Annotated in this window: 44 protein-coding genes (1 of these 44 running past the window's edge); 15 read left to right on the top strand and 29 right to left on the bottom strand. The window is 49.1% G+C overall.

Annotation, left to right across the window (positions count from 1 at the left end; genetic code table 11):
• Positions 1-83 precede the first annotated feature (83 nt).
• The 20 genes from EZV61_RS16645 to EZV61_RS16555 form a co-directional block, all read right to left on the bottom strand.
• Entirely contained in the window at positions 84-485 is a 402-nt protein-coding gene (locus EZV61_RS16645) for a hypothetical protein (RefSeq protein ID WP_131417080.1), read from the bottom strand.
• 117 nt (positions 486-602) lie between these two features.
• Positions 603-1,058 carry a hypothetical protein gene (locus tag EZV61_RS16640; RefSeq protein ID WP_131417078.1) on the bottom strand — a complete coding sequence of 152 codons (456 nt, stop codon included), beginning with the start codon at positions 1,056-1,058 and terminating at the stop codon, positions 603-605.
• 331 nt (positions 1,059-1,389) lie between these two features.
• The gene (locus tag EZV61_RS16635) at positions 1,390-2,271 is read right to left on the bottom strand and encodes a nitrate- and nitrite sensing domain-containing protein (RefSeq protein ID WP_131417076.1); all 882 of its coding nucleotides are present in this window, start codon (positions 2,269-2,271) and stop codon (positions 1,390-1,392) included.
• 2 nt (positions 2,272-2,273) lie between these two features.
• The gene (locus EZV61_RS16630) at positions 2,274-3,392 is read right to left on the bottom strand and encodes a methyl-accepting chemotaxis protein (RefSeq protein WP_130565819.1); all 1,119 of its coding nucleotides are present in this window, start codon (positions 3,390-3,392) and stop codon (positions 2,274-2,276) included.
• A 333-nt stretch (positions 3,393-3,725) separates the two neighbouring features.
• A complete protein-coding gene (locus EZV61_RS16625; protein WP_131417074.1) occupies positions 3,726-5,123 on the bottom strand; it encodes an ATP-binding protein in 1,398 nt (465 codons plus the stop codon).
• 53 nt (positions 5,124-5,176) lie between these two features.
• Positions 5,177-9,748 (bottom strand): DNA/RNA non-specific endonuclease, encoded by a 4,572-nt coding sequence (locus EZV61_RS16620; RefSeq protein WP_131417073.1) that lies wholly within the window; start codon positions 9,746-9,748, stop codon positions 5,177-5,179.
• A 2-nt stretch (positions 9,749-9,750) separates the two neighbouring features.
• Positions 9,751-11,229: a contractile injection system tape measure protein gene (locus tag EZV61_RS16615; RefSeq protein WP_131417072.1), complete on the bottom strand. Its 1,479-nt coding sequence runs from the start codon at positions 11,227-11,229 to the stop codon at positions 9,751-9,753.
• Positions 11,230-11,253: 24 nt separating this feature from the next.
• Positions 11,254-14,670: a carboxypeptidase-like regulatory domain-containing protein gene (locus EZV61_RS16610; RefSeq protein WP_131417071.1), complete on the bottom strand. Its 3,417-nt coding sequence runs from the start codon at positions 14,668-14,670 to the stop codon at positions 11,254-11,256.
• A gap of 29 nt (positions 14,671-14,699) precedes the next feature.
• The gene (locus tag EZV61_RS16605) at positions 14,700-18,077 is read right to left on the bottom strand and encodes a baseplate J/gp47 family protein (protein WP_131417070.1); all 3,378 of its coding nucleotides are present in this window, start codon (positions 18,075-18,077) and stop codon (positions 14,700-14,702) included.
• Positions 18,077-21,751 carry a baseplate J/gp47 family protein gene (locus tag EZV61_RS16600; protein ID WP_131417068.1) on the bottom strand — a complete coding sequence of 1,225 codons (3,675 nt, stop codon included), beginning with the start codon at positions 21,749-21,751 and terminating at the stop codon, positions 18,077-18,079. The genes EZV61_RS16605 and EZV61_RS16600 overlap by 1 nt, the downstream gene beginning before the upstream one ends.
• Positions 21,751-22,155, bottom strand: a complete 405-nt coding sequence (locus EZV61_RS16595; RefSeq protein ID WP_114338047.1) for a GPW/gp25 family protein — start codon at positions 22,153-22,155, stop codon at positions 21,751-21,753. Before EZV61_RS16595 ends, EZV61_RS16600 begins: the two co-directional genes overlap by 1 nt.
• A gap of 2 nt (positions 22,156-22,157) precedes the next feature.
• A complete protein-coding gene (locus tag EZV61_RS16590; protein ID WP_131417066.1) occupies positions 22,158-22,451 on the bottom strand; it encodes a PAAR domain-containing protein in 294 nt (97 codons plus the stop codon).
• Positions 22,452-22,479: 28 nt separating this feature from the next.
• A complete protein-coding gene (gene vgrG / locus EZV61_RS16585) occupies positions 22,480-24,231 on the bottom strand; it encodes a type VI secretion system tip protein VgrG (protein WP_131417064.1) in 1,752 nt (583 codons plus the stop codon).
• A complete protein-coding gene (locus EZV61_RS16580; protein ID WP_131417062.1) occupies positions 24,231-24,911 on the bottom strand; it encodes a CIS tube protein in 681 nt (226 codons plus the stop codon). The genes vgrG and EZV61_RS16580 overlap by 1 nt, the downstream gene beginning before the upstream one ends.
• 29 nt (positions 24,912-24,940) lie before the next feature.
• Complete coding sequence (locus tag EZV61_RS19480; protein WP_165569647.1) at positions 24,941-25,105, bottom strand: DUF5908 family protein; 165 nt, start codon at positions 25,103-25,105, stop codon at positions 24,941-24,943.
• Positions 25,106-25,144: 39 nt separating this feature from the next.
• On the bottom strand, positions 25,145-25,591 hold the full coding sequence (locus tag EZV61_RS16575) for a phage tail protein (protein WP_114338043.1): 447 nt from the start codon (positions 25,589-25,591) through the stop codon (positions 25,145-25,147).
• 16 nt (positions 25,592-25,607) lie between these two features.
• Entirely contained in the window at positions 25,608-26,042 is a 435-nt protein-coding gene (locus EZV61_RS16570) for a phage tail protein (protein ID WP_114338087.1), read from the bottom strand.
• Positions 26,043-26,075: 33 nt separating this feature from the next.
• Complete coding sequence (locus EZV61_RS16565) at positions 26,076-27,563, bottom strand: phage tail sheath family protein (protein WP_114338042.1); 1,488 nt, start codon at positions 27,561-27,563, stop codon at positions 26,076-26,078.
• Between the two features lie 85 nt (positions 27,564-27,648).
• Positions 27,649-28,383, bottom strand: a complete 735-nt coding sequence (locus tag EZV61_RS16560) for a hypothetical protein (RefSeq protein ID WP_131417060.1) — start codon at positions 28,381-28,383, stop codon at positions 27,649-27,651.
• A complete protein-coding gene (locus EZV61_RS16555; protein ID WP_130565831.1) occupies positions 28,380-28,937 on the bottom strand; it encodes a Pvc16 family protein in 558 nt (185 codons plus the stop codon). The genes EZV61_RS16560 and EZV61_RS16555 overlap by 4 nt, the downstream gene beginning before the upstream one ends.
• Positions 28,938-29,136: 199 nt before the next feature.
• On the opposite strand from EZV61_RS16555, the gene ybaK reads away from it, so the two are divergent.
• Complete coding sequence (ybaK, locus tag EZV61_RS16550) at positions 29,137-29,607, top strand: Cys-tRNA(Pro) deacylase (RefSeq protein ID WP_131417058.1); 471 nt, start codon at positions 29,137-29,139, stop codon at positions 29,605-29,607.
• Between the two features lie 74 nt (positions 29,608-29,681).
• Here the strand turns inward: ybaK and ydiJ are convergent, their stop codons facing one another.
• The gene (gene ydiJ / locus EZV61_RS16545) at positions 29,682-32,750 is read right to left on the bottom strand and encodes a D-2-hydroxyglutarate dehydrogenase YdiJ (protein WP_131417056.1); all 3,069 of its coding nucleotides are present in this window, start codon (positions 32,748-32,750) and stop codon (positions 29,682-29,684) included.
• A gap of 165 nt (positions 32,751-32,915) precedes the next feature.
• Entirely contained in the window at positions 32,916-33,959 is a 1,044-nt protein-coding gene (gene astE / locus EZV61_RS16540; protein ID WP_165569646.1) for a succinylglutamate desuccinylase, read from the bottom strand.
• A gap of 193 nt (positions 33,960-34,152) precedes the next feature.
• On the opposite strand from astE, the gene EZV61_RS16535 reads away from it, so the two are divergent.
• The 3 genes from EZV61_RS16535 (at position 34,153) to EZV61_RS16525 (ending at position 37,819) form a co-directional block, all read left to right on the top strand.
• Positions 34,153-34,632 (top strand): type III secretion system chaperone family protein, encoded by a 480-nt coding sequence (locus tag EZV61_RS16535; protein ID WP_114338036.1) that lies wholly within the window; start codon positions 34,153-34,155, stop codon positions 34,630-34,632.
• Positions 34,633-34,684: 52 nt separating this feature from the next.
• On the top strand, positions 34,685-36,658 hold the full coding sequence (locus EZV61_RS16530) for an exoribonuclease II (protein ID WP_131417052.1): 1,974 nt from the start codon (positions 34,685-34,687) through the stop codon (positions 36,656-36,658).
• A gap of 198 nt (positions 36,659-36,856) precedes the next feature.
• Entirely contained in the window at positions 36,857-37,819 is a 963-nt protein-coding gene (locus tag EZV61_RS16525) for a GGDEF domain-containing protein (RefSeq protein ID WP_130565836.1), read from the top strand.
• A 155-nt stretch (positions 37,820-37,974) separates the two neighbouring features.
• On the opposite strand, the gene EZV61_RS16520 is transcribed toward EZV61_RS16525, so the two are convergent.
• The 3 genes from EZV61_RS16520 to seqA all read right to left on the bottom strand — a co-directional run bounded on the left by EZV61_RS16520 (position 37,975) and on the right by seqA (position 42,907).
• Positions 37,975-40,476, bottom strand: a complete 2,502-nt coding sequence (locus tag EZV61_RS16520) for a glycogen/starch/alpha-glucan phosphorylase (RefSeq protein WP_114338085.1) — start codon at positions 40,474-40,476, stop codon at positions 37,975-37,977.
• A 214-nt stretch (positions 40,477-40,690) separates the two neighbouring features.
• Positions 40,691-42,343 carry a phosphoglucomutase (alpha-D-glucose-1,6-bisphosphate-dependent) gene (gene pgm / locus EZV61_RS16515; RefSeq protein ID WP_114338033.1) on the bottom strand — a complete coding sequence of 551 codons (1,653 nt, stop codon included), beginning with the start codon at positions 42,341-42,343 and terminating at the stop codon, positions 40,691-40,693.
• 30 nt (positions 42,344-42,373) lie between these two features.
• A complete protein-coding gene (gene seqA / locus EZV61_RS16510) occupies positions 42,374-42,907 on the bottom strand; it encodes a replication initiation negative regulator SeqA (protein WP_114338084.1) in 534 nt (177 codons plus the stop codon).
• Positions 42,908-43,069: 162 nt separating this feature from the next.
• Here seqA and EZV61_RS16505 point away from each other — a divergent pair, with 162 nt between their 5' ends.
• The 4 genes from EZV61_RS16505 (at position 43,070) to fldA (ending at position 44,990) form a co-directional block, all read left to right on the top strand.
• A complete protein-coding gene (locus EZV61_RS16505) occupies positions 43,070-43,843 on the top strand; it encodes an alpha/beta fold hydrolase (RefSeq protein WP_131417050.1) in 774 nt (257 codons plus the stop codon).
• 54 nt (positions 43,844-43,897) lie between these two features.
• Entirely contained in the window at positions 43,898-44,125 is a 228-nt protein-coding gene (locus EZV61_RS16500) for a DUF2788 domain-containing protein (RefSeq protein ID WP_114338031.1), read from the top strand.
• Positions 44,126-44,127: 2 nt separating this feature from the next.
• Entirely contained in the window at positions 44,128-44,400 is a 273-nt protein-coding gene (gene ybfE / locus EZV61_RS16495) for a LexA regulated protein (RefSeq protein ID WP_114338030.1), read from the top strand.
• 65 nt (positions 44,401-44,465) lie between these two features.
• Positions 44,466-44,990, top strand: coding sequence for a flavodoxin FldA (fldA, locus tag EZV61_RS16490; protein WP_114338029.1), 525 nt, complete (start codon positions 44,466-44,468; stop codon positions 44,988-44,990).
• Positions 44,991-45,060: 70 nt separating this feature from the next.
• On the opposite strand, the gene EZV61_RS16485 is transcribed toward fldA, so the two are convergent.
• A complete protein-coding gene (locus EZV61_RS16485) occupies positions 45,061-45,525 on the bottom strand; it encodes a DUF4442 domain-containing protein (RefSeq protein WP_114338028.1) in 465 nt (154 codons plus the stop codon).
• Between the two features lie 168 nt (positions 45,526-45,693).
• Between EZV61_RS16485 and fur the strand changes: the two genes are divergently transcribed.
• From fur to glnS, 6 genes are all read left to right on the top strand, one after another.
• Positions 45,694-46,125, top strand: coding sequence for a ferric iron uptake transcriptional regulator (fur, locus tag EZV61_RS16480; RefSeq protein WP_130565839.1), 432 nt, complete (start codon positions 45,694-45,696; stop codon positions 46,123-46,125).
• Positions 46,126-46,220: 95 nt separating this feature from the next.
• Positions 46,221-48,302, top strand: a complete 2,082-nt coding sequence (locus EZV61_RS16475) for a serine/threonine protein kinase (protein ID WP_114338026.1) — start codon at positions 46,221-46,223, stop codon at positions 48,300-48,302.
• A 50-nt stretch (positions 48,303-48,352) separates the two neighbouring features.
• The gene (locus tag EZV61_RS16470; protein ID WP_165569645.1) at positions 48,353-49,264 is read left to right on the top strand and encodes an alpha/beta fold hydrolase; all 912 of its coding nucleotides are present in this window, start codon (positions 48,353-48,355) and stop codon (positions 49,262-49,264) included.
• On the top strand, positions 49,254-50,378 hold the full coding sequence (locus EZV61_RS16465) for a mandelate racemase/muconate lactonizing enzyme family protein (RefSeq protein ID WP_131417046.1): 1,125 nt from the start codon (positions 49,254-49,256) through the stop codon (positions 50,376-50,378). Before EZV61_RS16470 ends, EZV61_RS16465 begins: the two co-directional genes overlap by 11 nt.
• 33 nt (positions 50,379-50,411) lie before the next feature.
• The gene (locus EZV61_RS16460) at positions 50,412-52,112 is read left to right on the top strand and encodes a GH3 auxin-responsive promoter family protein (protein WP_131417044.1); all 1,701 of its coding nucleotides are present in this window, start codon (positions 50,412-50,414) and stop codon (positions 52,110-52,112) included.
• A 156-nt stretch (positions 52,113-52,268) separates the two neighbouring features.
• Positions 52,269-53,936, top strand: coding sequence for a glutamine--tRNA ligase (gene glnS / locus EZV61_RS16455; RefSeq protein WP_131417042.1), 1,668 nt, complete (start codon positions 52,269-52,271; stop codon positions 53,934-53,936).
• A gap of 71 nt (positions 53,937-54,007) precedes the next feature.
• On the opposite strand, the gene kdsB is transcribed toward glnS, so the two are convergent.
• From kdsB to EZV61_RS16440, 3 genes are all read right to left on the bottom strand, one after another.
• A complete protein-coding gene (kdsB, locus tag EZV61_RS16450) occupies positions 54,008-54,751 on the bottom strand; it encodes a 3-deoxy-manno-octulosonate cytidylyltransferase (RefSeq protein WP_114338021.1) in 744 nt (247 codons plus the stop codon).
• 72 nt (positions 54,752-54,823) lie between these two features.
• Positions 54,824-55,894 (bottom strand): 3-deoxy-alpha-D-manno-octulosonate 8-oxidase KdnB, encoded by a 1,071-nt coding sequence (gene kdnB, locus EZV61_RS16445; protein WP_114338020.1) that lies wholly within the window; start codon positions 55,892-55,894, stop codon positions 54,824-54,826.
• Between the two features lie 21 nt (positions 55,895-55,915).
• Positions 55,916-57,100 (bottom strand): DegT/DnrJ/EryC1/StrS family aminotransferase, encoded by a 1,185-nt coding sequence (locus tag EZV61_RS16440; protein ID WP_114338019.1) that lies wholly within the window; start codon positions 57,098-57,100, stop codon positions 55,916-55,918.
• A gap of 339 nt (positions 57,101-57,439) precedes the next feature.
• Here EZV61_RS16440 and EZV61_RS16435 point away from each other — a divergent pair, with 339 nt between their 5' ends.
• On the top strand, positions 57,440-57,541 hold the 5' portion of the coding sequence (locus tag EZV61_RS16435) for a DUF2989 domain-containing protein (protein ID WP_165569644.1). It continues 702 nt past the right edge of the window; the window shows 102 of its 804 coding nt (coding positions 1-102); the start codon lies at positions 57,440-57,442; the stop codon falls past the right edge of the window.

Raw genomic sequence — 57,541 nt, 5'->3', positions numbered from 1 at the left:
AGGCTACAAAACACCTGAAGAGGTATTCAATGAACACTAACCGCTACTGTTGCACTTCAAACTTGATACTAAGAAGCACCACATTAACGTTTTTTTAAGTACCCCCCAATATGTGTTTCTTCGTTTGGCCAAGAATAAATATGCATTTCGGTGAAGTTATTCTTAAATTTTACAAATGCTAAAGTTTGTTCGCCCAAATGTGTATCAAATGTACCATTGCAACTTGGCTTATTGTTGTACTCAATTACAGTGTACTCCCATGCATAAAATCCAGTGTCACCAAACTTTTCAAAAGTATATTTGTCTACGCTAATCTCAGGGAGACTTATCACTATTTGTGTACCATCAGCTTTTAATTCATATGTTTCATCACAATAATCTGCAACAAGATCCCATAAACCAACATGGTAATCTTTGACATCTTCAGCTGGAGTGTTTGTACAGCCAGAAATTATTAGAAATATGAGCGATAAGTATAATTTCAAAGCTAGACCTCAAGTGGTGTACAACCCCTGTTAACAGGCAAAAAATATGTTAACTAAAATAAGCGACGAAAGAGCAAAAGCCAACTGTTTTTTGTCCTTGTTTAACAACTTGTTAAGTTACGAATTGCCGAACTTTTTCAGCTTTGTTGCAAAGTAATAATAATATACCGAAATAAAAATAGCTGATAGAACAACATCAATAAGCGTAGTTGTAATAATTTCAGGATCACTTGAACCTATGAAGAAGTAATACACGAAAGTAACAATTATTACTAAAACGATAAAACGCATTGTAATAGGTAGACCTAGAGTGATGAATCGTAAAATAAAATCATTCCCGTCGGCTTCCTCGTTAATTTTATAACAGTACAATATACCAATAATCGTTATAGCAGTAGCAACAACACTATCCAAGGCGTCAAATACTACGTACTCAAAATCAAAATACAATAGAGGATCTGTAGCTAATATCAATAAAATTGAATAGGTTAAAAAGTACTTCAACTGTTCTTTCTGGGATAAACCGTTTGTTTTTAATTCTTCAATTAAAGGGGATACTTTCCAAATATACATAACTTTCCTTAGTAACTTAACAGTGTATTAGACGGAATTCTCACTAAGCCACAGCGTCCGCCAATCAATTATCTCATCAATATACGCCCTCAACTTTATAGCTATCAAGCAGTTAGCTCAATGTTTGGGCTATTTATACACTCATCTGTGCCGGTGAAAGCGAGAATGCGGCGTTATAGGGTTCCTATATGCACGCTAGAGAAAGCTAAATAAGCAATAAAAACAGTAAGCTAGAGCGCCATACCTTGTAGATAAGAAGAATGCCGTTCCATATAAAAACAGTTAGCAGGAGTATCCATCTCTTATCTAGCCATTAAACATGGCCTACACATCACACATGCTGCGGATTCGTGGCATAGCCTGCGCCCTCCGGGGCTTGCGCCTGTTGAGTGAAGCCACTCGGGGTTTCCTGCAATGCCTCAATCGCCTGATCAAATGAGACAAACACCTCCTCTAACGCTTGCGTGGCAATGTCAAAATACTCGTTAGCGCTGACGGTAGGACGGTCGGTAATCACCTCTTGCGCTAACACCTGCAATAAGTTGCTCAACGCAGTTTTATTCATTGCCCGTTCAACGGCGACAAAATCAGCGATCGCTTTTTGCAAGTAAGCCAGACGGATCCGATCCACGCTATCGCACTGACCAGACGCCGCTACCCCGGTACCAATCGCACGTGCTTGCCCGATATGTTCAGCGGTTACCAGTAATGACTGCCACAAATAACGGATAGAGCGCCCCTGCTGATCTTTAAGCTCGTATAAGCGGTGGGCTTCACCACAGTCATCAACCAGATAAAGCAGGTTGGTGATCAACTTGTTGTGTTGTTCTAAATTATTGGCAGAGGTTTGATTGTTGAAACCAGTAGACAGGCGCTGCCAGTGGCGTTCAATGCCTTGCCACTCAGGGTTGTCAGCCAACCAGCTATCGCTAAGTTGCAGCTGCCGGATCAGCCGTGTGGTTTTACCCTGCAACGGCAGTATGCGTTTGTTCAGGCCACTGTCACCACACAGGTAACCGTTGGTTAAACCACGATGTTGCTGAATAAGGGTCAACAGCTGGCGGAAGCTCTTAAGCCATGCCAGGCCAGTGCTCACCCGTTCCGTCATCACTTGCTTATTACGCAGGTGCACCCAACTGATCACCAGAACGAGGAACAACAAGGCAGTAACCAAGGTAACGACAATTGAGATATCAATGTGAGTATTCAGCATGTTCAAGCCTCCATGCGGGTGATGTTTTGCAAATGATCTGCAACGCTGGCGTTTTGCTTCGCCATAAATGCGTTACGCTCGGCGGTAACGGCCACCTGCTCCATATTCTGGGATATCTCCCGTGTGGCAATCGCCTGTTGTTCGGACGCCGTAGCAATACCACCGATTTGGTCAGAGACCTGTTCTGTTGCTAACACAATGGCCTCTAATGACGCGTAAGCTGCATCAACGCTGTGCTGACACTGTTCAGTTGATCCCAACGCCTGCAGCATCTGCTGGCCGACCTCAGACATGCTGCTGGTGACTTCGGTTACCTGCTTGGTAATTGCATTGGCGGATTCATGGCTGCGCTGTGCCAGCCCCCTCACCTCATCAGCAACCACACTGAAGCCTCGACCATGTTCACCGGCACGCGCGGCTTCAATCGCTGCATTCAAGGCTAATAAGTTAGTTTGCTCGGCGATCTCGCGAATGAAGCGCGACATAGAGACAATCGCCCCCAGTTTTTCATCCAGTGCCTTCAAGCTTTCTCCAGTACAAATTACGCTTTGGTTGACGCTGACAACTTGTTCTCTGGTTTTGGTCAGTTCGGCGCGCCCCTGATGGCATAACTGACTGCTGTTTTCCACCGCATCCCGAGTCACTTCGATACGGTGAGACACATCGTCGATACTCTGGCTGATCTCGGTGGCGGCAGAGGCGGATGACGTGGTGGCGTCAGACTGCTGCTGACAATGGCTTGCCACCTCAATGGCGTTGCTGGCTAGCTCTTTGGCTGAGAATCCCATTTCGGCACTGACAGATTTAATGGCTGACAACTCACGTTGGGCGTGGCGTACCAGATCATCAATTAACGGATAGAGGGCTTGCAGCGGCCCAGAGTTTACCGAGTCAATATCTTTGGTCTTACCCGCTTTGACGTCAAGCAAGATTGATTCAAAGCTATTTTGGTCGCGCTCAATAGCGGCAAAAACACGCCATGAGAACAGTGCTGAGAGGATAAACACACACAACGCATATTGACCAAGATTCATAACGATAAGTAACAGGCCAATGGCGATTGCCGTTACTTGTATACGTGATGCCCCACGAACTCCTAAAGATTGCAGATACCTATCCATCTGACGCTCCCTCGTTTAAAGGCGGTTGTTGCTTTGCCCTAACCAGAGCAAGAGCTATTCCAGCCTTGATAAAAAGCACCTAAAAACATTCTAAGCAACTGACTTAATTAGCATTAAATAGCAGAGCAGAACAACCAATGGAATTTCATGAACAGCAGCTAACCCTAAATGAATAGTGTCAGGTTATTTTACAATCACTAGAAGTAGGCGAGCGCACCAGAACGGTGCCAGCAAAAATTGCAGCAGGTAAAGAACCATTAATAGGCAGACATAAACGCAACTGGCGTACTTGTTTTCGCCTCATTCAGAAAACATACAGATGCATCACCTAAGTTATTTACGAAACACTTTACCCAGCTTCTCCAGTTCTAAGGCGATGCCATCCAACAAACTCTCTTGCTGGAGTTCTTTGTGCTTACGAGCAAGGGACTTAATGCAGGCGTACTGCACGGCATTAACGATGGCGCCTCCCGCCAACTCATAACGCGCCAGTGATTTGGGTAAATCGTCCCCCTGCTGCCAAGGCAGCGCCTCTGGTAGGTTATTGCGCCAGATCGCTTCTCGCTCCTGCTCCGTTGGGAAGGGAAAATGCACCACGCTATTAAAACGTCGTAAGAAGGCATCATCCATATTGGTCTTGAAGTTGGATGCAAGAATAATCAAGCCATCAAACTCTTCTATTTTTTGCAGCAAAAATGACACTTCCTGATTGGCGTAGCGGTCATGGGCATCATTGACTGCCGTGCGCTTACCAAAGAGCGCATCCGCCTCATCGAAAAACAGGATCCAACCCTGACCATCGGCAGTATCGAACAGCTTAGCCAGGTTCTTTTCAGTTTCACCAATGTACTTGGAAACAACCGTAGACAGGTCAACCCGGTATACCGACCGGTTAGTTGCTTCGCCCAGCAGCGTTGCTGTTAATGTTTTTCCGGTACCCGATGGCCCATAAAACAGCGCCCGATGCCCCGGTTTTAATTTCCGTGCCATCTGCCAGTCAGCCATCATGGTGGCGTTGTAACTGATCCAATCTTTAATATCTTCGATACGGTTCATCACCGCGTCTGGCAGAACCAGCTCTTCCCACGCCAGGTGGGTAGTGATCTTTTGCGCCGGAAATGCCGAACTAAAATCAGGCTCAGGGCTGTGCCCCACCGTAAACTGTTCGACCTTGTCGGCATCCATGGTCAGTCGCCCACTCAGGTAAGACTGACCCGTATCTGGGGCTTCCAACCGCACAATGTTTTGCTGTGCCAACCAGTGTTGGCTTGCCAACAGCTGTTGTACTTGGAATCGCCTGTCCAGATCCCCGCCCGCCAACAGATAAAGCGCAGTTTCTCCAGTCGGTTGAAACAGCCGGTGTTCATTCTGACGGCTACCACCAAATTCCGCTGGCGCACCATGCTCAAAATACGCTTCGAATATTTGGTCGAAAAAACAGCCTTGCACATGGGGCACCAAGGCCAGTAGTAGGATCACATACTCTTCAAAGCTGGGTTGGTGCGCTTCGATAAATAACGAAAAGCTGGAGCCATCTTGATAGAACGCCAACGGCGGTAACTCAACCTCATCGGCAATCGCCGCTTGATCCACATCCTCACCTGACACTTGTTGCTGCTCATGCAACTTTATCCGTGCCAAAAACACCTGTTTCAAATATGCAAAGCCATGTTCAAGGTTGGCGGCGTTGGTTGCCAATTTTTGCTGCGATAGCTGCTCTGTTTTTATCAAGTTAAGTTCCTTTGCCCTCTGCAAACTAGAATCACAGCCACCTGAGATAACCACTATCTAAGCCGAATATAGTTTTGTTTTCGCCATGTTGTTAATTGATTAAGATTAACTGACGGTTCGATATCTGCCGCAACAGTAGCCAGCGCATTGTATGAAGCAAAACCTTTTCCCTTTGTAGAGGATTTTCGTTTTTCCTCAACCGCCAATAAAATTGCGGTCGCCTGATCGGCGGAGATAGGTTTACCCGGTTGATCTGTGAGCGGCTTAGTACTGGTAAGCGGATTTAACGCCACCGGCACTAACTTGCTCATACTCTTAACCGCATATCGGTCGACGGTGGGTTGGATTGGATTATTGATGCTCCAACTTTTTTTACTCAGTTCCGTATATCCCTTACCTTTTCTCTTCAGCACTGACGCCGTCACCGACAATGAAATAGGCACATGCACTTCAGCATCAACAATACTGGCAAACTCGGCAGCGTGAGCCGGATACGCTTCTTGTAGAGAAGACTTCAAAGCGTTTCCTCCCGGATGACCACTGCTGTATTTAGGTGTCACGCTATATTGCATAGTGGCACCCGCACTCACCCCTTTTTTCACATAGCTTTCGGCCTGTACTTCATGCTGATGATTGCCCGATTGAGATAGAGGTGTCAGATTTTTCCACTCCTTGCCCGTTCCTCCCAGCTTTTGATTGAGTAAGTGTCCTCGAACATAAAAACTGGCCTTGCCCGGATTTGTCGGATGACGTCTTAGATTTAGATTTTTGTATACCGCAGTGGGCGGAAGATCGGGCCGAGATCCTTTCGGTGCATCACGATTAGTAAGCGGCTGAATAGACATTGATTTACCAAACCCTGCGGTATTGACGCCACCAAATTTTATCTGGCCACACTTAGGCGTTCCGCCAAACAGGGAAGCTGTCTTAACGCTTAACTGCGTAAGCAAGCCATTAATCTCACGACTTTTAGCTTTCTTAACGGCATCACTTTTTGCGCTACTTAGCTCTTTGCGCGTCCGGTCGATATTTGCCGCAATCACTTTTGCTTTGTTCAGCCGCGTAATTTGTTTCGGTTTTAGATCTGCCGGTGACAACGAATTCAAAAAGCTACTGTAAGTATGCTCTTCACTGCGCATCACCAGCACTGCGCTATTACCCTGCCCTTTAAACAACAGCGTATGAGTTTCGCCGTTATTGGCTTTAAACGACTTTTTCGCCTTCCACCACGCCACCAGCTTGCTGACTACTTTTTTGGCGACTTTTTTACCCCCTTTCAGCAAGCGCTTCCCCACGGCTACCGCTTTATCCACCAGAAAATCAAACAGGCGCGTCACCGGTTTAGCGGCGGTTTTAATGATCCCTTGGATCATCCCCGCTAGCCCGCCGAGATTCAGCAGCGATGCCAAAAACGATATCGCAATGGGAATAATGCGAGCCAACGAGCCTTCAACCGCTTTCGCAGCCTTGGTCAACACACCTGCGGCTATCGACGTAATGGCACCGTAGATAGACAAGATAAAGGCTTTAATACGCTGAAAGTTGCGCACGAAAAACATCACCAGATCGAACAATAGCTTGAGCACCTTGTAGAGTGCTCCGATTGGGTTCAGCATCCCCAGCAGCCAGGAGATCCCCGCTTCAATTAAACGGAAAATGACAAACTTGCGTATCTCCGACATCACCATCTGTTTCAGGTTGGCCAGTTTCTCTTTCACCATCTCCCAAAGCACGCCCGGCCCTTTGGTCACCAACTGGTGAATGATCGTTACGCCTTTGGCGATCCCCTCCATCACCCCGGCTGTGGCCGGAAACCGTTTAATGATGCGCGCTTTAAGATTTTCCCAGGTGAGTCCCATGACCTGCCGAACAAGGCTAAATACACCCTTGGCATCAAATTTTTTCGGCAAAGTAATGGGAACAGACGACATGGCACCGGTGAGCCAACTCACTAAACCGGATACCAGATGAACACGGATATGTTTTACAAAATTGCGCAACCCCATCCCCACGGCTTTGCAAAGGTTTTTGATGAACTTATCTGGGTTAACCAGAATAGGTACAACCTTGCTGGCCGCACGATTAATGAAATCGAAAATAGGCTTAGGGCTGATACCGGCAATGTCACAGGCGGCACGGATCGCGATTTTCAGCGCTTCGGTAAAATCGCCCGTGAGCACGGCACCAACAATTTGTACTGCGGCTTTTAACGCGGTTTGGAACACCGCAAGGATCTTATCCAACGCCTTGCCGATAAACCCGGCAACGGCTTTCACACCGGCAATCGCTTTATCGGCGATCGCGTTAACCGCCTTCACCGCTTTATCGACTACCTTGTCGATCAGCTTATTGATCGCCTTAGCAAGCTTAGGAAATAGTTTGCCGATGTAACGGGTGACCTGCTTTTTCGCCCAGTCACGAAACTTGTTTAGCTTGTCCACCACCCATTTGCGAGCCTTGTTTATCAGGCCAATGGCCGCATTCTTCGCCTTATCGATAATGAACTTGACCGCTTGGCGCATTTTGGTAAAAACAACGTCTATCGCCTTGCTGATCGCTTTCACCGCAGATTTAATTGCCCCTTTAACCTTTTGCCACCAACTCTTTTTCTTCTGCGCCTTTTTCAATTGCTTTTTCTTTATCGCGGCGTCAGCCTCTCCTTGCTGTTTACGTTTATCCGCATCCTGTTCCGCTTTCTTAAGGGTGTCTGCAGCGCCTTTCTCAGCACCTTTAACTTTCGCCTTAACCGCACTGTCCACCGAGCTTTGCTCTTTACTCGCTTCCTGATCGAACTGCTTCAGCTGCTTGTTTGTTTCTGCAATGCCAGCACGCTGTTCTGCGGCTACCTGCTTGCGATTGTCTAAGACCTGCTGGCGTTGCCTAGCTTCTGCCTGCTGGTTAATGGCGGCCGTTTTTGTTTTCGCCTGCTGTAACGCTTTACCCTTATCACCATCCCGCTTGCTGACCGCTTGCTTGGTCTGTACACGCGCTTTGTCCAAACGCGCATTCATCTTCTGTTTCAGGGTCTGGTCGGCTTTCTCTCTTACCTCTGCGGGGATCACCGCACTGGCGTAGTCAGTGAGATGCGAGTTAGATGCTGTCACCAAAGGTGTAGGCGTAGGAGTCACCATGACCACGCTACAATCCTGCTGCACCGTTTTTGGCTGGATCTTCTCCTGCCCAGGGTTGGCTTGAATGCTGTTCACCAATGCTTGCTGTTTGGTGGAGACTTGACGCCGAGCGTCACTGCGCTGGCGAACCACACGGTCAGGATCAGCCTCCCCTTTTAACGCCACTTTCTTCGCACTGCCTGCTTTGGTGTTAACCCCGGGATCTGTGGTTTTAATATTGGCGGTCAAGCTAAGCACTTTCGCTTTTAACCACTCCCAGAAGTTCATTCCTTTGCGGCTTGGTTCAGCATCCAGCTGCTTAAGGGATGCACTGTTGTTCGGTGCGGGGGCTTTATCCTTATGAGGGGTGGGCACTGCAGGTGTCGGATTCGGCGCGGTTATCCCAGAGGCAATATCCTGGGGCGTTGTTTGCTCTGTTCCTGCTTTTTGTTTAACCGGCTGTTTACCTTTCAAGTCCACTTTCAGCACGGGGACGTTTTTAACTTCTTTCTGGTGTTCGCTGGTCAATGAAGCACTGACATTGGTTCCCAGTTTGGCAGCGTTAACCGCCATCTGCGACGGCGAAGCAGAACTAAACTGTTGTACGACATTATCGGAAGCGCCACTAAGGGCGAGCGGCGCTATCTTTGCCGCAACCGCTGGCGGCGCAGAAACTTCAGCGGGGAGCTTTACTGTCACCTGCGCTGACTGCTCAGCCCCTGCTTCCTTGGCTCCCGGTTTTGCTGTTTCACTTTGCTGCTCGTCTTTTTCTTTTGGCTGGTGGGCAGAGGCAGGCAGATCGGCCGCACCGCTGTGCGGCTTGATGACCTTGACATCATTAACTTTCGCCAGCGCCGCGGCTTGTTCTGGTGTTGGCTGTTCACGGTGAGTTTCCCCCTGCGGCTGTAATACCGCTTGCAGCCCGTTGGTGGCTGGAGCTGTATTGGCGGGTACAGCGTTTTGCGGCGCCGTATTTTGGGGAGCAGTATTTTGGTGAGCAATATTTTGTGTTGCTGTGCTTTGTGGGGCTGTGTTTTGGTGATCTGTACTTAGTACGGCGCTGTTCTGCCGCGACTGCGTTTGCCTGCTATTTTGTGCGGCACCCGCTTGTTCGGTTTGTCCCACTTCATTTGCCGATATAGGAGTGGCATCCGTGGCAGGCTCCGCTTCTGCTATCTCTGCACCATCTGTACGCTGCTGTTGGCTAGCGGCTTCTCCCTGCAGCGAGCTATTCTCGGTAACCACCTCTGCCACGGGGGCTGTTGGCGACTCTCTGTGCGGCATCTCTCGCGGCTGCCCATCAGACGCGGGATCTTGTCCTACAACCTGTGGTTGCGACGTCGTGATGACACGCCCCACCCTGCTGACTTGCCCCTCTGAATGAGCTGGCTGGCGGCCTTGCCTTGCTCTGGCAAGGGTTAGGCTGGGGTGAGTATCGCGCTGCGTAGTTGCCGATAGCACGCGACTGCGCTGGCGACTGCTTTCCGGGGCGATGGCAAGCGTTTTCACTGGCATGGTCAGTGCCACTCAACAAACAGTGGCTTAGTTAGCCACGGCAACACAATCAACTGATAGGCCCAAGGCAACTGCTGCAGCAACAGATCGACAGAACGGAGTTCCACCTTTAAGCGGTAGCCTTCATCCAAAGGCATTAAACACCCTGAGCGTTGCAGGAAGGTTTCACGTAAGCCCGCCACCGATGTGTTCTTTAAAACCGACCAGTGGGAGATAACCTCGCAAAGCAGTCTATCTAACTCGCTGTATACCGCTGGCGGCAACGCCAGAGCATGCGGCACCGGCTCACTAAACTCCATCCCGAGTAAAAACTTGGCAAAAACAAGTTCCCCCTCCTCTGCCTGCTGCTGACCCGTCGCGAGATAGTGCAGCGCAAACAACGCCTGTAGTTGGTGGGCATCGGCAAGACGCTCAGGGCTGTCACTGCTCAGCCATCCCAACCGCTGAAATAACGTTGGTAAAAATGGATGCAACAGCAGCACACCGCAGTGGCAAACCAACCAGGAACTCGCCTCTGCTGGAGGGTCATGGGCTTGCTTTGAAGTTGGGGATAAATCATCAGAAGATGCCGTTGACGACAAGTGTTGCCGCAACAGTGCATTTGCTTGCGGCTCGCCATGGCGGCGTTTGCTCCACATCGCTAGCGTCGCGAGTAGCTGCGCCTGACTGACCCCGCTAAAAGCGTTATCAGGAGAAACAGCGGTACTCTCTGCGCCTGTGATATCACCAGCCACAGGGGTTGCCGCCAAAAGTGCCGTTAACTCACGCCAATTAACCGCAGACAGCTGGCTGTTTGGTGGCTGGCGCACACCGATCCAAACGGCAAATAACCGGCACATCAGCTGCGTTGCTTCCGTTGTACTTTGGCTTTCCAATTCTGCAAGGTAGCGCTGTCGTGCGGGAGACACGGAGGCCATCAGCCAATGAATAAAACGCGCAGAATGTTGCAGGGCCATCCGGCAAACCTGATTGTCGTCAATGCCATGTTGACGTAACCGCTGCAACAGATCCCCAGAGTCACCGGCACTGGCCATTAATCTGGTTTCCAGTTCACTGATAGCGCCGAAGTCGGCACCGTTTTGAAAAAATCCGTTTTGCAAATAGCTCAGGTAACCGTTGATTAACCACTCAGCGTTGGAGTGGGTATAGAGCTGCGTATCTGTCCCTGGCTGCAGTTGATCATAAATCTGACGTTCAATCTCCCGCGTCATCCCGGCTAATGCTTGCTCTGCGGTATCCTCTGGCGGCAAATCACCCAACCGCAGGGTTAGCCGTGGAATATGGATAACGGCAGCGTCATCGCTGCCATCGCTTTGCTCGTTAAGCCGCTTTAACTGAGCGAGCAGCGCTTGCTGAATACAGGGCGCATAAACACGCTGAAATCGACTCGCCCAGTGCTGATGCCAGCGCGCACCAGGCTCCGGCTGTTCAGCCGTTGATATCTGTAGTCTGGTTCGCCGGATCTTTACCCTGTCATCCATACCAGTACCCGTTCAAAAAGTGGCTTAGCCACGGGTTTTACTGGGTTGCAGTTGCACAATGACCTCTTCGCGCGGCGAGGTCATCAGTTCTGTCTCCCGCTGTTGTGTAACAAACCCCTTGGCAGACACAGTCACTTGATAAACACCGGGTGCCGCAGTGAAAACAAAGTGCCCTTTGGCCATCTTCACCTTCACCGCTTGTTCTTCACGATCAACCACCGTCAGCACGGCATGAGGGATCACTTCCTGTTTGCGGCGGGCAACAATAGACTTCGCCGGTTTACTTGCAACGCTCCGTGCGGCCACAACGCGGCCAGACACTTTGATTTTCTTAGGTACAGGTTTTGGCTTAGGTACGTAATCGAGATCGGTGCAATCACTGTCACAACAGCTGGTTGGCAAACAGAAATCCGCCACGACCACCCACTCGTTTATCGGGTCATCTGGCGCCACGGCTCTGACGGCATCTAACTTCTCCAAGCGATCCATCACCACCGCCTCGCTTAGCAACGACACTTCATCCCGCGGCGCAGCCATCGCCACGGCCGCCTCATGATTTGACTCATTCGCTACAGAGGCGACGTGCACACTTCGCGCCATTGCTGGCATCGCATCAGTGGTTGCGTCAGTGGAAATTTCTGGCGCGGAACGATTGGCCGCTGGCTGCATAGCCATCAGCCGCTCCTCATTGCCATGACGACGCATTACCTCAGAGATGTCCCTGATCATCGCTCGTTCGCTGTCATCACTGTCGCTAACACGGTGGGCAAGAGACGCTACAAACTCGGTAGAAAGCATCGCATTCGGCAGCATTTCAGCCACATTAAAAGCAGGCTCGTCGGTCTCTTTTACTGTTTGCAATTTCTTATTGAGCGCATCCAACATAGAGCGGTGGGTATATACGAGTACTAAGGTGCCTCCCTTTGGCACACCGCACTTGTGAGCCAACCCCGGATGCTTATTCAAGTACCCTTGCAGTGAAAACTCGGCAAAAATCTGTTTCACCCGTTTTTGCATCTCCCCAGCCAGGTTTTTCAACAACGCGCTGGAGGTCAGCGTATTCAACATGCTGACCTGATTGCTAATACTGGCACGAAGCTTAGCGCCGTCACCCTCTGCCGGACGCGCCTGAAATGCCTGAAAAGCTTCGCTGAGCCCCTTCATTTCGGTATCAAAATCATCGAAATCGAAATCGGCACCGCTGCTCACCGACGACTTAGCCATCAGCGCTTCGGTATGGGCGATCATTCTGACGGTTTCATATGTCTCTTCGACCTCGTCATTGGACGCCTCTGCGCCCATTTTCTGCCGCATCCGGTCATACAAGCTGCTGCTATTTTCGGCGGCTCTGACTGACTTATACAGGGTACTGATCTCACTCTGCCTATCTTCGTCATCATCCAGCATATCGAGAATATACTGCACCTCCAGATCGCCCTGCTTCACCTCATCCAGCACCATCTCTGCGATATCATTGGATTGCATAGACTGCGCAGCTATTGCCGTGATCGCCCGGCTTCTTTCATCATCCATGCGCTTGGCTTCAACGGTATTAAAGGTTCTGTGGCCGCGTTCTAGACGCATCAGAGGGACGCTATCTGCAGGTTGGTCTGATGCGGTCTCTCTGCTGGGTTCGGGTTGTTCTGTTGTACTCTCCTCTGCTGCCATCACATTCATCACCAGCATCTGCGGCGAATATGACACTCTCGCTAAGGCATATAACAAGGCAAGCAACAGCTGAAATATCAGTGACAGCACCAGTAACAACAGCATATCCAGATCGCCGGTTTTGCATTTAAACAGGCGCATTAAGGTCTGATCTTTCTGCAGCAACTGAAAAGCTTGGAGCTTCGCTTCCGGTGTTGTCATCGATTCAACCGAAGCGAACACCGGCTCGATACTGAATGGCAAGCCGTATTGCATCTTTTGTAGTTTTAACGCTGCGATGGCTTGCCCCAAACCTTTGCCTAACAGTCCTTCAACACGATAGAAATCGTGGTCGTCTAATTCATGTGTCAGAGGATGAGGCGAACTGCCAGTAAAAGCGTAGCCAAACACCTGCTGCAAGCGCTGATTTGAAGTCGCTTCCCCATGCCAGTTCCGATGCAGATCATCCAATGGCCGTAACTGGTAATAGTAGGGTATTGCCTGTTGTGACAATGACGCACTCAATCGACTGGGCGTGATCCGCAACGACTGATTTTCCAACGCATCAAGGTAGAAACGCTTCATCAACAACCACGTGCGGTAATAGCGTTGCTTCAGCAGGCTCGCGATCTGTTGCTGATTGTTCAGTTGCGGGCTGGAGTAAAAGCCGTGGCGCAGAGGAATCGGTTCCGTCTTGCCCCCCAGCGCAAAATCTATATCTGCTGGTTGCGCCTTGGTTTGATTATCGGCATGGGCTTTAATTTGTGGTGCACCAAGCAGCAAATGAAATGGGAATCGCGTCGGCTGCGGGCAGCATATCCCCTGATGTTGCAGTGCCAGTTCGAGAAATTCATTGTATGAACTCACGATATCTTTCAGCCGGTCGAGCTGATGAATATCGGTAAACAGCTGCGCTAAATTGCTTATGTTGGTTTCCGGTACCGGAGCCAAACCAAACCAAGGGCCATTGGGGAATTCGGTGGCCGGAAAAATCTCATGGAGTAGATACTGGTAGACTTCAAAACTGAGCTGCAACTGCTGTGATAGCTGTTGCCACAATGCTTGTGCTTTCTGCACTGCTAAGTGACGTAGCTGCAATAAACTGTGGCTATTGGTCGCCGCCATATTGAGTGTGGGAGCAAACAGGGGCGCTAACGCTTCGCGCTTACTTTGCCAATCCAGATCTCTGGGGGTCAGAAATTCTCGTTCAGCGGTTTCTTGCGCCCACAAGGTACGGGCATCTTGCTTCGAGATAAGTAAACGCCGAACCGGATGCAGCTCACGCGCCCCCTTGTCAGAGCAATCATTAAGGTCACAACGTTTCAGCGACTCGACGTTGACCTCCAGCAACAGCAACACCACTTTGTCTTGCAAGAACTGTGGGGTTAGCGCCGTCGCAACGGGTTTGTTAGGCTCTTCTATGTACTCATCAGTGACCAATTCCCACAGGTCAAAGTTGTTGTCGCCTAGCAGGCCGCCAGCTTGTGCGACTCTATCGTTGAAGCCGTCATCATCCACCATCACCGCGGTCGGCAGCTGATAGCTGCGACTATGGCTATAGGTCTCGGTATCAGGCAGCAACATCAGCAGCCCATTTGAGGTGACGCCACATCCACGACCAATTGAAATAGCATTGCCACTGCCGCGCGTTACCTCTAAACCACATACCCGGCCTATGCCTAACATTAAGCGCCGCGTCGATGTGTCCTGATCATTTAACCAGGTAGAAAGCTGATTGAGGTGCGACGACGTCAATACCTGGCCACTTTCAAAAACGGGATAGAATGTTTGCATAATGCTACCCAGCGTAAGCTGTTCCTTGTCTAGTCAACGCCCAAATTAGTGCTGCCAAGGCGAACGGGTGTAGTCGTATCATCATCTCGGCAGTCATGAAGTACTGCCGCAGGATAGACACTCTTTAATTGTGCTAACTGTGCGATCAATTGGTTCTGTGCCTGCGTCAAACTGGCACTGTCGAATGGTTGTGTCGCCATCTGCTGACACCACTGCTGATAAACCTGCTCTAACTGCTCCATCTGATGAGGATCTATCCAGCAGATCTTTAAATGGATATGGGCCGGGGCCTGCTCGCGAATGGTGTGTTCAAAGAAACGGCGGAAGCCAGCTTGCTGGAAGCGAGTTGGCCAATAGGGCAAAATCACCGAGGCACGGAACGAATAGGGATCTTCGTCACCGCAGCCGCTACTGCTATCGATACACGCGGTGAGCAAACGGGCTTGGTCGGTGCGAGGTCTGAGCAGCAGATGCTCAATTAAATAAAACCCTTCACTGGCACAATGAATACCGCCGAGGATCTCGCGATAACGATCAATCACATCTCTGGCGACTTGATCAGCATCGGCCACGGTATCGAAGCCCTGCTCATGCACCAACAAATCATCACCAACCCGCAGAGATAACTCGATCGCTCCGGGTCCACCACTGCTATCAATATGGAAATTCTTCCGTTCACGCACGCCGACAAACAAGCGGGCAGCGAGGCTCATAGCCTCCTCTCTGCTGGCAAACAGCGCCACCGACTTAAACAGAATAAACTGTTGGCGATCTTTGATCTCAAGACGATAATCATTGCCGGTCTGACGGGTATCAAACAGCACGCTGGCAGGGTCTTCCTCCGTTGCCTCGGCGCTAACCGCCGTATAGCGCTGGCGGATCGCTGTGGCTAGTGCCGCGGCATCTGCAACGCTCAGTTCGGCATCATGGGTCAGGCGAACGGCGTCCACTTCTATCGTCAGCGTCTGGTGCCCGTCGCTGTCAGGCTCACTCAAGACAATGGCGTTATCGGCATCCAGACCGCCATAAAGCAGAACCGCCTGTGCCATCGCTTCGTCTCTGCTAACAAACAACTCCACCGACTTAAACAGCAAATGTTGCGATGGATCTTTTATCTCGACGCGGAACTCATTGCCATGCTTACGCGTGTCGAAAAGCGTTGTAAGCAACTTGTCGCAACTGAGATCCCGCCGCGCGAAATTGTCCATACCGGTTAACAACGCGACCCTTTTTTCCAGCCCTGAGACATTGTCACTGTTCCAGATGGCTGCAAGACCTGTGGGACGATAGTTAAAGCCGCGATTGCGCTCACGACTAATCACAGGCAACGACTGCAGGAACTGGGTTTTGTCTGTGATCAGCGTTTGGTTGCTCTTCAATGTGTCGCCATTTTGCTGATAGAGCATCAGCACATAGTCATTGAACTGCTCACCAAAGCGCGCCAACAGATGATCCAACAAGCGGTTTTTCCGCGCCTGATAACTCGCTTCATCCTCCCACAATGCGCTCCGTTGCAGCTCATCCTGCAACTTGCCTTTGTCGATATAGAACTCATCTTCAAAGGTGCCTAATGTGGCCTGAATATTGGATAGGTATTGGCTGTAATAGGAGTGTTCAGCGCCGCTGTCGAGAGAAAACAGGTGGGGAAGATTGGCCAGTTGTGCCAGGTAGTCAGCCAGTACCTGTTCAAAAAACAGTAAATACCCCTTCATTTGCCGAGCTTGCTCAATTCGCTGAGGCTCAGCACCGGCTTTCAGTCCCGCTTCGCCAATTTGATAGGTTTGCGGGAAATCATGTTGAACCGGATAATGATCCTTGGTGTTTCGGTACTCACCCACCGGGGCGATCAACGCCTCCTCTGAGCCGCAATAACTGGCTTTAGCCGCCGCAGCCCGTAGATACCGCAAAGTAGACTGAAACTCGCTGCTTTGGCCTAAATAGGGGATGGAACGCTTGAAAAACAGCACCTTGGAATGAGCAATTGTCAGCACGGGTTGATGACCGGGACTGATCGGCAAACACCAGCGTTCGCTATCGCCGCTAGGATGCCCCGCCGCACTGTACTTACGTAAACTCAATGACTTTACCGCCACGACGTCATCCAGCGCCATAATAGCGGCAATAATGTCAGAGCTGTGGATGGCGGTGCGTAATTCACTGTTAGCAAGTTCATCGGCTTTGTTAAAGCCAGGTTTAGTAAACACCGGCTGCGCTTCAATCCCTAACGCAGTGTCGGAAACCTGCAGCTCACGATTGATATAGGGGCCGGTATAGACCTCATCGGCAGGGATCCCCGCCGCCAACATCTCACTCAAACTGTAATAGTGCACTGGCGGATTAAGATACTGTTCCACCGCAAAATAGACATGCGCCTGTACCAGCTCGAGATCGGCAGCGGGTGCAACTTCAATATCACTACAGATGGCAATATAATCGGCAGCCACCGTGGTCACAGCACGATAGTCTTCACACAGGTTACGGCTGTCGTGTAGCGCTGCGGAAGCATAGGTCAACACCTTCAAGATCTGCGCCTGCTTGCGGGCGAAACGCAGCAATAGATCGTCTCCGGCGGGCGATAGAAGCATCAACCAATCATCGTCAACAGCAGGATCAGGTGCCGGTTGCTGCAGTTGCAAGGTTAACGGCGCTAGATCACCTGTGCTGAGCGAGACCCGCACATTGATCCGCCATAAACTCACAGGCTCAAGGGTGACAGTTGGCACCTCTTGTGTCAGCCATTCGGCAGCTGCAGCCCACTGTTGCAAAGCATCAGAGGTCAACAGCAACGCCGTTGCTTGCAGATAATCCAGCGCCCCATCACGCCCTTTAAACAAGGTACTACGCAAAACAAATGTCAGCTCTGATTCGTTCAATGTACCCAGCTCAGGATCCGGCTCTAACTCCAGCAACACCTGATATAAGCCGGACAGATGCAGCGACTCATTATCCTGACCTGAGGAATTTTTCGGATCTAGGCTTAAACGCTCGGCCAAATGATCGAGATAAATGGGCACTTCACTCGCTGGCGCTTGCGGATCGGTCAGGGGCTGTAGCCAGGCATTTCTAATCCCCTCAATTTTCAGCAGTAATTGACGATAATCGAGTTGAGTTAACGTGGTGTTGGGGAGAATATCCTGCGCAGGGAAAAACCCTGAGATCTGGCTGTCACTGATGTAACCAGATTCTGGCACCAACAGATCTTTAGTGCTAAACGAGGCGCGGTACGAAAGATCGGTCAAAGCATAGCTAAGCAGTTCCAGGGTGGTGATCCCTGGATCATGCAGATTATGGTCACTCCAGGTTTCAGCGCAAAACTGCTGGATATACTCCATACCCAAGGCACGCAATTGCCCGTAGTCCTGGCCGGTTTCCAGTTTAGTGTCAGTTGTGAGGGTTAAGGATTCCATCACGCACACCCTGCAATTGAGAAGTTATGGTTAAGGTGGGAAACCAATACTGACCGCGCCGACGACGCAGTTATCAGATCGAGGTCTCGGCTTAACCAGCTGGGATCACTGTCATTGATATCAACACGGTGGAACATCAACACATCGGTCACGTAATCGACGTAAGCCTGCTGTTCGATAAAATTGATCAACATCGATTTATGCCAGCTACCTGCGAAGTCCAGCTGCGCGCCGTCACCATACGCCCACGGCATCAGATGGCGATCAACCTCCTGCTTTAACTGCTCGATATAAAAGTCGGTATCTAGGATCTCTGGCTTAAATGCGACATTCAGCTGCAGTTTGATCTCTTCGACCTGCGGATTTTCAACACGCAACTGCACAAAGGGACTGATCCTAGAACGCAGATATTCAGCAATTTTTGCCAAGGTTTGACGCGTGTTATAAGGACGATTAGGCGCCTGAAAATGTCCGTCGATCATCTGCGGAATCGGCACAACCAGGACTGAACCAGGTTTACGGCCATTCACAATCGGTTGCGATGCGCTTTCACACAAGGCGCTGTGGTTCAGGCAACGCACCCGAAACACCTCGGGGAACTGTGCCAACACCAACTGCTCGTAATCCCAGGGCGATACCGCCCGTTGCTTATGTCGCAGCCGTTCGCTGATCCGAAGCGCGTATCCGCTATCAGGCTCTGCTGCGCTGCCACCAAATGAAGCCAGCGGCTGGTTCACCGCTTTTATTCCGCTGTCACTCAACACCAGCTTACTGATCGTTCCTGCAGGCAGGGTGGCCACCTCGTCCAATGCGCTGCTCTGATACGCTGTTGTGGCTTGCGGTAGCACCTCGATCAAACGACAAAGCGCATCGACATCTTCAGTCACCGATAACCGCAACCAATGTAAGCCTGAGGGCAGAATAGCGTGCTGTGTATCCGCAGCTTCCGGGATCACCAGCGTGATAATGCCGGAGCCTGAAAGCGAGTAGCTGCCATCAATCGGTTTGGGGTTATCAAATGGCTGCCACTGGTCGCCGACTAAATAATCCCATTGCAGGGTCGCCAGCTCTTTCAGCGGATTAGCGCTGCCTTCTTGAGCATGAAATAGCAGTGACAAGGATTGCGGCGGCTGCAGATCGGCGATCCCGAGATAGAGCTCGCCCGCCTGTTTATGTTCTGGAAACAAGCGATGTTCGACGGTAGATGTAGCAGCAAGGTCAATTTGTCTGACCCCAAACAGGTCATGGTGATAAAACTCCGTTTGCGTCGCCGCCACACTTAAATAATCCACCAGTAGCTCAGTCATCACTGGTGTGTATGGCGGTTTCGGAATAGCGCTGTCGTAGCTGTAATAGCTCTTCTGAGTGAACGCTGGTGATGTCACGGTTTTGCCGATCAGCGCCAAGCTATTTTCAGCAGCGAACTGATGATGACCAAAATTAGAGCCCAGGGTGAACTTAACAAAACCGCTAATGCTGCTGGTTTGATAGCTGTCACCATCACTATTGAGATCAGCCACCGTGTCCAAATTATCGAGCCAGATCCCTTTTAGATACGGAGCGAAAGCAAGACGGGTCAAATAGTCCAGTTGCGATAACAGCGCAAAGCTACTCTCATCTTCGCTGGCGTGGCCAGAGCTATTTACCAACTGCAGATAGGCATGAATGTCAAACTGGTCTGCAGCGTTAACGAAAAATGGCACTTCCGCCGCGACGGGAATGGGTTGCCACCCCCCCTGCGCTAACGTACTGACGTGACAGTGAGCATTCAGCGCGGTGATATGCGCTTTAAAGTGGCTCTGATAACCGAATGACTCCTGCCACGAGGCACGTAGCACGAGTAACTGCAGTGGCTTACCAAACAGCTCTTTGCCACCAAGTATTAACTGACTTCCGGGCTTGGGTTGCGGCCCAAACGGCATAAACGGCTTACTGGGATCCAGCACGCCGTGATCGCCACTAAGTGAATAGTGACGACTACCAATCACTGCCACATCAAGCAGCAAATGGCTAAATTTGAGGTCGATAAGGTTGGCGAACTGGCCTGAGTCTGGATCGATCCAGATCCGCAGTGCGGGTGTTCCTTGCTTGTAACCGGAGCCATGTACTTTGGGGTTGTAACAAGTTATCGCAGGAACGCTACCTTCTAAACGAATGACAAACTCCAGATCATCGCCGATCCGCTGTACAGACAATTGCGTTGAGTCCAGATCCAACCACGCTTTTTCGGTGGTGATCGCAGCTTTGAATGCCAGCGCCCAGCTTGCTGACGCTGGTGCAGACAGTTGTGCTATCAAGCGGATAAAGCGTTGCCCATCGGACAACAGCAGCTGACGATCAGCCACTACAAAACCCAATTCAGCCTGATTGCTGTCATTAGCAGGTCCGAAAGCTGGCCAGCTGGGATCCGATTTTGGCAGGGCTTGGCCTTGACCATCAGCACTATTAGCAACTGATGAGGTATAAGGGATCTCGCCATTATCGGTGACAACACGGCGAAAGCCCCGTAGCTCTTTGACCGTGGCACGATTAACCACAAAGTCACTTTGCAAAGCAAACTGCAGCGGCTGCCCGCTGGGAGACTTACCGGCGTCGAGCAAGCTGCCTTTGGCCAGCAGGTGACTTTTAACCTGCTTGGCTGGGGTCAATACCACAGCTACTTTTGCTGGTACCGCAGGCTGTGGTGGGATCTGCAAAATGTCGCGGTAATAGTAATCAAGGTGCCGACCAGTGAAGCGATTAAGTATTTTTTGCGGTTCTTGGTAAAGTTTTACAAAGGCTAACCAGAGACCATAGTGGGGCGCGTGATCCCCTTGCAACAAAGACTGCGACAACGCAGCGTTCGCTTGCTCAACGATCACCGCCATCGCCGTGATAATCGATTCGACCGAGTTAACCAACAGGTTGTAATTCAACGCATCCTGGATCTGCTCAAAGGTGCCACTTGCTTGCAGATAAGGGTTGGTCACCGCCGCAATCGAGGCATAATCAATAGCAGCCAAATCAGCTAGATCGGCACAGCGCTGCTGCCATAGCGATGGCCAGGTTAACGGAGTTAAACGGGAAGCCACAGAGCCAGGTAGCAATAGGTACGGCGATAAAGGATCGGAACCAAGATTAAGTAAATTCGTATCTAAGGGCTGGTCGCTAAACCCCTGCAAGGGAGCAGCCAGTGCACCTTTGTAATATTCCATCAAGCTGGTCAGTGGCGAACTTAAATGGCGTTTCACCCACGCATCAGACTGGAACACTAGTGGATGATCCTGTGGCAATAGCTTCAAGCTGTCGTTCACCTCTGCGAGGAGCAGAAGGGGCAGATGTATTTGCAGCAAGAAATACTGATTAAGCACACTGCTATCAGCATTAGGATCACTGGCGAGAAAGGTTTTAAGCGCCTGCGAAAAAGTAAGGTACTGGCGATAAGGTAACTGGCTTAACCCTGCCAAGACAACGCTGACATCTTGTTGGAAAAACGGCTTCCAGTCGCTGCTTGCATTCGCGCCGGGACCATAAAAACGGATCTGTTCACTGTAGCGTCTGGCAAACAGTAAAAAGTCAGCCAGAGTTCGCTCATCGACTTTAAAATGATCGGGTGACAGCGCAGCAAGCTGTCGACTCTGCTGATCAGAGCCTCTACGATGCAGCGGATTGTCTCGTTTACATGAGTCAGTCACTATGCTTCGCCCTCATTGATGTAAAAGGGATAAACAAAGTTGAAACGGGAGTTAGAGCCGCGCACCAAATATGAGATCGCAATATCTAATACCCCCTGCTCGGCGTTAAAGCTCACCCCCACCTCCTCCGCATCAATACGCGGTTCGTGATAGAGGATCGCGGTCTCAATCAGGTATTTGATATAGCCAAGGTTGCCGCTATTCATCGGCTCTTGCACCATGCTTTGCAAACTGCAACCGAAGATGGGTTGCATCAGCCGCTCGCCCAGCGAGGTGGAAAAGATTATCTGCAGACTGGCATGGATATCATCGATACCCGTGGTCATAGCCACCTCCCCTCGCCCACGATCAAAACTTGGAGGGAAGCTCCAGCCGCGTCCAATGATCTGCTCCGAATCAGCCATGATTAGCCTCCTATCAACACGGTCGGATCACCAGCAACAATGACACCACCATGGGCCGTACTGTCACCCAGTCGTGCCGCCGGAGCACCGCCAATCAATACCGTGGATGAGCCCGATGCAATGGTATCGGGTGGGCCAACACAGATAGCCATATCACCAACCCGAGCAGCAGGCATGCCACCAATCAACACGCTGGCGGCACCGGGAGGCGAGATGATGCCGCCAACATGCGGCACCGGCCCGGGACTGATCATCGGACACGTATGAAAGTCATTCACTCGCGCTGCTGGCTTCATCGAAAATCCCTCTTATATATGCCGCTCACTAATTAATCTGAACCAAGGAGCCTTTGACCACGGTATTGGCACTGCTTTCTACTTTCGTGCCGGCTTGCCCGCTGAGATTAGCTTCACCGTTGGCAGCGATATCGATACCTGTTGCTTCTAGTTTGATATCTCCGCTGGCACTCAGCGTCAGGTCTTTAGCGGAAGACAAGCTGATCCCCGCCTGCTCCATGGTGATCTTATTGCCATGTTGGTCTTCGACCACGATCGTGCTTTGGTCATCATTGATGGTGAGGCTATTGCCTGCGGGGGTTACCACCATCACGCTCGCTTTCTCATCATCAATGGTGAAAGCGATCCCGGATCGGGTCGTCCACCCTTTTTCATGGTTATCATCACTGGCTGCAATCGGAGGTGCCTTACCACTGCTATGTAGGCTGCCAAGTACTACTGCGGAATGGGGATCGTTATCAAATAGCCCGACAACCACTTCATCACCAATCTCTGGACGACACACAACGCCCCGCTGATCACCAGCGTCCAGTGTCGCTAATCGGCACCAGATGCCGTCATGGTTAGCATCAATACTGGGTAGCTTTACCAAGATCCGCTCTTCGCCCATGGGATCATCTTGTAATTGTGTTACCAGTCCTATCTGCAATCCCGACACCAAACCGGCTGCCGAAGCAGTAGCAAACGGCGATTTATTCGTTGGCGGCATCAAGCAATGTTCAGTTTGCGGCTGCGGGCTCATCCCCACTTGTAGCGTGGTTAACCAATTTCCACGACTAACCACATGCCTGATCCCCCCCACCCAAGCGGTGCCATTAAAACGTTCGCCAAATCCCTGCAATTCAACCCAGCTACCGATTTGGAACGCTGCCACGCCCTGTACCGTGACTGTTCCCTGAACTTTAGCCAGCTGTTGCCGAGCAACCAGAGCATTACTGGCCGATTGCAGTTGCTCGATAGCAAAGCTGCCGCTGGTTGTTTGACTCATTGGTTGGTTCCCAGCAGCTTGCGCCAATGCCTGCGGCGGGATATTTCCCGGTACACTGAAATTAACAGGTGCACCGGTCGCCGATGTCATCTGCTGATCTGCCGGTAACCATGCATGACAGGTCACCTCACTAAACTGATTACGCGCATCCAGCTGGAAATCACATTCGATCACATCAATGCCATATCTCACGGCGATTGGGTTCACTTCATCAGCGACTTCACTGATCCGCACGGTGCCATCCTCAGTGGCAATATAGAGGCCATTGAGCTCCACGCGTTGCAACATCAGCTCCCAATCACTTTGCCGAAATTGCACAATTTCTGGATGAGTAAACTGGGTGTTTACCGCAGATAAGGTCAGGCCTGAGTAGTCGGAGAGTAAACGGTCAAACAAGCCTGAATCAGACAACTGCTGAAAGTAACGGGACTTAGCAGCCTGCGCCATAACGAACGCGCCATCTCGGCACTCCACTTTCAACCGGCTGGTTCCGCTTTCTGTCACCTTTAATTGTTGACGCAGCAAAATCCCCTTAAACAAGGATGTCTCGCGACTGTTGTAACCTACCAGGATCTCAATCTCTGCACCCGGCACCAACGTTGCAGCACTGCTATGGGCAAACGTCGCACGGGCAGGATCTCCGTCTATCAACACGAGGGTCGCGGATGCGATTTTGTTGGCATGACGGCGGATATCAAGCATCTCGACTTCATAGTCAGCGGATAGCGCAACACCGTCTGACTTTAGGGTGAAAGTAATGAGGTCGCCTGTATTAGGTAGGGTTCTTGGCATCAGCGCTTCCCTTCTATTGGTGGGAAGAGCAGCTCGTCAGCGGCGCGGATCTGCCGCAAATTATTTAACTGATTAGCGGCAGCCACCCGATAGTAGAGCGTCGGATCGCGGTAATATTGGTGACATAAAGTCGCTAGGTGTTCATCGCCCTGAACCCGATGGGTATGGGTCACATCAGGGGACTTGAGGTTGTTTTCAAGGTTCTGCTGCTGCTTCGGTTTATGCTCAACAAACACCGCCGACAAATTGGCTCGCAATGGCGTACCGTTGGGACGAAACAGCGTGTACTTGATAGTGAATGACTTCAGTACGCAACTGACGACAAACTGCCCCCACTGCAATACCAAAAAGTGGTTCCTATGGGTTTGTCCGGTGAATCCGGTGGTCTTCTCAAACAGCTTTATTTGCACCGTCACATCAGGGCTTGGGCCACTGGCACCTGTGCCATCAAGCAGGAAGTCAAAATTGAATTCACGGGGCGGGATAGATACCTGCTTCGCTTCTTTCGCTGTTGCTCCGGTGGCAACCTGACCACTATTGAGTTTGACATCGTTTTTGACAGAAAAGCTCTCTGGATTAAATTGAACAAGAAACGGCGCACCACCAGGTAAGGAGGACTGAACACCTTCGCCCTGTAAAAAGGGGGTAATTTTGAGCTTTTCGAGGTAACCATCAACCACAATAGATTCTCCGCTCTATCTGTCTGCCACTATCGTTCTGACTGACGTTCTAATACCGCCAACACTTCATCCACACACTCGCGGATCAACTGCTCACGATCGAGATCAGACAACGCCTGCTCCGTCGCTGTTTCTGCACCCGAAGGTGACGTCACTTCAGCTGTCACGATCAATTCATCAATGACAATGGGCATCGCAACCTCCTGTGGGAATATGAGTAAACAATGCCCACATCAATTCACGGTAAAATACTGGTAAGCCAGCTCTAGGGTTTCGATAACGACCGCGCTACTTTCGGCGTTCAGATCCGACAGCTGCCAACGCTTCGGCCAAGCGTTAATAAAGGTGTAGGTTTGCAGGGGTTCATGTTGTTCATTCAGCAGAGTGACCCAGACCGTGACCGGCTGAATATCCATTTCCTGGATCGCGGCTCGGCACCACTCTCTTAACTCTGAGTCCTGCAGCATGCCCCGCTTCAATACCAGGTCTGGATATTTGGCTCGCTTAGGCAGGCGCTGAATAAAACGGTTTTCTCCCCCCTCGGTGACACTCTCCTCATCTAATTCCATCGATAAGCCAGAGACATCACGAAACTGCATATCATAGGAGGCCGAAGAGAGAGCGAACTCCACTCGGAAATGAAACCCCACCATGGGATAACCAACGCCAGACTGCACCATCGTTCAAGCACCCTCGCTAATCGTTTTGGATCACCAAACCTTCGTGCACCAATTCGATACTTTCTATCGCGACTTCGTTACCTTCCGCTTTCAGATCGGTTGATTGGATCTTAGTTGGCCACGCGTTCTTGATTTTCCAAACCATTACGGGCTCATGCTCTTCATTCAGCAGACTGATAATGACGTCTCGGCGCTCAATGGTGTTCATTTTGACGCTGTTGTACCAAGCGAAATACTCGTTATCAGACTTGAACACACCACGTTTCATGGTGACGTTGCTGAACTTCTGCATACCGGGCATCTTGATTTTGCTGTATTCGGGATGCGCGCCACTGCGGTATTCAATCACTTCGGTTTCAACATCCAGCCCACTCACTTCTGAAAAAGCGATGGACTGTCCGCCCCACTCCACGGAAAAGTGAAACTTGGGTAAGGGGTAGTTATTAGCCATGATCATTCCTCACATTCAAAGTTGGGTAACCGCTCATGATTCCTGCATCTTGTGGGAGAACTTCAGCACAATGAACTCCGCAGGACGCACTACCGCCATACCTATCTCGACATTCATGTAACCATTCAAAATGTCGTCGGCTGTCATCGTTTGATTGAGGCCTATATGGACGTAGAAAGCATCTTCTGGTTTTGCGCCAGCAAGCGCGCCATCGCGCCACTGCAGTACCAGGAAGTTTTCGATCATGGTTCTGACCTTGACCCAGGTATTAGCGTCATTTGGTTCAAACACGAACGCCGAGGTGGCTTTCTTAATCGACTCTTCAACAAAATTAAAAAAGCGCCTGACTGGCACATAGCGCCACTCATTATCGTTACCGGCCAGGGTGCGAGCGCCCCACACCAACACACCTTTACCGGCAAACGCACGGATCGCGTTGACGGACTTACCCGACCCTGGATCGACGTTGAGCCCGTCGTTAATATCGTTAGTGATAGTAACCGCAGGCTTATCGACGAGGGCTAAGCCGACATTTGCAGGCGCTTTCCATACGCCTCGGCTGGCATCAACGCGGGCATACACACCGGCCACAGCAGCGCTTGGCGGCAGAGTCACTTTGCCGTTGTTTCGAAGAAAGGCTTTGACCGCGTTGTAAACCGTGGTTTGGCTCTGCACCACTGACGCGTCGCTGAGCAGGGTATCCGCAGCGATCGGGCCTGGAGCGGAGGTTTCTGTGCCATCATCAGCCACGCTGATCACTGTGTGGGTATTGATAGTGATCGCGCCATCGCCGGTGAGGAAATCGATCGAAGTATCAAGGTAAGGAAAGTAGGCGGCGCCATACTTGATGATATCTTTGTCAGACAGCACCTGCCCTCGCAGATGGGTGGTGACTTCTGCATTCGTATCTGTGCCGCCAGTAACTGCATTACGGACATCGGCAATGGTAAACCTATCCTGCAGTTTGGCGCAGCTAGTCAAAGCCGCATCAATAATATCCCCCACCCCGCTGTCCGTGCCTTCATTGCTGGCGCGGTGAGAACAGGCATCAGGAAAGAGATAAAGCGTCGGCTCATCGTACTCTTCCAGTTTGGTGATCGCTGCCGTAAACAACCCCGTGCTGTACGCCGTGCTGGATGTGTCACCAATAGAGACCACATAACAAGGACCGCCACCATTGGCAAAGTACAGCAGCATGCTGTAATAGAGCATATAAGGGGGAAACCTTGGCTTAGTGCCATCAAAGCTCACCGTGGTTGAAAGCAGTTTGTTGCCGGTGCTCAACACCTTCTGTGAGACATCGACACTAAAAGCTTGCAATGGCGCCCGCCCAAATCGCGCCTCATATTCCACCATGGAGGTAATTCGAGTGGGGGTATTGGGGATCGGGTTGCCATTTTCATCCTCCGCCTTTTCGGTAAATCCAATAAAGGCAGGAATGGCAGTCTCCACAGCGGCAACGGAGGGAGGGAACTTGGTGATCTCTTCAATATAGACCCCGGGGGTATTATACGAAGCCATAATCAGTCCTCTTACTGCGGCTTTCATTAGCCACAGGGTTAACGGTTGTTAAATACCATCAACAGACTTCGGACAAGGTCCCTTGCTAACGGGGTTCTACACGAGCCACAAAACGATAACCTTGGGCAGGCGCGAGCGCTTGAGATTGATTGATAAATACCGCCACCAATCCATGCCCCCCATCGCCTACCAAATTATCGTCAAAATAAACTGTCAGCCTTTGTGCCGGCGCATTGTTAGGCGCCAAGGTGTATCGGCCAAACGGCAAGCCGGAAAAATCGACAGAAACAGGGGTATCGCTACCTACCTGTGTTACCGCAATAGATTTCACAATGGTTTCCGAAAATTGTGCCCTGATATCTATCGCTGAAGCGCCAATAGGCAAGTTCATACGCGCTTGGTAGTGCTGGGAAACAATGAGTGCGCCATCCTGATCACCCAGCAGCGCCGTTTGACTGATAGAAGCCACTGCTGTTTGGCGAAGACTGCCATCGGCTGCCCGGTTCTGCAGGTGCATATGTCGCAAGCCAAGGCCTGCGAAATCAGCTTGATAGCGTTGATAAAAGCCGTCAGGTAAACGGATAGAAAAATCAAACTGGGTTAGCGCGCTGATCGCGCCAATAACAGGGGACTCCGCCCACGGATTACGACTGTAATACACCTCAGCCATATTGTTGCGTTTCCTAAATAGCAAACCGTGATTGGCCATTCGCTTACTACAACGCCCAGTCGGAGAGAATCTAGCAGCAATAGGCAAGCCGCTGTCATTGTCGACTAATTCGATACTAAACAGAGGCAGATAATCACGGCGAAAACTCATGGCTTAATCAACCTCGTATTCACTTGCATTGAGGTAATTTCAGGGCCTGACACTGATTCTTGCGCTTGGATTTTCACGAGTCGCACTTTGTACAAAATCGACGGGTAGTAGCTGCCCCCCAAGACCCCCCATAACTGGTTTAACTGCTCGAATCCGACGTTATGCAGATCGAATACAAGTCGCTCCAGCCCGTCGGGCCAAAGGTTGGGATCAGAGGCATTGTTATGATCAAAATAGCGCTGGGATTGAAACCGCTCAACCGTCTGCGACAAACGCAAAAGGCTGGTTTCATATTGGCTAAAATCAAATGAGATTAATAGAAACAAATTGAGTAATACAGGGGGCTGTTGATATTCGAATGAGTTGAGCGTTCTTACCGTGTGACTTTGATTTCTAAGGGCTGATTCTTCAGCCAGACTCACCAGAGTAAGCCGGACACCCGCACTACCAATATCTTTTAGTTCATGGGCATGTCCCAGCGTCACCTCAGTATCGGCAAGGCTGAGATACTCTCTGACCTCTCTGCGTATATACTCCAGTGCATCTGCAATCATGTCGCCACATCCCTGTTACGTCGATTGGGAACTACCCTATACAGAACCTAGACAACAAAGCGGTAGATGGCGAACCTGAGAGCATCGAAAACAGCTATTGCGTTGAAAAGTTTAAAAATATTATTTAGAAATAAATAATAGCCGCACGAACTATAAGGGGTAACTGAATAACCAATGACTAACCTAACGAGAATGACCAATGACGCCAGCGATTAACCTTGCCAAGCAGCAGGCGATAGTGCATTGGGTCCATCAGTATAAACACGATCCCGCAACTGACTCCTATGGCCTGGAAGCAGCGGAAAAACTCGGCGTTGACGCTGAGAAGGTATTCAAAACATTGGTTGTACAGCTAGAGACTAAGGAGCTTGTCGTTGCCGTGATCCCTGTGTGTCATAAACTCAGTATGAAATCGTTAGCGAAAAGCTGTAACGCCAAGAGAGCAGTCATGGCACCGCAGCAAGCGGTAGAAAGAGCGACCGGATATATCCTCGGTGGCGTCAGCCCCTTAGGGCAAAAGAAACGCCTCCGCACGCTAATTGATGAGTCAGCAAACGCCTTCAATACCATCTATGTCAGCGCCGGAAAACGGGGATTAGAGATCGAGCTGGCTGCAACTGATTTGCAACGTCTGTTGGGTGGCCAATTCGCACAACTGACAAGTATCTAAGTTAAAACAGTGCTCTGTTAGAAAGCAAAAACCGCCCTTCCAGGCGGTTTTAACTGTTCCAGATATTTGCAACGTTAGCTCTGATAAAGCGCCAACAACGCTTGCACTGGATGCTTAGGTTTAAAGCCGTCAAAACGCTTCACCTGACTACGGCATGAGTAACCGGTAGCAAGTACAGCCTCAGTAGGATTATCCTTAATCGGATCTTGCCAGCTAAGTTCGTAGATACCTTTCGAATTGTCATAGTTTGGCGCTTCATGACCATAGGTACCCGCCATGCCACAACACCCTACTGGCTGATTTGCCAGCGGAATCCCAAACAGTTCGAAGATCTTCTGCCAATCGCTGTCACTGGTCGGTAACGCGGTTTTTTCTGTGCAGTGACCAAACAGTTTGTAGGCTGGTTGCTTACTCAGTTCCACTGTCGGTTTCGGCGGCTCCGGCTGGTTTTTCAGGAACCACTCCTGGAACAGCATCACCTCGAAATCACCACGAGCTTCTCCCAGCGCATGAACATATTCATCGCGATAGGTCATCACCAGCGATGGATCTACCCCGACCATCGGCATGCCCAGCTCATAGACCTGTTGCAAAAACTCAGCACTGTCTTTAGCCGTTTTGGCAAATGCAGTCAAAAAGCCTTTCACATGCTGTGGTTTACCATTAGGTTTGAATGGCAGTAGCACTGGCTTATAACCCAGTTTTTCGATCAGCAATAGCAGATCACGGACGACATCAGCATCGTAATAGGTGGTGAACGGATCCTGTACCACCAGCAGATACTCACCGCGTTGCGCTTCTGGGATCGCCTGCAGATCAGACAGTTCATAGCCTAAGGCAGCATGGCCGTGCATTGACTGCTTTAACGTCGGTGTACTGATCAACGGCGCATCCACAAATCCTACGGTTTTCTTGGTCAAGAACTTAATCCATGCTTGCTTAAGGAAGAAGTTAATAAACCCTGGGAATTTGGCCATCAACGGCAGCGCTTTTTCGATATTCGCAACCAGATAATCACGCGCGGGACGCAAGTATCGCGTGTGATACAGGTTCATAAAGCGGGCACGGAATGTCGGTACATCGACTTTGATGGGACACTGGCTGGTACAGGCTTTACACGCCAAGCAACCTTTCATCGCTTCCATCACTTCGTGGGCGTAATCGTATTCGCCCTGCGACTTGCGCCATGTGTTACCCACTTTATCTACCAGATGCTTAATGCTTAATCCGCCACGCTGCGTTTGCTGTTCGAGAGCGAGTACATCCACCCCTTCGTTTTCAGCTAAACGCAACCATTCGCGCACTAAACCGGCACGCCCTTTCGGCGAATGACGACGATCTTTGGTGATCTTCATCGATGGGCACATTGGGCTAGTCAGATCGTAGTTAAAGCACAGGCCATTACCATTGCAATCAACGGTTTGGGTGAAGCTATCACGCACCTTAACTGGGATCTGGCGATCGTAAAAACCACGCTTAGTTGCATCCACCGACACCAGCTGAGCGTCAGATTCAAACGGCGTACAGATCTTGCCAGGATTTAAGCGGTTAAATGGGTCAAATGCGGATTTAATCTTGCGTAACTCACCCCATAGTTCGTCACCGAAAAACGCTGGCGAATATTCGCTACGATAGCCTTTGCCATGTTCACCCCACATCAATCCGCCATACTTGGCAGTCAATGCCACCACTTGATCGGAGATCTTACGCAGCAACACTTCCTGTTCGGGATCACACATGTCCAGCGCCGGACGCACATGCAACACACCCGCATCCACATGTCCAAACATACCGTAGTTAAGCTGATGATCATCCAGTAGCTGGCGAAACTCCATGATGAAGTCTGCCAAGTTTTCTGGGGGCACACAGGTATCTTCAGCAAAAGCGATCGGCTTTTTACGCCCTTTGGCAGCGCCGAGCAGGCCCACAGCTTTCTTGCGCATACCATAAATGCGGTTAATGGAAGCCAGATCTTCTGTGACCTGATAACCAATCACGCCGCCTTGCTCATCGGCGATCAGTTTGTCCAACTGCACACGTAAAGCCTGCAATTTGGCTTGCTGATCATCAGCACTGTGATCGGCAAACTCAACAATATTAATACCAAGCAACTGTTTACCCGGAACGTCGGTGATCAACTCTTTCACCGAGTGCCAAACGATATCTTCTTTGGCTAAATTCAGTACCCTTGAGTCGATCGTCTCAACCGACAATGCATCCGCTTTCACCATCACAGGCGCATTACGTAAGGCCGATTCAAAACTGTCGTACTTCACGTTAACCAGAGCACGATGCTTAGGTATCACCGTTGTATTAAGCTTGGCTTCTGTAATTATTGCTAAAGAGCCTTCCGAGCCCGCCAACAAGCGACTTGCATCCACTTCAGTCTGATCATCATTTAACGCATGCTTGAGATCATAGCCAGTCAAAAAACGGTTCAATGGGGGGAACTTATCCAAGACAGCCTGACGCTTATCACGACAACTGGCCAGAATTTGACGATAAAGTTTGGCGACCGTGCCCTCACCTGCAGCTAAGGTTTCCGCCTCGGCCAGGGGGATCGGCTGGGTGTCAATTTCGGTGCCGTCAACCAGTACAGATCGCAATCCTAGAATGTGGTCACTGGTTTTGCCATAAACCAGTGAACCCTGCCCTGAGGCATCGGTATTGATCATGCCGCCAACGGTGGCACGGTTTGACGTGGAGAGATCCGGTGAGAAAAACAAACCATGGGGGCGGAGCGCATCATTGAGTTGGTCTTTAACCACACCGGTTTCGACCCGAACCCAGCCCTCTTCAGCGTTGACTTCCAGCACGCGATTCATATGTCGCGACAGATCCACGACTAAGCCAGGCGTTAAGGATTGTCCATTGGTGCCGGTACCGCCGCCACGAGCACTAAAAGTAATAGCCTGAAAACGTTTTTCATTGGCGAATGCAGTCATCAGCTGCACATCTTGATGATGCTTAGGGAATAAAACCCCTTGGGGAAGCTGCTGATAAACACTGTTGTCGGTAGCAACAGCTAACCGACTGCCATATTGTTTTTCAATATCGCCTTCAAAACCGGCTTGCTCTAGGGCTTGTAAGTATGCCAGACACTCAGGCGCCAGCAGGTGTTGATGACCTATCTTGGGTATCATGAAATGCCAATCTCTCGCCGCTTAAACTTAAAAGGGGGCGCATTATATCACGGCATATCGCCGCTTTGTTCTCACAAATATAGAGCGCTTACCAGTTATTCACCGGGAGCAAGGCATTTGGATCATTGTTATCTAATGTTTCGGCGCTACTTCAAACGGGGCTGCTTATGCTAAGGGCAGATGCGCAAGCGGATCATCTAGCCGTTTCAGCGTCAATAAAGCGCGCTGACCAATCGCAACGCCAGCATTAGGAAACACTATCGCTTCCCCCTCATGCTCGGCGACATAACTAACATCACCGTCATGACACAAGCGCTCTCCCTGGGCAAAACCAGTGAAATTATCAATATCGTCAGCAAAACTCAGGTGAAACTCGTCAGAGTGTTTATGAATAGAGCGGCACACCTGGAAGAAGCTCACGGTAGATGGCAAGCCAGCAGATGACGGCGAGAATCGCTCAGCGATTAGTTCCTGCAAAACATGCTCAGTAGCGAGATAATCTTGCAGTCGGTTTTCACCAAACGGTTTTACTTTTCCAAGCTCAACGGTAGCTGCTTGAGCAGCATATTGCCGCGAACTGAAATAGCTAAAGGTCCCGGTTGGCTCGTGGGACAACAGGATGGCCGAGCACTCAAGTGCAGCCAGCAGCTGGATAAAATCGGCACAATAAGGTTGACCATGAAGGAAAGGATGTACAGCAAATTTCTCATGCTTAGAACCACGAATTGCCGTGTGTAGATCCAGATGAATACGACGCCGGCCAGCACCTGCGGCAGTATAAAACTGATCTAATACCGTCATCAGCTCAGTGGCCCGGCACTGCTCCTGATTGGCATCACCCGTTAACTGTTCGGGTTTGAATAACCTATTTAAATTCTCATCAACAAAACGGGTGCCCTGCTTCATCGCTGGAATATTGCCAACAATCACCAGTAGCCTAACGCCCAACGTCAATGTGCCATTCACGATCGCATTAACCAGTCGGTTGCAGATCTCAATTGGCGCCGTTTCATTCCCATGGATCCCACAGGACAACACCAAATCTGTCTGCGCGGCCTTAGCTAATGGCTCCAACAAGAGTATGCCCTCGCCGAGCCAAGCATATTGAACGCCACGATGTTGCCAGTTCAGTTGCGCAGAATCGTTCCCTGCTGCAGAAAGAAGCTCGGTTAGAAAATCACTATTATCGAGTAGGTGCTGAGCGTTCAAGCTTTTATCCTTTTTCACAGCTAAGTGCCAACAGACCTTTACTATAACGGCGTTACAACACGCGGCAAGGGCTGTCTTAAAAGCTGCAAAATGCGTATACTTCGGCGCTGTAACGTCTGTATGACAGGTGTAGGTTTTTATCCAGTATTCTCACCTACACTCTTCACTTTATCATCACGGGATCACCAGATAGATGGTCGACACCTTAATCCGTCCCGACCGGGATCAAATTCAGCATTGGCTCGACTCTTTCAGCGTAGAAACCTATCTCTGCGACAACTGCCAAGCTATTCACTTAACCGCTTTGCAGCGCTGCGAAGGGGTAATGGAAGCACGCCTATTCACCGATCCTGAATGGGTATTGCTTTCCTGTGAGGCAGAATTAAAACCCACGGGCTTACTGCCGCTGCTGGGAGAAATGGGGAATCTCAATGCAACTTACCCCACCACGAAGATCTTTGTCGATATTCAGGATTCGACTTTACCCCGCCTTGTCGTCAGTCAATCCCTGTATGTGGGCGCAGGGGTCACGCTCAAACAGTTTGAACATTTCTTTACCCAGACCAGTGAAATAATCGAGCAGGTCGTTGGTGAGTGTAATGATAATGGTGTACTGATGCCGAATGATGAAGAAGCTCCAGTCGAGGCCTCTTCTACTAACACGGTGCATTAATCTCCTTGATAGTCTCTATCTCGGCGACCAGTAAAGTTTATTTAGGAAAAATATGTTTAAAGATAACCCTCTTCTGCAACAGCTGAAAAGCGAGATCAAAGCGGCTGCACCTAAGGTCGAAGGCACTATTCGTGGCACAGACAAGAGTTACGGTTTTTTAGAGACCGACAAAGGCAAACGCTACTTTGTCCCGCCTCCGGCAATGAAAACCGTTCTGCATGGAGACCGGGTTGTCGCTGTACTGCGTAAAGATGGCGAGAAAGAGAGTGTTGAGCCAGACAGTTTGCTCGAAGCAGGGCTAGACAGATTTATCGCCCGCATTAAATATCGTAAAGACCGCCGCCCTGCGCTTGTTGCTGACCATCCGCAAATCAAAACCCAGATCAACGCTCGAAATGACGCGGGTCAAGACGTTACTTTCGAAGAGGGAGATTGGGTGGTTGCTCGCCTGCAACGCCATCCGCTTAAAGGTGATAACACGTTTTTTGCCAGTATCGAACGAAAGATCACCAGTGCAAATGATAAACTGGCGGCATGGAAGGTAGTTCCAGCCACGCACGAGTTACCGGATCAACCGCCGGCAGAACAAGCCTACGAGCAACTTCAGGATGAAAGCGAACGTCTGGACCTGACCGAGCAACCTTTCTTTACCATCGATAGTGCATCGACCAAGGATATGGACGACGCCTTGATGATCCGCGAAACGGGCAATGGTTGGGAACTGACCATCGCTATCGCCGATCCAACCGCTTACATTGCAGATGGCTCTGCATTGGACGAAGAAGCTAAGCAACGGGCATTTACCCTCTACCTTCCCGGACACAATGTGTCTATGCTACCGCCGAAATTGAGCGAAGAGTTATGCTCATTGGTGGCAGGAGAGAAACGCCCAGCATTATGTTGTCGTGTCACCATAAATGAGGATGGCGCTCTAAGCGGAAATAGCGAATTCTTCCTCGCCTGGATTAAATCGCAACACAAACTCAGTTACAGTAATGTCGCCGCTTTCTTAGGTGACAACACAGCGCAAAGCTCAGACAACGATACCCTCATCTGGCAACCCGATGATGCTTTATCGGCACAACTTAAAGCGCTGCACCAATTTACCCTGGCACGCAGCAATTGGCGTCACGAACATGCATTAATATTCCCTGAACGTCCCGATTACCGCTTTGAAGTGAATGCTCAGGGAGAGGTTGAAGAAATCCATGTTGAGCATAGAAACATTGCCCATCGCATGGTTGAAGAATCTATGTTGGTGGCCAATGTAAGCGCAGCAAACTGGCTGAAAGCAGAACTAAACAGTGGCATCTTCAATGTTCACAACGGGCTTGATCCAGAGAAGGTTGATGACGTTATTGCGATAGTGAATGAACAGGGCGGCAATTTTAATCGCGAAACCCTGCTGACGTTAGATGGCTTCTGCGATCTTCGGCGTTGGCTTGATGCACAGGAGACCGGCCACCTCGATGCGCGGATCCGCTCCAAACAGAGTTATAGCCTGATCCACTATGAGCCGGGCCCACACTATGGCTTGGGTTTCGAAAGCTATGCGACGTGGACATCACCAATCAGAAAATACGGCGATATGATCAATCATCGGTTATTAAAAGCGGTTCTGGCCAATAAAACCGAGGTTGTGTTGAAACCCACCCCAGAACTCGTCGACCACCTTACCCTTCAGCGCAAGCGTAACCGCCAAGCCGAGCGCTCTATGTCGGATTGGTTGTATGTGAATTTTCTCGAAAAAGCGGTAAAAGAGAAAACTGAATTCAGTGCAGAAATTATCGATCTTAATCGTGGCGGCGCGCGCGTAAGGTTACTTGATAATGGCGCGATGGCGTTTGTACCGGCCTCTCTTATTCACAGTAAAAAAGAAGAGCTAGAGATCGACCGTGATGCCGGAACCCTCAAAATAAAACAGGAAGTGGCATTGAAGCTTGCCGACCAGATAACTGTGGTATTAACAGAAGCACGCAGCGCCACTCGCTCCTTAGTCGCCCGTCTCGCCGAGCCACTAAGCTAAAATGCGCCAATTTCATTGAATCGTTAAGAACGGGGATGGCAATCAGTCGTCCCCTTCTCGTTCAACTAGCAACAGGTCACTCCGCCAACATATGTAAGCCCCCTCACATTTCCTATCTATATCAGCGATAGTTACTACTAATTAGACAAATAGGTAGTACGCTTAACCTATTGGTACGGCGGACTATTTATCAAACGGATGCTGAGCTCAGGCCTGTCGAAGAAAATATCTATTCCACTGCATTTGGTGATGCTGGTGCCCATCGTTGGCTACGGCTTATACCACTTGTTCAAAGAAAACGTCATTGTCGGCACTCTGCTGATGCTCATCGCACTGCCACTCATTCTTTCAACGGTCAGGTTAGCCCAAAGTAAAAACAACGTTCTCTACAGCCGCATTTTTATCTTACTGGCCAGCGGAGGCATGCTTGCTATCTGCTATCTCCTCGGTATTAGAGGGCTAATTTTCTGTTTTGGTTTAACATCCATGCTGTTCTTTGTCTTTGGCTTCCGCCTCGGCTTAATACTCAGTATCTGTTTTACCAGTTTTGCCCTGCTCGCAGCGCTCAATAGTGCGCCCGCGATCATGGTGTTGAAATTTGCCATCGGCTTAGCCCTATCACTGATTTTTACCGCCTTCTTCGCTTATCAGGTAGAAGATAAAAACGACGCATTAGAACAACAGGCAAATCGGGATCCCCTCACCGGCGCGCTGAACCGCCGAGCAATGAAGCCCGCGCTGCAGGAGGCGATCCGTCTGAAACTCAGATACCACAGGCATTACACGCTTATCTGTGTTGACCTTGATCACTTCAAACGAGTAAACGACGAACATGGTCATACTGTCGGTGATGATGTGCTTAAGTTGTCTACCCAGTGCTTAAAGAAAGAGCTACGAAAAACCGATCATCTGTACCGCTTTGGCGGTGAAGAGTTTGCCATCTTATTGCCTGAGACCGAGCAGATGGATGCCATGGCTGTGGCAGAAAAGCTACGCAATGCAATAACAAACATTGCCTTGCCCAACGATATAAAACTAACGGCAAGCTTTGGTGTTGCCGAGTTAGTACTGAACGAAACCACTGACAGTTGGCTAAAACGTGCTGACGCGAGACTTTATCAAGCCAAAGATTCCGGTAGGAACCAAGTCGTCGCTGAATAGTATTCGATTTAGTAAGCCACCGTTCAGCGCTCCGCCAAACCATTGCCCTGCTTGCAACACCAACCAACCATAAATGGATAATCAGTTGCCGCTGCTAGGGCAATAAAAAAGCCACCCGAAGGTGGCTTTTTCAACGTTCTTTATTATCTAAAGAATTATTTTACTGGACACTTGGTCAGCTTCCAGATGTCACGTACGTAATCTTCCATAGAGCGGTCTGAGTTAAATTTACCCATAGTCGCTGTATTGATGATCATTGCACGTGCCCAGCCAGCTTTGTCGCTATAACGGCTGTCAGCATCTTTCTGAGCATCTGAGTAAGACTGGAAGTCAGCCAGAGCCATGTACGGGTCACCACCGTCAAGCAAGCTGCGCTTGATGCTAGACAGTTCACCAGGCTTACCAGGTGTGAAGTAGTCAGTATCTAACCAATCCAGAACAGCTTTCAGCTCTGGGTTGCTGTAGTAGTAGTCCCAAGGGTTGTAACCCTGAGCCTGCAACGCCTGAACTTCATCAACGTTCATACCGAAGATACATACGTTCTCTTCACCGGCTTCTTCAGCGATCTCGATGTTAGCACCGTCAAGTGTACCAACAGTCAAGGCACCGTTCAGAGCCAGCTTCATGTTACCAGTACCTGAAGCTTCGTAACCGGCCAGAGAGATCTGCTGTGACAAGTCAGCTGCAGGGATCAATTTCTCAGCGATAGTTACACGGTAGTTAGGCAGGAATACAACCTTCAACTTACCTTTGATGCGTGCATCACTGTTCACTTTCTCTGCAATGCAGTTCAGTGCGTAGATGATGTCTTTCGCCAGCTTGTAGCCTGGTGCTGCTTTAGAACCGAAGATAACAACACGAGGATTCATGTCGTAGTCTGGGTTTTCCAACAGACGACGGTACAGAGCCAAGATGTGCAACAGGTTCATCTGCTGACGCTTGTACTCGTGAAGACGCTTGATCTGAATATCGAAGATAGCCGTTGGGTCAACTTCAACACCGGTCAGTTCAAGGATAGTCGCAGCCATGTCAACTTTGTTGGCAAGTTTGATATCCATGTATTCTTTTTGGAATGCAGGATCATCAGCGTACTTAGCGATATCACGAAGCAATTCAAGGTCACGCGGCCAGTTTTCACCAACTTTTTCAGTCAGCAATGCAGACAGACGTGGGTTACAAGCCTTCAACCAACGACGCGGTGTAATACCGTTAGTCACGTTAGTGAATTTGCCTGGGAACAGTGCGTCGTACTCTGGGAACAAGTCTTTCTTAACCAGTTCAGAGTGAATTTGAGCAACACCGTTAACCTTGAATGAACCAACAACAGACAGGTGGCCCATGCGAACTTTACGAGAGTCGCCTTCTTCGATGATAGAAAGCTTAGCTTTGATTTCATCGTTGCCAGGCCACTTAACTTCAACTTCGTCTTCCAGGAAGCGACGGTTGATTTCGTAAATGATCTCAAGGTGACGAGGAAGAACACGCTCGAACAAAGATACGTCCCACTTCTCCAATGCTTCTGGCAGCAGAGTGTGGTTAGTGTATGCGAATGACTCACGACAGATAGTCCAAGCGTCATCCCAGTTCAGGTCATGCTCGTCAACCAACAGACGCATCAACTCAGGGATAGCTACCGCTGGGTGAGTATCATTCAGCTGCATCACGTTCTGAGTAGAGAACTTGCTCCAATCGTTACCGTGTGCACGGCTATAACGACGGATGATATCTTTCAGTGAACATGCACAGAAGAAGTACTGCTGAATAAGACGTAACTGCTTACCAGCTTCAGTTTCATCGTTCGGGTAAAGAACTTTAGAAACTGCTTCAGCTTCTGCGTTCTCTGCTTGTGAATCGATGTAACCGCCAGCGTTGAATACATCCCAGTTGAAGAAATCAGAAGCACGTGATTCCCACAGACGCAGAATGTTTACAGTTTCTGCACCGTAACCAACAATTGGAACATCCCAAGGAATACCCTTGATCACGCGGCCAGGGTGCCACTTCTTCTTCATGTTACCAGTTTCGTCGAATACAGTTTCAACGTAACCGAACAGAGGAACCTGCTGTACAGACTCAGGACGGCAGATTTCGAACGGGCTGCCGTACTCACGCCACTCATCTGGGCGCTCAATCTGACGGTTATCACGGAATTCCTGACGGAATAAACCGTGCTCGTAGTGGATACCGTAACCGATAGCTGGGTAGTTCAGGGTTGCAAGCGAGTCAATGAAACATGCTGCAAGGCGGCCTAAACCACCGTTACCCAATGCCATGTCTGGCTCTTCATCAAGAATTACAGAGATGTCTTGACCAAGATCTTTAAGCGCATCTGCGGCTGCATCAAATACACCCAGGTTATGGAGGTTGTTTGAAAGCAGACGACCCATAAGGAATTCAGCAGACAGATAGTGCACTGCACGGGTATCTGCTTCGAAGTGAGCTTTCTGTGTTTGACGCAGACGCTCGTATACGAAATCGTTTGCAGCTGCAGCAGTTGCTTCAGCCCATGCACGATTGCTTGCCTTGTTTTCATCTGTACCCAAAGTTGAGTGCAGATGCTTCAGGATGCTTTCCTTAAAATCTGTTGTGTTCAAAGAGAATGACGCTGCAGGAGCCGCCTTCTTTTTTGCACTAGCAGTAGTTTTCTTGGTTGCCATGGTATTACTGTCCTTCGTTAAGTTGTTACGGGACATACTGTTGCTTACCGATTAAAAATCGAGCAAACATTCTGTTGTAAAATTTCAAAGGTGCCAAATCGTAACGGGTGACACACTATATTTTTTTGATCCAAGTCTGATTTTTCGCGGCTTTACTGTAATGAGTTTTCATCATTTTTCAATAAAACCGCGAAAACAGTACAAAAAAGCAGCATTAACAGCCTGATTTTGCAAAAGCAGCCGCAACAATCTGCTGCGCTTCCTCTTGGATCTGCTTCAAATGATCTCGACCAATGAAGCTTTCTGTATAAATTTTGTAGATTTCTTCCGTTCCTGACGGACGTGCTGCAAACCAGCCATTTTCCGTAACCACTTTTAGGCCACCAATAGCTGCACCATTTCCTTGAGCATGTGTCAGCTTAGCAACAATTGGCTCACCTGCCAGTGTTGCAGCTTCTACCATCTCAGGAGTGAGGTTAGAGAGTACTTTTTTCTGTTCGTGGTTGGCTGGCGCGTCTAGGCGTTCATAGACGGGACTGCCAAACTTAGCTTCAAGCTGCTGGTACAACTGCCCTGGATCTTTACCAGTGACAGCGGTGATCTCTGCTGCGAGTAGCGCCAGAATGATGCCGTCCTTATCGGTACTCCATACAGTGCCATCAAAACGCTGGAATGAGGCACCAGCGCTCTCTTCACCACCAAAGCCAAAGCTGCCATCAAACAAGCCGTCAACAAACCATTTAAAGCCAACAGGGACTTCACATAGCTTACGACCTAAACTCTCGGCCACGCGGTCGATCATCGAGCTAGAAACAAGCGTCTTACCAATCGCCATATCTGCACCCCAATCTTTACGATGGGTAAACAGGTATTCGATGGCAACGGCGAGATAATGATTTGGATTCATCAAGCCAACGCTTTTTGTCACAATGCCATGACGATCATTATCAGGATCATTACTGACTGCCACATCAAACTTATCTTTTAGCTCGATTAGGCTTGCCATTGCATAGGGGCTGGAGCAATCCATGCGGATCTTGCCATCCTTATCAACGGTCATAAAGGCAAACGCTGGGTCAACACGGTCGTTAACGACTTCGATATCGATACCATACTTGGCTTTAATCGCAGGCCAGAAAGCGATACCAGAGCCACCGAGAGGATCTACACCTAACTTAACACCCGCCTTTTTGATCGCTTCCATGTCGATAACTTTGCCTAAATCATCAACATAAGGCGTGACGTAGTCATAAGCGACAGCAAGCGGAGAGGCCATCGCCTCTTCCGTGGTGACGATGTTAACGCCATCCAAGTGGGCAGCCAACAGCTGGTTAGCTCTCGCCTGAACGATGGCCGTTGCCGTGCCATCTGCTGGTCCACCGTTGGTGGGGTTATATTTAAAACCGCCATCTTCAGGTGGATTGTGAGAAGGCGTGATCACGACACCATCAGCGAGACCTTCACTACGATCTTGGTTGTAGCTTAAAATCGCATGGGAGATCACTGGCGTAGGAGTGTATCCCAACCCTTCTTGGTAACGCACCTCAATACCATTTGCTATAAGCACTTGCAGTGCTGAACCAAACGCAGCTTCAGACAGTGCGTGGGTATCAAAACCTACGAACATAGGTCCAGTCGTGCCTTGTTCTGCACGATATTCCACTAAAGCTTGAGTGATAGCGAGAATGTGCGCTTCGTTAAACGAACGCTTTAATGAAGAGCCTCGATGCCCAGAGGTACCAAAACTCACCAATTGTGATGCTTCACTGACGTCAGGCTGATACTGATAGTATGCAGCCATTAGCCGTGGAATATTACACAACTGCTCTGCACCAGCGGGTTTGCCGGCTTGTGGATGTAATGCCATAGGTATTACCTACCCTACTCTATTATGAAACTATCTCTTGGATTTCTTGCCGGCGACCACAGGCAAGCTTTTTAATAACAGCTCGGTCTGTGTTTCATTCAACGCCAACATGCCCGCAACACGCTTAAGCATGGCGCGTTTCTTTCCGGTATTTGTATTCGTAATAACCCAATAGGGGGAATCTGGGATTTGACGAGGCGCAGTGCTGCTCCCCGCCGCCATCAACTCAGATTGGCTGGTGGCAAAATAGATGCGGTTACGCCCCTTGATTTCTAGTACCGACGAGAATTGCTTAGGCGCATACTTATGAAGCAAAGATAAAAGGTAAACGAACCGCCCAACCGCCCCTTTTTGACTGGCTAGTTGGCGACTATCAATGGAAAAATCTGAAGTGGTAGGCACCACCTCTTTTGGCGCACCAACGGACGTTTCTTCAACCGGCTTGGCCGCTTCTTCGTCCATTGCCACTAAGCGGCGGAGGATATCCGAAGCACTCTCACCGATGCGCTCCGTCTTACTCGCTATAAACTGGTATAGGTCTTCATCTACTTCGATGGTTTTCATTCTTCTTGTCACCGCTTCCGTTTGCGCTGGCACAAAATGGGCAACATTATACATACCCGCACTGAAATTCCCACTTCGCTAATTCAGCCAATGCAATGATTACTTGCCCAGCCCCGATTCCAAAGGCAAACTTCGCCACGCTAAAAGAAACGAGAACAGAGCATGCAATTAAATTTTCAGCGCCAAGGTCAAGGACCTACCGTTATCCTTATTCACGGCCTATTCGGCAGCCTGGAAAACTTAGGCGCCCTGAGCCGACATCTACAAACTCATTTTGATGTCGTCAGTGTTGATCTGATCAACCATGGTCGCTCTGGTCATAAGGATGTCACCAACTACATCGATATGGCGGGCGACATAATAGAGACTATGGACGCGCTAAACATTGAGCGAGCGCATTGTGTTGGTCACTCTATGGGCGGCAAAGTCGCCATGGAGTTAGCCATGCTAGCCCCCCACCGCTTTAAACGAATAGTCGTCGCAGATATCGCCCCAGTTAAATATCCCAGCCATCATGTTCAGGTGCTAAAAGGGCTGGCCGCTCTCAACCAGCAGTTACCCGTGGCAAGCCGCCAGCAAGCCGATCAGATTTTGCAGGAATTTTTACCCGATGTCGGCGTACGCCAGTTTCTGTTGCGAAATGTCACGCGCTCAGATGTCGGCTTGATATGGCAATTCAATTACCGCGGTACCTTAGCCAGTTACGACGCTATCCGAGAGCCGACCTCAGAGCAGCCTGCATTTATTGGACCTACCCTGTTTATTAAAGGTGAGCAGTCCGATTATATCTTGCCGGAACATCGTCCAGCCATCATGACGAGATTCCCTAATGCAACAGCGAAAATCATCCAGGGAACAGGGCATTGGCTGCATGCCGAAAAACCAGGCTTGTTTAATCGCTTAGTTGAACAGTTTTTGCTACCAGATGAGGATTAACCCAACTTTATCCCTGTGATATAGTGCGCGCCTCTTTGCCATCAGGAGCCTGATATGCTCGCAGAGCATTTTGAACAGATAGAGGCGATTGGCCTTAACCTGTTCTTTGCAGCCATCTTCTTACTTATCGGACTTGCCATTCAAGATGTGTTGAAAAAAGGCGATGTGCCTAAATTTGGGCGCGCAGTAGTTTGGTTGGTACTGTTTTTTGGTTGTGCAGGGTTCATTGCAAAGGGAGTTATTCAGTTCATTATGGAAAGTGGTAGTGGAGTCAATGGCTGAACATGGCTAAAGAAAATACCGACCGAACAACCATAGATCTATTTGAGCAACAAAGACGTCCAGGACGCCCTAAAACCAGTCCTTTGTCCCGTGATGCCCAACTAAAGATCAATAAACGTAACCAACTTAAACGCGACAAAGCCAATGGGCTGAAACGCGTAGAAGTTAAACTGCATCAAACACTGATTGATCAGTTAGATGCACAATGCGAACAACACGCACTGAATCGAAGTGCCATGATCGCGTTAATATTGCAAAATGCATTATCGGAATGAACGACTTTGCCTAAGCAAGGTCCTCTACTAAAGTAACTAAAAATCAAAGCGTACAGGAAATATTCATGTCGATTGTAGGTATCTTTTTCGGAAGCGATACTGGTAACACGGAAGCCGTGGCCAAGATGATCCAAAAGAATTTGGGTAAAGGGATCGCTGACATACATGACATTGCTAAAGTCAGCCGCGATGACATCGATAAGTACAATTTCCTCCTATTAGGCATTCCGACTTGGTATTACGGCGAAAGCCAATGCGACTGGGACGACTTCTTTCCCGAGCTTGAGCAGGTAGATTTCAGTGATAAAATCGTCGGCATCTTCGGCTGTGGCGATCAAGAAGACTACGCAGAGTACTTCCTCGACGCCATGGGAACTATCCGTGATATCGTCGAAGCGAAAGGCGCCACCATCGTCGGCCATTGGAGCACCGAAGGTTACGACTATGAAGCGTCCAAAGCGATGGCGGACGAAGACCATTTCGTAGGTTTAGGGATCGATGAAGATCGTCAGCCTGAACTCACCCAAGAGCGTGTTGAAAAATGGTGCAAACAGATCAGCGAAGAGATGTCTTTGGACTCTTTTGCTTAACAAACAAGTCTGTAGCAAACTGTCTCTAGGCCGCAAACGCGGCCTTTTTTGTGTCCTTCCCTAGCTAAAACTACTTGGACTTTTTATGACGCACATAAAGGGTGCGCCGCAGTTTGGCAACGAGATCACCCTGTTCATCAATCACGTTAATCACAAACTCAGGCAGATGTTTGGCACCAGCAGCAGTGGCTTCGCGGATCTCATCGATACGTTGCTGTGTCAGCTCGAAATCGGCATAAACGCGGCCTCTACCGGGCTTAATGAAATTGATATCAGCTGATTGATCACAAATCAGATAGCGGTCACCCAATAACCCCATTAACATCAGTGCATAAATAGGATCTGACATCGAAAACAGACTGCCGCCAAAATGGGTACCGTTAGCATTCCGATTCCAACGACTGAGCCTCAAGCCAACACGGCACTTTAGGTAATCATCGCTCAGTGATTCAATCCGAATGCCACAAAAAAGAAAAGGTGGCCAAAGGTTTAATAACGTTTTCAGTAACTGTGGTCGTTTAAATACTGCTCTCATTTTTCACTCATACTGGTCTGACCACAATCAAGATATTATAGGCGTACCCCATAATTCAAGAGAAACAGAATAAGTTACCGGATTTGTGGTTTATTTTAGGGCGGATAAACATATAATCAGACAGATAATTGCACAGCGATTGTGCTTCATAAGAATATGGGATTTGGGATGACCGACGAAAACCAAGCACTCAAGAAAGCCGGACTTAAGGTAACCTTGCCCCGGGTTAAAATACTTGAGCTGTTGCAGCACCCTGACAATCAACACGTAAGCGCTGAAGATCTTTACAAAAAGTTGATTGATCACGGTGAAGAGATCGGTTTGGCGACCGTTTATCGTGTACTTAACCAGTTTGACGACGCTGGTATTGTTGCTCGCCACCATTTTGAAGGCGGTAAGTCTGTTTTTGAATTATCCACCAGCCATCATCATGATCATCTAGTCTGCCTAGATTGCGGCGAAGTTGTAGAGTTTGTCGATGAAACCATCGAACAACGCCAGCGGGAGATATCAAAGTCCCACAACATTGATCTCACTAATCACAGCCTCTACCTCTACGGCCATTGCACTAAAGAAGATTGCTGCAACAAGAACAAATAGTGACGCCTATCTAGCCGAAAACTCGCCCTATTGAGCGGTTTCGGCTAAACTCAGGTTTTGTAAGCTAACCATCTATTTTTATAGGGAAATATAGCTTGGCAAAGCCTCCTCTTCCAAAACAACTGCAGCAACGCTTGGTGCGTACCTACGCGAAGATAGACAATACGCACTATCAACGACCGAGAAGGTTGGCGTTTTATCGACATATCGCTATCACCAGCATCATTCTCATTGCACTCGGCTTGTTCTTGCGTTTTCACCTTATCGAAGCCGCCGAAGATCTTTTTGAATCAAAAATTAAGCAACAACTGGATTCGCAAAGTGCAGCACTGAAATTTTGGCTGAAAACAGAGACCAATCTCGCCACGCGGATCGCGTCACGTCATCGAGTATTGAAGCTTCTACAACAGATAGAATCTGCCTCGGTGACAAAAAAAGCTGAATTACAAAAGTCGTTAAGTGAAATCGTTGACCAAGAGTTGTCATTTTCTGATTCTGCAGGTTTTCTCATTATCAACAAAGACGGCTATGTCGTTGCATCCACAAATCGAGGCCATATAAACCAGCAGTTGCCCCGGGCATCGGTCAGGCTCATCGAAGTTGTCAGTGAAAGCACATTCAGGCTGAGTGAAGTGATGCATTCAGACGACTTTTTGCCAGACCAAAACCTTCCCCCAATCTTGCTGATAGCCACGCGTATAGAGCAGATGGAAAACCGAGGGTATTACTACCTGGTGGAATTGCTGGACGCATCCATTGAGTTTAATGCCATCACTTCACTGTATCGCAGTGACGAACAGATCGAGATGTACTATTTCAATAGCGACGGTTTGATGATCTCTGAAAGCCCGCTTTTGGCAGAGATAAAACAGCGAGGATTGCTGCTCAACGACCAGATCAATTCAACGATCCTCAATGTTAAGTTGGTCGATCCGGTGAGCAAGAGTCAACTGCCAATATTTCCTGTTCAACATGCTTTATCGATCGGCAACGCGACAAAATTTGAGCATTATCGCAGCTACCGCGATGAAGATGTGCTTGGCGTTTGGATTTGGGTGGATGAGCTCAATATCGGTCTAGTTGTAGAGGTAAATAAAGAGGAGATGCTGCAGCTGCTTTCACCGCTCTTGTTCACCGAATTAATGATGTTTGCTCTACTGACGCTCAGTGCCATCGCCATGGTGATTTATCAAATGCGTTTGCGGCGTCTGGATGATCAGGTAAACGCTTTTGAAAAATTGGGCCAGTACAAGTTAGAAAAGAAAATTGGAGAAGGTGGTATTGGCAGCGTCTATTTAGCGCAGCACGCCCTATTGCGCCGACCGACAGCGCTTAAAGTTCTAAAACGTAGTTTGCTTTCTGAAGAGGTCATTGACCGATTCGAATTAGAGGTGCAACAAACGGCACTGCTTGGCCACCCAAATACAATCCAGGTCTATGACTATGGCCTAAGCCCTGACGGGACTTTCTACTACGCCATGGAGTATGTTCGCGGCTTTACCCTCGCCGATTACATCAGTGAATTTGGTGCTATGCCGCAGGAGCGAGTGATCGCGATTTTGTTACAAGTGTGCGGTTCACTTGCTGAAGCGCATAGCCGCGGTCTCATTCATCGAGATATCAAGCCGCCCAATATCATGCTGTCAGAGCAAGGCGGAATTTTTGACCATGTCAAAGTGCTCGACTTTGGCTTAGTCAAAGACATCTCAGATCCGGAAGCAACTCAGCTTACACAAACACAGTCAATTGCTGGTACGCCCTCTTACATTGCGCCGGAACGACTACAAGATCCTAAGATCTGCGATCCCAGAACCGATATCTATGCGTTAGGTGCTGTGGCCTATAATATGCTTTCGGGAAAAGATCTGTTTACTGGCACCAACGCGCTGCAAATCGCCTTAGCTGCATTAAAAGAGAAACCAGTACCAATCACTGAGGTAGTCCCCAGTCCGATTGAAGCCAAGTTAGCAGCGTTGGTGATGCAATGTGTCAGCCGAGAGCCAGCACAGCGCCCCAGAGATATCTTTGAGATCATTGAAATACTGGAACCACTTCAGCGCATACACCCTTGGTCACAACAGCACGCAAAAAACTGGTGGCAAAAGTATTCTTCGCCACTATTAAGTAAGCAAGAGACCAGTAAAGAACCCATATCAGAGGCACTGAATAGCCTATGAATCTTTTCCTGTATCCAGTTTTTATTTTACTCGCACTCATGGTGACGCCCATGGCTCTCGCTAATACTGATATAGAGAATCAAGCCCTAAAGGCAGAGCTTGAACAATGGCTAACCCATAGACAACCCGCACAATTTATCGGTGCCCAAGAGCAGCCGCTAAATTACTTTCAGCATATTTCAGCAACAGATAGCGACACTGCGCTTATCTATCTACATGGCATAGAAAGTCACGCTGGTTGGTTTCATTTGGTGGGTGCCAGATTAGCCGGTATGGGCTATGACGTTATCATGCCAGACCGTCGAGGTAGTGGTACCAATCGACAAGATATGGGGCTAAATCCAGGCTACGCTGCATCGGAACTGCAACTAATTGAAGATTTGCAGCATTTAGTTGAACAGCGCACCCGCGATTATAAGAAACGTTATCTGATTGGCCTGTCATGGGGGGGGAAGCTGGCACTGCGTTACGCTATGAGCTATCCAGACGAGATAGACGGCTTGATACTGATTACGCCCGGCTTAGTCGCCAAAGTGGATTATTCAGTATGGCAAAAAATGCAAATTGGCTTTTGTGCTTGGCTCTGCGACAAACGGTTATTTCCCGGACTAATTAGCCCTTCAATGTTCACTGACGATCCCGCATTCGTCGAATATATCAGCAATGACCCGCTCAGAAATAGCCGTGTCAGTGCCAGCTTCCTGTGGGCGACGCGAACCATCGATAACTATATCGCCGCGGAAATAGACAGCTTCTCATTACCTATTCAACTTCACCTCGCAGAAAACGATGATATTGTCGACAATCAGGGGGTCGTTGAACTTTTAAACAGAAGTCGCTCATCAATTGAGCAAACAGACTATAAAGACCAGATCCATTCACTTCAATTTGAAACCCCAGACCAACTTAGCCGTCTAATCGCCCAATGGTTAAGCCAACAAGGAGTTGAGAATGCAAATTAAACAGGCGGAAATATCAATTCTCGCCATTCCAATGAATTTCGAAGTACAGCACGCGTTAGCTTCTCGCTCACTGGCACGTAATGTCATCGTTTGTCTGACCGACGAGAACGGTCTAAAAGCCTATGGAGAGTGCTGCCCTCGCGAGTATGTAAGTGGCGAATCCATCGACAGCGTGGTCTCTGCGTTGAATGAACGTTGGTTTCCTAAAGTTCAGGGGCTTAAGTTCACTAATTTTAGCGAATTGCAGGCTTGGATTGCATCCGCTCTGACAACACTACCGCGCAACGAACACGCAGCATTTTGCGCATTAGAACTGGCGCTGCTAGATCTCTATGCTCGCAGTACAGAACAATCGGTATTACAGCTATTCAGTGCCCAACCGCAACAACCGCAACGTTACAGCGCGGTAATTGCTAGTGAGAAAATAGAGAATGTTGCAGCCAATGCGGCAATGATTAAGCAGTTCGGCGTCAAGGCATGCAAGGTCAAACTGGTCTCAGACCTGCAGCATAACCACAAAATTCTTACCACCGTCAGAGCAGCGCTTGGTGATTCAATGTCACTCAGAGGCGACGCTAACGCTGCCTGGCAATCAGCAGACGAAGCAGAACGGCAGCTTTCTGCACTGTCAAAATACCAAATGGAATCCATTGAACAGCCCTTGCCTGCTCAAGATATCAACGGGCTGGCGCAACTTACTTCTGCCAATATCACCCCCGTGATGGTCGATGAATCGATCTGCAGTCGCGCAGACGCGCAAACGCTTATCGATGAAAAGGCGTGCCACCTGTTCAATTTACGCATTTCAAAATGTGGCGGCATCAGCAATTCACTGGCGCTTGCCAAGAAAGCGGCCGACAACGGTATTGATTGTCAATTAGGCGCCCAAGTGGGTGAAACCAGCATACTGTCATCTGCGGGTTTAGTGCTCGCCAACCTCGTTCCTACCTTAAAGTGGCGTGAAGGCTGCTTCGGGCAACTATTGCTGGAAGATGACCCTATGCAACCCATTGTTCAGTTAGGTGCCGGCGGGATGGCTAATTTGCAGGCAGGCACAGGCTTTGGCATTCAACCGGAAGTAGTACGCTGGAAGAGATATCTCGAAACAGCATAAATAACGGCACAAATTAAAGGAGTGACAAGCACTATGATCGGTTACATCATTCATTTCTTGGCAAAAATATCTGCCAGCCGTTTTCGTAAATCTGCTGAAGGAGGCTTAGATACGCAAAAAGCCCTACTCAACAGGATCATCAAGCAAAATGCCGAAACCGAATACGGTAAACGTTACGGCTTTTCGAAAATTAACACCATCGCCGAATACCAAGCGGCATTACCTCTCGTTTCATATGAAGATATCCGCCCAGAAATCGAACGAATGACGGCTGGTGAAAGCAATATTCTTACTGCCGAAGCGCCAGTGATGTTCGCTCAAACCAGTGGCACCACAGGTAAGGCTAAATTCATTCCAGTGACCCCAAGCTGTCAGCGTGCCGCGTCATCTGACATGATGCGAGCATGGATGTATCACGCTAAACGGGCACACCCTGATCTGTATGCTGGAAAAATTGTTTCTTTAGTCTCCCCTGCCATTGAGGGCTATACCGAATCAGGATTGAGCTTCGGCTCTACCTCTGGCCACATTTACCGGCAGATGCCAGGGATCGTGCAAAAGATATATGCCATCCCCTATGAAGTGTTTGAAATTGAGGATTACGAGTCAAAATACTACGCATTAATGCGTTTTGCGCTCAGTGAAAAGGTTTCACTACTGGCAACCGCTAACCCCTCTTCCATCCTGAAGATGTGCGAAAAAGCTGACGAATACGGTCAGCTGCTAATAGATGATATCCGCCAGGGTACGCTCAACAATAAATTCAAAATGGCGGCAGAATTACGCCAGGCATTAGAAGCCAAGATTGAACCCAACCCAAACCGTGCTGCATTTTTACAGCAGCAGCATGACAAGCGAGATGGACGATTACTTCCCGGTGATTACTGGCCTGAGTTGGCTCTGATCGGTTGTTGGAAAGGCGGTACCGTTGGCCACTATTTGGATAAATTTCCCAGCTGGTTCGATCCCGACGGTAACACACCAAAGCAAATTCGCGATTGGGGTTTCTTATCCAGTGAAGCTCGTTGCTCGGTACCGTTATCAGACAGGGGCTGTGCAGGGCCATTGGCATTAGATGTTAATTTCTATGAATTTGTACAAGCAGACGACGTACTCAACGCACCGAATGATCCAAGCCAATGGAACTTCATCACCATCGATGGCCTTAAAACTGGCGGTGAATACTATATTTTCCTAACCACCACGGGTGGCCTCTACCGCTATGATATCAATGACGTAATAACGGTTGAGGGCTTCTATAAAAACGCGCCTAAGATACGCTTCCTTAGAAAGGGACGCGGTATGACCAATATCACCGGCGAAAAGCTGAGTGTCAATCAGGTGATAGACGCGGTGCAAAAAGCCAGTATCAGCAGCGGTGTATTGGCGGAGCATTTCAAAGCTGAGGCCTATACAGAAGAGAGTCGCTACCTACTCCGCTTAGAGCTGGTGGGGCATCATGAAGATGAACAACTCGCTGCATTTGTTAGAGCCTTTGATGACGCATTGCGAGAAATAAACGTCGAATATGAGGCGAAACGCAAGTCTCAGCGCTTACATATGCCGTTGCTGCACGTTATGCGAGATGGTTGGTATGAGCGCGCCAGAAAAGCACAGGTTGCTGAAGGCAAACGGATGTTCCAAGCGAAAACCGAGCTGCTCAGCCCAATAAAAGCAGAAACCACGCTGATTAAGCCTGAACTGGTGAAAGAGCTCGATATCAACATTCAATAATCGCTGATTGACGATGGCAGATAGGATCTGCCATCGTCGTTTTACAAACTTCTAACCACTATTCGGCACCATTACCCTATTTTTATTGAGTTAAAGCCCACAATCATGGATCATAGACCGGTTAAACTGTCACTTTGAGCATTAGAGGTCTTTTCCATGTCAGAGGCGGATGCCGTCACGACCAAACCGAGTAACTTTATTCGTCAGATCATCGACAAAGATCTGGCGTCAGGTAAACACAATTCGGTACACACTCGATTTCCTCCCGAACCCAATGGTTACTTGCATATTGGGCACGCTAAATCGATCTGTCTGAACTTCGGTATTGCGCAAGATTATCAAGGGCAATGTAACCTGCGATTTGATGATACCAATCCAGAGAAAGAGGAAATCGATTACGTTCATTCAATCATGGACGACGTTAATTGGTTAGGCTTCCAATGGAATGGCGAGATTTGCTATTCATCAAACTACTTTGATCAACTTTATCAGTATGCCGTCGAGCTAATTGAAAAGGGCTTGGCGTACGTTGATAAGTTATCACCTGATGAGATCCGTGAATATCGCGGCACGCTAACGGCACCTGGTAAGAACAGTCCATACCGTGACACTTCACCGGAAGAAAACCTTGCCCAGTTTGAAAAGATGCGTGCAGGTGAGTTTGCAGAAGGTAGTTGCTGCCTTAGAGCCAAGATCAATATGGCATCACCGGTCATGTGTATGCGTGATCCAGTGCTTTACCGAGTGAAGTTTGCCCATCATCACCAGACTGGCGACAAATGGTGTATCTATCCTATGTACGATTTCACCCACTGCATCTCTGATGCGTTGGAGGGGATCACCCATTCTCTGTGTACATTAGAATTTCAGGATAACCGCCAGCTTTATGACTGGGTACTCGACAACATCACCATCGACTGCCACCCGCGTCAGTATGAGTTCTCTCGTCTGAATCTAGAGTACACTGTAATGTCTAAGCGCAAGCTTAACTCGCTGGTGACAGAGAAGCTGGTATCCGGTTGGAATGACCCACGTATGCCGACAATTGCAGGCTTACGTCGTCGCGGTTACACACCTGGGTCGATTCAGGAGTTCAGCAAGCGCATCGGTATCACCAAGCAAGAAAACATGATTGAAATCGGCATGTTAGAAGCTTGTATCCGTGAAGATCTTGAGCACAGCGCCCCACGGGCTATGGCAGTGATTGACCCAGTAAAACTGGTTATCAGTAACTTAGCTCCAGAGCATAACGAAATGCTCAGTGCGCCGGTGCATCCCAAAGATGAAAGCATGGGTGTCCGCCAACTGCCGTTCACTAAAGAGATCTTTATTGACCGTGCAGATTTCCGGGAAGAAGCCAACAAAAAATATAAACGTCTGGTACTCGGAAAAGAGGTTCGTCTGCGTAATGCCTATGTAGTGCGTGCAGATGAGGTTATCAAGGACGACAAGGGCGAAATCCAAGAGATCCATTGTACCTATGATCCTGAGACCTTGGGTGTTAATCCTGCGGATGGTCGTAAAGTTAAAGGGGTTATCCACTGGGTATCTGCAACACAGTCGGTGCCTGCAGAGTTTCGCATTTACGACCGTTTGTTCTCGGTAGCTAATCCTGCTGCAGCCGACGACTTCCATGAAGTATTAAACCCGGATTCCTTGGTAATTAAGCAAGGATTTGCTGAACAGTCGCTTAAAATGGCCAAGGTTGAACAAGCTTACCAGTTTGAGCGTGAAGGTTACTTCTGTGCCGACAACCAAGACTCAAGCGAAGATGGACTGGTGTTTAACCTCACTGTCGCGCTAAGAGATACCTGGGGCGGCTAAACAGTTATTCAACGTTAATAAAAAGCCGAGCAAAACATGCTCGGCTTTTTTACATCTGCAGTCGTGAACGGCTACTCTTGGCTGTTCAGTACATCTTCACATTTACGGATGTCTTCCAATGTATCCACTTCTGGCGAATCAGAGGCTGCCACGGCGACTTTGATTTTTTCACCAAACTCAAGTGCCCTTAGCTGCTCCAATTTTTCCAAGTGCTCCAGTTCACTAACCGGCCATTTGCCAAAAGCCTTAACAAAACGACGGGTATAGCCATAAACACCTAGATGCTTATAAACCGGATAATCCTCATCGCCATCGCGGTTGAACGGAATACATGAACGCGAGAAATAGAGGGCATTAAAACGCTTATCAAATACCATCTTAACGTGCATGGGATCATCTCGCTCTGCGAGATTGGTAATGCGATAGGCCAAGGTAGCCATCTCAAAATCAGCAGCCCCATCGTTGAACAGCGCAACGACCTGATCTATTGATGCGGGATCAATTAGCGGTTGATCACCTTGTACATTGATAATCAAATCGTCATCAACCAAGCCTAAACGAGTTGCCGCATCATCAATACGATCGGTACCCGATGCAGCTTCGGCACTGGTCATGACAACCTTGCCGCCAAACCCTTCTACGGTATTTTTAATCAAGTCATCATCAGTAGCGACATACACTTCATCAACTAACTTGGCTTGCAAAGCACGCTCATAAACGTGTTGTATCATTGGTTTATGATGGATCATTGCCAACGGCTTGCCAGGAAACCGGCTAGAGCCATAACGCGCAGGGATTAATACGGTTACACTCATTTTCATCTACCTGATAGAAAGAGAGCCACGACACTTTTCATGCCGTGGCTCAAATAAGAATAATACCGCTCACTAAATGCGACGATACAGATCGGTTAGCAACTGGTCAGTCACCTTCTCTTCCCAGCCATCACCATAAACGTTATGCCACAATGGCCCTAGGCTCTTGGCAACTTTAACCATTTTTGCGATGGTTTCGTCAGGCAGATCTTTGCAGATCCCTTTCGGCAGTGTGATGTTATGCTTTTCCATCATCTGCCGGAACTCTTTCACCCCTTCAGGGTAAAACTCATCAAGTACATCAAAGGCAATACAGTTGCCTATCCCATGGTGATAACCAAGCACATACGACAAACCATAAGACAGCGCATGACATGCGCCAACCTGACTATAAGCGATGCTCATGCCGCCCATAAACGACGCCATCATCAACTTATCATCACTTTCAGGATGATCATCCAAATAGACCTGACGACAAAGTGCTAATGACTTCTCACCGTAAGCTTTAGAAAACTCATTCAGATAAGTACCTTCCAGCGACTCGATACAGTGGATATAGCAATCCATACCGGTATAAAACCACTGATCTGTCGGCGCATCTTTAATTAACTCGGGATCCATGATGATCTGATCGAATACAGTGTAATCAGAGTTCATGCCGAGCTTACGTTCAGGTCCGCACAGTACCGTGGTGCGCGATGCTTCAGCACCGGTACCAGATAGCGTAGGAATACCGATATGATGTACAGCAGGGTTTTCAATCAGATCCCACCCTTGATACTTAGCAGAGCCACCTTCATTGGTTAACATCAGCGCCACGGCCTTAGCTAAATCCATAGCAGAGCCACCACCGATACCAACCACGCTGACAGCAAGAGAATCGCTATGCGCCTGCACTTCCAGTGTTAACTCATCCACTTGTTTGGTGGATGGTTCATCATCGACATTAACCCAAATAAGCTTATCTTGTGGCTTTACCGGCACACGGTCAGCTAGCGGCTTATCTTTATGCACGTCATCAACCAGAAACACAACGAAGTCATTGGCTTGCTTACGCTCTTCAGCCAAAACCTCATCCAGCTGAGCAAATGACCCGCGGCCAAAAATCATTTTTGGTACAACTTTAAAATTCTTAAAACTCATGGTGTAGGCTCCGTCACCGTTTTAGGCAAAAGCTTTCTTAATGTTCTCTATACGTTGTGCGATCTCTTCTTCACTCCAAGACAGCTTAATCAACATCGAAATCGTGCGACTCATGATAGCGTCAGACTTAGGCGTGGAGACTTGAGTATAGTCAGGACGCTCTGGTAAAAGTTCTATCGCCAACTTGGCGGGTGACTTTAGATTTTGAATATGCGACCAGTTTTTCAAGTAATGCCAGTTGTTCACATACCAATAGAAACAACCATCTACGCCGTTTTCAGCTAATTTTTGGTTAATCTCTACCGCACGCGCTTCTGTAGGAAGCATAAAACTCAAGAAGCCCGCTGAATCACCAGACTCGTCAGGGATCTCTCTAAAACTGATATCAGCAATATCCGCCATCGCACTTTTGATCAGCTTCTTATTGCGGCGCTGGATCTCAACAATCTTGTCCAGCTTACGTAACTGCGCCACACCAACGGCCGCATTCATCTCTGAGATGCGGAAGTTCAAGCCCATGATGGGATGACTTTCAGCGCCACGATCGCTACCCACATGATCGTGACCATGGTCGGTAAACATGTGGCTATGATTATAGATAGCCTCATTGTTGGTGATAACCGCGCCACCTTCACCGCACGTAATGGTCTTCACCGAATCAAAAGAGAAACAACCTACATCACCGATACTGCCTAGCATCTGACCTTTGTAGCTACCACCAATGGCTTGACAAGCGTCTTCCATCAGAACCAGATCATGTTCCTTACAGATGGCTTTAATCTCGTCCATCTTCGCCATGGAGCCACACATATGTACTAAATTAACCGCGCGAGTACGTGGCGTAATGGCGGCCTTAATCCCTTCGGGAGATAAACATAGAGTTTCATCAATTTCTGCGAAGACAGGGACAGCACCGGCCATAATGACAGCTTCGACGGAAGCAACAAAAGTGAACGGCGGTACAATCACCTCATCACCAGCACCAATGCCCGATGCAGCTAAAGCGGTCTGTAACGCAGCGGTACCACTGGATAGTAGATGCGCGTGTTTAACACCCATCTTTTCCTGGAGCATCTGCTCCATATCGCGTGCCTTCCAATGACCGTTTCGCATGGCATCAAAGTTGTAACGGAAGGTGAACCCCTGCTCCATTACGTCTTTAACTTCTTTCTGCTCTTCGGGACCGAATAACTCAAAACCAGGCATGCAGCTTATCTCCTCGATAGGACTAAACGTGAAAAAGCTATTTTGAACAAGCTTAGATTAGGGATAACAAAAAGCTCGCGTCCTTCGCAGAAGAACACGACTTTTTTCATTTAAAGACCCAAAGGGTCTACTATTTGTCTTATAAGCCAATGATATCACCAATCAATATAGAATTAGCGATAGCGGGTGACAAATCCCTATTGTTTGGGTCAATAATTGTTCGTTGTTGAAACATAATTGACCTTAGTTAACAGAATAGGTTCCTAAGTAAGGAAAACATTAACAATTACTTAGAGTTGATATGCCATAATGTTGCGGCGTATTCAGCTCGGAGTCGCCATGTATTTTCGTCAGTTTTTAGTCATCGCTTGCGTAATGCTACTTTCTTCCTGTGAGGACTTAGGGAGTGTAAGGGGCATATGCAAAAAATTCCCAGAACTA

It is taken from the genome of Corallincola luteus (assembly GCF_004336975.1).
Lineage (GTDB): Bacteria > Pseudomonadota > Gammaproteobacteria > Enterobacterales > Neiellaceae > Corallincola > Corallincola holothuriorum.
The sequence above is the reverse complement of the archived record's forward strand: the minus strand, read 5'-3'. Positions and strand labels throughout refer to the sequence as shown.

What these genes read in the sequence shown, in the direction of transcription:
- EZV61_RS16640 (WP_131417078.1), bottom strand. Translation starts at nt 1,058, where the DNA reads ATGTATATTTGGAAAGTATCCCCTTTAATTGAAGAATTAAAAACAAAC.
- EZV61_RS16635 (WP_131417076.1), bottom strand. Translation starts at nt 2,271, where the DNA reads ATGCTGAATACTCACATTGATATCTCAATTGTCGTTACCTTGGTTACT.
- EZV61_RS16630 (WP_130565819.1), bottom strand. Translation starts at nt 3,392, where the DNA reads ATGGATAGGTATCTGCAATCTTTAGGAGTTCGTGGGGCATCACGTATA.
- EZV61_RS16620 (WP_131417073.1), bottom strand. Translation starts at nt 9,748, where the DNA reads ATGCCAGTGAAAACGCTTGCCATCGCCCCGGAAAGCAGTCGCCAGCGC.
- EZV61_RS16615 (WP_131417072.1), bottom strand. Translation starts at nt 11,229, where the DNA reads ATGGATGACAGGGTAAAGATCCGGCGAACCAGACTACAGATATCAACG.
- EZV61_RS16610 (WP_131417071.1), bottom strand. Translation starts at nt 14,670, where the DNA reads ATGCAAACATTCTATCCCGTTTTTGAAAGTGGCCAGGTATTGACGTCG.
- EZV61_RS16605 (WP_131417070.1), bottom strand. Translation starts at nt 18,077, where the DNA reads ATGGAATCCTTAACCCTCACAACTGACACTAAACTGGAAACCGGCCAG.
- EZV61_RS16595 (WP_114338047.1), bottom strand. Translation starts at nt 22,155, where the DNA reads ATGGCTGATTCGGAGCAGATCATTGGACGCGGCTGGAGCTTCCCTCCA.
- EZV61_RS16590 (WP_131417066.1), bottom strand. Translation starts at nt 22,451, where the DNA reads ATGAAGCCAGCAGCGCGAGTGAATGACTTTCATACGTGTCCGATGATC.
- vgrG (WP_131417064.1), bottom strand. Translation starts at nt 24,231, where the DNA reads ATGCCAAGAACCCTACCTAATACAGGCGACCTCATTACTTTCACCCTA.
- EZV61_RS19480 (WP_165569647.1), bottom strand. Translation starts at nt 25,105, where the DNA reads ATGCCCATTGTCATTGATGAATTGATCGTGACAGCTGAAGTGACGTCA.
- EZV61_RS16575 (WP_114338043.1), bottom strand. Translation starts at nt 25,591, where the DNA reads ATGGTGCAGTCTGGCGTTGGTTATCCCATGGTGGGGTTTCATTTCCGA.
- EZV61_RS16570 (WP_114338087.1), bottom strand. Translation starts at nt 26,042, where the DNA reads ATGGCTAATAACTACCCCTTACCCAAGTTTCACTTTTCCGTGGAGTGG.
- EZV61_RS16565 (WP_114338042.1), bottom strand. Translation starts at nt 27,563, where the DNA reads ATGGCTTCGTATAATACCCCCGGGGTCTATATTGAAGAGATCACCAAG.
- EZV61_RS16560 (WP_131417060.1), bottom strand. Translation starts at nt 28,383, where the DNA reads ATGAGTTTTCGCCGTGATTATCTGCCTCTGTTTAGTATCGAATTAGTC.
- EZV61_RS16555 (WP_130565831.1), bottom strand. Translation starts at nt 28,937, where the DNA reads ATGATTGCAGATGCACTGGAGTATATACGCAGAGAGGTCAGAGAGTAT.
- ybaK (WP_131417058.1), top strand. Translation starts at nt 29,137, where the DNA reads ATGACGCCAGCGATTAACCTTGCCAAGCAGCAGGCGATAGTGCATTGG.
- ydiJ (WP_131417056.1), bottom strand. Translation starts at nt 32,750, where the DNA reads ATGATACCCAAGATAGGTCATCAACACCTGCTGGCGCCTGAGTGTCTG.
- EZV61_RS16535 (WP_114338036.1), top strand. Translation starts at nt 34,153, where the DNA reads ATGGTCGACACCTTAATCCGTCCCGACCGGGATCAAATTCAGCATTGG.
- EZV61_RS16530 (WP_131417052.1), top strand. Translation starts at nt 34,685, where the DNA reads ATGTTTAAAGATAACCCTCTTCTGCAACAGCTGAAAAGCGAGATCAAA.
- EZV61_RS16525 (WP_130565836.1), top strand. Translation starts at nt 36,857, where the DNA reads ATGCTGAGCTCAGGCCTGTCGAAGAAAATATCTATTCCACTGCATTTG.
- EZV61_RS16520 (WP_114338085.1), bottom strand. Translation starts at nt 40,476, where the DNA reads ATGGCAACCAAGAAAACTACTGCTAGTGCAAAAAAGAAGGCGGCTCCT.
- pgm (WP_114338033.1), bottom strand. Translation starts at nt 42,343, where the DNA reads ATGGCATTACATCCACAAGCCGGCAAACCCGCTGGTGCAGAGCAGTTG.
- seqA (WP_114338084.1), bottom strand. Translation starts at nt 42,907, where the DNA reads ATGAAAACCATCGAAGTAGATGAAGACCTATACCAGTTTATAGCGAGT.
- EZV61_RS16505 (WP_131417050.1), top strand. Translation starts at nt 43,070, where the DNA reads ATGCAATTAAATTTTCAGCGCCAAGGTCAAGGACCTACCGTTATCCTT.
- EZV61_RS16500 (WP_114338031.1), top strand. Translation starts at nt 43,898, where the DNA reads ATGCTCGCAGAGCATTTTGAACAGATAGAGGCGATTGGCCTTAACCTG.
- ybfE (WP_114338030.1), top strand. Translation starts at nt 44,128, where the DNA reads ATGGCTAAAGAAAATACCGACCGAACAACCATAGATCTATTTGAGCAA.
- fldA (WP_114338029.1), top strand. Translation starts at nt 44,466, where the DNA reads ATGTCGATTGTAGGTATCTTTTTCGGAAGCGATACTGGTAACACGGAA.
- EZV61_RS16485 (WP_114338028.1), bottom strand. Translation starts at nt 45,525, where the DNA reads ATGAGAGCAGTATTTAAACGACCACAGTTACTGAAAACGTTATTAAAC.
- fur (WP_130565839.1), top strand. Translation starts at nt 45,694, where the DNA reads ATGACCGACGAAAACCAAGCACTCAAGAAAGCCGGACTTAAGGTAACC.
- EZV61_RS16470 (WP_165569645.1), top strand. Translation starts at nt 48,353, where the DNA reads ATGGCTCTCGCTAATACTGATATAGAGAATCAAGCCCTAAAGGCAGAG.
- EZV61_RS16465 (WP_131417046.1), top strand. Translation starts at nt 49,254, where the DNA reads ATGCAAATTAAACAGGCGGAAATATCAATTCTCGCCATTCCAATGAAT.
- EZV61_RS16460 (WP_131417044.1), top strand. Translation starts at nt 50,412, where the DNA reads ATGATCGGTTACATCATTCATTTCTTGGCAAAAATATCTGCCAGCCGT.
- glnS (WP_131417042.1), top strand. Translation starts at nt 52,269, where the DNA reads ATGTCAGAGGCGGATGCCGTCACGACCAAACCGAGTAACTTTATTCGT.
- kdsB (WP_114338021.1), bottom strand. Translation starts at nt 54,751, where the DNA reads ATGAGTGTAACCGTATTAATCCCTGCGCGTTATGGCTCTAGCCGGTTT.
- kdnB (WP_114338020.1), bottom strand. Translation starts at nt 55,894, where the DNA reads ATGAGTTTTAAGAATTTTAAAGTTGTACCAAAAATGATTTTTGGCCGC.
- EZV61_RS16440 (WP_114338019.1), bottom strand. Translation starts at nt 57,100, where the DNA reads ATGCCTGGTTTTGAGTTATTCGGTCCCGAAGAGCAGAAAGAAGTTAAA.